This is a genomic window from Amycolatopsis sp. NBC_01307, assembly GCF_035975215.1.
GTDB lineage: Bacteria > Actinomycetota > Actinomycetes > Mycobacteriales > Pseudonocardiaceae > Amycolatopsis.
Genome location: NZ_CP108403.1, coordinates 5,596,234 through 5,650,576, shown reverse-complemented (window position 1 = coordinate 5,650,576; position 54,343 = coordinate 5,596,234). Strand labels below are relative to the sequence as shown.

Annotated in this window: 62 protein-coding genes and 1 tRNA gene; 23 read left to right on the top strand and 40 right to left on the bottom strand. The window is 72.2% G+C overall.

Annotated features, from left to right (window positions below; translation table 11 throughout):
- Positions 1–56: 56 nt before the first annotated feature.
- The 9 genes from OG439_RS24050 to OG439_RS24010 all read right to left on the bottom strand — a co-directional run bounded on the left by OG439_RS24050 (position 57) and on the right by OG439_RS24010 (position 8,453).
- Complete coding sequence (locus OG439_RS24050) at positions 57–881, bottom strand: nucleotidyltransferase domain-containing protein (RefSeq protein WP_326943131.1); 825 nt, start codon at positions 879–881, stop codon at positions 57–59.
- Positions 878–1,507 carry a hypothetical protein gene (locus OG439_RS24045; RefSeq protein ID WP_247054853.1) on the bottom strand — a complete coding sequence of 210 codons (630 nt, stop codon included), beginning with the start codon at positions 1,505–1,507 and terminating at the stop codon, positions 878–880. Before OG439_RS24045 ends, OG439_RS24050 begins: the two co-directional genes overlap by 4 nt.
- Before the next feature lie 58 nt (positions 1,508–1,565).
- A complete protein-coding gene (locus OG439_RS24040) occupies positions 1,566–2,492 on the bottom strand; it encodes a hypothetical protein (protein WP_326943130.1) in 927 nt (308 codons plus the stop codon).
- 304 nt (positions 2,493–2,796) lie between these two features.
- A complete protein-coding gene (locus tag OG439_RS24035; RefSeq protein WP_247054849.1) occupies positions 2,797–3,351 on the bottom strand; it encodes a GTP-binding protein in 555 nt (184 codons plus the stop codon).
- A gap of 16 nt (positions 3,352–3,367) precedes the next feature.
- Positions 3,368–3,739: a DUF742 domain-containing protein gene (locus OG439_RS24030; protein ID WP_247054847.1), complete on the bottom strand. Its 372-nt coding sequence runs from the start codon at positions 3,737–3,739 to the stop codon at positions 3,368–3,370.
- Positions 3,736–4,161 (bottom strand): roadblock/LC7 domain-containing protein, encoded by a 426-nt coding sequence (locus OG439_RS24025; RefSeq protein WP_247054845.1) that lies wholly within the window; start codon positions 4,159–4,161, stop codon positions 3,736–3,738. Before OG439_RS24025 ends, OG439_RS24030 begins: the two co-directional genes overlap by 4 nt.
- A 66-nt stretch (positions 4,162–4,227) precedes the next feature.
- Positions 4,228–6,630: a sensor histidine kinase gene (locus OG439_RS24020; protein ID WP_326943129.1), complete on the bottom strand. Its 2,403-nt coding sequence runs from the start codon at positions 6,628–6,630 to the stop codon at positions 4,228–4,230.
- 380 nt (positions 6,631–7,010) lie between these two features.
- Positions 7,011–8,012 (bottom strand): helix-turn-helix transcriptional regulator, encoded by a 1,002-nt coding sequence (locus OG439_RS24015; protein ID WP_326943128.1) that lies wholly within the window; start codon positions 8,010–8,012, stop codon positions 7,011–7,013.
- 150 nt (positions 8,013–8,162) lie between these two features.
- Positions 8,163–8,453, bottom strand: coding sequence for a PASTA domain-containing protein (locus OG439_RS24010; RefSeq protein ID WP_326943127.1), 291 nt, complete (start codon positions 8,451–8,453; stop codon positions 8,163–8,165).
- A 175-nt stretch (positions 8,454–8,628) separates the two neighbouring features.
- Between OG439_RS24010 and OG439_RS24005 the strand changes: the two genes are divergently transcribed.
- Genes OG439_RS24005 through OG439_RS23995 form a run of 3 tightly spaced genes read left to right on the top strand, consistent with a single transcriptional unit; the run spans position 8,629 to position 10,889 of the window.
- Complete coding sequence (locus tag OG439_RS24005) at positions 8,629–10,026, top strand: fatty acid desaturase (RefSeq protein WP_326943126.1); 1,398 nt, start codon at positions 8,629–8,631, stop codon at positions 10,024–10,026.
- Complete coding sequence (locus tag OG439_RS24000) at positions 10,026–10,214, top strand: ferredoxin (protein WP_326943125.1); 189 nt, start codon at positions 10,026–10,028, stop codon at positions 10,212–10,214. Before OG439_RS24005 ends, OG439_RS24000 begins: the two co-directional genes overlap by 1 nt.
- A gap of 48 nt (positions 10,215–10,262) precedes the next feature.
- Positions 10,263–10,889 carry a TetR/AcrR family transcriptional regulator gene (locus OG439_RS23995; protein WP_326943124.1) on the top strand — a complete coding sequence of 209 codons (627 nt, stop codon included), beginning with the start codon at positions 10,263–10,265 and terminating at the stop codon, positions 10,887–10,889.
- Between the two features lie 11 nt (positions 10,890–10,900).
- Here OG439_RS23995 and OG439_RS23990 read toward each other — a convergent pair whose 3' ends face one another.
- The 4 genes from OG439_RS23990 to OG439_RS23975 all read right to left on the bottom strand — a co-directional run bounded on the left by OG439_RS23990 (position 10,901) and on the right by OG439_RS23975 (position 13,919).
- Positions 10,901–11,752 carry a haloalkane dehalogenase gene (locus tag OG439_RS23990; protein WP_326943123.1) on the bottom strand — a complete coding sequence of 284 codons (852 nt, stop codon included), beginning with the start codon at positions 11,750–11,752 and terminating at the stop codon, positions 10,901–10,903.
- A gap of 10 nt (positions 11,753–11,762) precedes the next feature.
- Positions 11,763–12,221 carry a MarR family winged helix-turn-helix transcriptional regulator gene (locus OG439_RS23985; RefSeq protein WP_326943122.1) on the bottom strand — a complete coding sequence of 153 codons (459 nt, stop codon included), beginning with the start codon at positions 12,219–12,221 and terminating at the stop codon, positions 11,763–11,765.
- A 76-nt stretch (positions 12,222–12,297) separates the two neighbouring features.
- Positions 12,298–13,524, bottom strand: a complete 1,227-nt coding sequence (locus tag OG439_RS23980) for a kynureninase (RefSeq protein ID WP_326951606.1) — start codon at positions 13,522–13,524, stop codon at positions 12,298–12,300.
- Positions 13,521–13,919: a DUF5997 family protein gene (locus OG439_RS23975; protein ID WP_326943121.1), complete on the bottom strand. Its 399-nt coding sequence runs from the start codon at positions 13,917–13,919 to the stop codon at positions 13,521–13,523. The genes OG439_RS23980 and OG439_RS23975 overlap by 4 nt, the downstream gene beginning before the upstream one ends.
- A gap of 41 nt (positions 13,920–13,960) precedes the next feature.
- Between OG439_RS23975 and OG439_RS23970 the strand changes: the two genes are divergently transcribed.
- Complete coding sequence (locus OG439_RS23970; RefSeq protein ID WP_326943120.1) at positions 13,961–14,713, top strand: LysR substrate-binding domain-containing protein; 753 nt, start codon at positions 13,961–13,963, stop codon at positions 14,711–14,713.
- A 3-nt stretch (positions 14,714–14,716) separates the two neighbouring features.
- On the opposite strand, the gene OG439_RS23965 is transcribed toward OG439_RS23970, so the two are convergent.
- Complete coding sequence (locus OG439_RS23965) at positions 14,717–14,998, bottom strand: isoamylase (RefSeq protein ID WP_326943119.1); 282 nt, start codon at positions 14,996–14,998, stop codon at positions 14,717–14,719.
- A gap of 206 nt (positions 14,999–15,204) precedes the next feature.
- Here OG439_RS23965 and OG439_RS23960 point away from each other — a divergent pair, with 206 nt between their 5' ends.
- Both OG439_RS23960 and OG439_RS23955 read left to right on the top strand, forming a co-directional pair.
- Positions 15,205–15,720: a hypothetical protein gene (locus OG439_RS23960; RefSeq protein ID WP_247054820.1), complete on the top strand. Its 516-nt coding sequence runs from the start codon at positions 15,205–15,207 to the stop codon at positions 15,718–15,720.
- 61 nt (positions 15,721–15,781) lie between these two features.
- Complete coding sequence (locus OG439_RS23955) at positions 15,782–15,955, top strand: hypothetical protein (protein ID WP_326943118.1); 174 nt, start codon at positions 15,782–15,784, stop codon at positions 15,953–15,955.
- 510 nt (positions 15,956–16,465) lie between these two features.
- Here OG439_RS23955 and OG439_RS23950 read toward each other — a convergent pair.
- The gene (locus OG439_RS23950; RefSeq protein ID WP_326943117.1) at positions 16,466–17,479 is read right to left on the bottom strand and encodes a hypothetical protein; all 1,014 of its coding nucleotides are present in this window, start codon (positions 17,477–17,479) and stop codon (positions 16,466–16,468) included.
- 191 nt (positions 17,480–17,670) lie between these two features.
- Between OG439_RS23950 and OG439_RS23945 the strand changes: the two genes are divergently transcribed.
- Both OG439_RS23945 and OG439_RS23940 read left to right on the top strand, forming a co-directional pair.
- Positions 17,671–18,633 carry a hypothetical protein gene (locus OG439_RS23945; protein ID WP_326943116.1) on the top strand — a complete coding sequence of 321 codons (963 nt, stop codon included), beginning with the start codon at positions 17,671–17,673 and terminating at the stop codon, positions 18,631–18,633.
- Positions 18,634–18,688: 55 nt separating this feature from the next.
- On the top strand, positions 18,689–19,165 hold the full coding sequence (locus OG439_RS23940) for a hypothetical protein (RefSeq protein ID WP_326943115.1): 477 nt from the start codon (positions 18,689–18,691) through the stop codon (positions 19,163–19,165).
- Positions 19,166–19,215: 50 nt separating this feature from the next.
- On the opposite strand, the gene OG439_RS23935 is transcribed toward OG439_RS23940, so the two are convergent.
- Complete coding sequence (locus tag OG439_RS23935) at positions 19,216–19,488, bottom strand: hypothetical protein (RefSeq protein WP_326943114.1); 273 nt, start codon at positions 19,486–19,488, stop codon at positions 19,216–19,218.
- 188 nt (positions 19,489–19,676) lie between these two features.
- Between OG439_RS23935 and OG439_RS23930 the strand changes: the two genes are divergently transcribed.
- Positions 19,677–19,750, top strand: a tRNA-Ile gene (locus tag OG439_RS23930).
- 158 nt (positions 19,751–19,908) lie between these two features.
- Here the strand turns inward: OG439_RS23930 and OG439_RS23925 are convergent.
- The 3 genes from OG439_RS23925 to OG439_RS23915 form a co-directional block, all read right to left on the bottom strand.
- Complete coding sequence (locus OG439_RS23925; RefSeq protein ID WP_326943113.1) at positions 19,909–21,210, bottom strand: hypothetical protein; 1,302 nt, start codon at positions 21,208–21,210, stop codon at positions 19,909–19,911.
- Positions 21,211–21,366: 156 nt separating this feature from the next.
- Positions 21,367–21,894 (bottom strand): dihydrofolate reductase family protein, encoded by a 528-nt coding sequence (locus OG439_RS23920; RefSeq protein ID WP_326943112.1) that lies wholly within the window; start codon positions 21,892–21,894, stop codon positions 21,367–21,369.
- 61 nt (positions 21,895–21,955) lie between these two features.
- Positions 21,956–22,936 carry a bile acid:sodium symporter family protein gene (locus tag OG439_RS23915; RefSeq protein WP_326943111.1) on the bottom strand — a complete coding sequence of 327 codons (981 nt, stop codon included), beginning with the start codon at positions 22,934–22,936 and terminating at the stop codon, positions 21,956–21,958.
- Positions 22,937–23,032: 96 nt separating this feature from the next.
- Here OG439_RS23915 and OG439_RS23910 point away from each other — a divergent pair, with 96 nt between their 5' ends.
- Positions 23,033–23,878 (top strand): LysR family transcriptional regulator, encoded by an 846-nt coding sequence (locus OG439_RS23910; protein WP_326943110.1) that lies wholly within the window; start codon positions 23,033–23,035, stop codon positions 23,876–23,878.
- On the opposite strand, the gene shbA is transcribed toward OG439_RS23910, so the two are convergent.
- Together shbA and OG439_RS23900 are read right to left on the bottom strand one after the other, a co-directional pair.
- Entirely contained in the window at positions 23,879–24,475 is a 597-nt protein-coding gene (gene shbA, locus OG439_RS23905) for an RNA polymerase sigma factor ShbA (protein WP_326951605.1), read from the bottom strand.
- Between the two features lie 147 nt (positions 24,476–24,622).
- Positions 24,623–25,111: an RNA polymerase sigma factor gene (locus OG439_RS23900; protein ID WP_326943109.1), complete on the bottom strand. Its 489-nt coding sequence runs from the start codon at positions 25,109–25,111 to the stop codon at positions 24,623–24,625.
- A 589-nt stretch (positions 25,112–25,700) separates the two neighbouring features.
- On the opposite strand from OG439_RS23900, the gene OG439_RS23895 reads away from it, so the two are divergent.
- A complete protein-coding gene (locus OG439_RS23895; RefSeq protein ID WP_247054803.1) occupies positions 25,701–25,964 on the top strand; it encodes a WhiB family transcriptional regulator in 264 nt (87 codons plus the stop codon).
- 292 nt (positions 25,965–26,256) lie between these two features.
- On the opposite strand, the gene OG439_RS23890 is transcribed toward OG439_RS23895, so the two are convergent.
- The 3 genes from OG439_RS23890 to OG439_RS23880 form a co-directional block, all read right to left on the bottom strand.
- Entirely contained in the window at positions 26,257–27,246 is a 990-nt protein-coding gene (locus tag OG439_RS23890; protein WP_326943108.1) for an RNA polymerase subunit sigma-70, read from the bottom strand.
- Positions 27,247–27,300: 54 nt separating this feature from the next.
- Entirely contained in the window at positions 27,301–28,818 is a 1,518-nt protein-coding gene (locus OG439_RS23885) for an MDR family MFS transporter (RefSeq protein ID WP_442792345.1), read from the bottom strand.
- A 78-nt stretch (positions 28,819–28,896) separates the two neighbouring features.
- Positions 28,897–29,514: a TetR/AcrR family transcriptional regulator gene (locus tag OG439_RS23880; protein ID WP_326943106.1), complete on the bottom strand. Its 618-nt coding sequence runs from the start codon at positions 29,512–29,514 to the stop codon at positions 28,897–28,899.
- A gap of 97 nt (positions 29,515–29,611) precedes the next feature.
- Here OG439_RS23880 and OG439_RS23875 point away from each other — a divergent pair, with 97 nt between their 5' ends.
- Both OG439_RS23875 and OG439_RS23870 read left to right on the top strand, forming a co-directional pair.
- Positions 29,612–30,355, top strand: a complete 744-nt coding sequence (locus OG439_RS23875) for an SDR family NAD(P)-dependent oxidoreductase (protein WP_326943105.1) — start codon at positions 29,612–29,614, stop codon at positions 30,353–30,355.
- A gap of 213 nt (positions 30,356–30,568) precedes the next feature.
- Positions 30,569–31,795: an LCP family protein gene (locus OG439_RS23870; protein ID WP_326943104.1), complete on the top strand. Its 1,227-nt coding sequence runs from the start codon at positions 30,569–30,571 to the stop codon at positions 31,793–31,795.
- 4 nt (positions 31,796–31,799) lie between these two features.
- On the opposite strand, the gene OG439_RS23865 is transcribed toward OG439_RS23870, so the two are convergent.
- The 7 genes from OG439_RS23865 to OG439_RS23835 all read right to left on the bottom strand — a co-directional run bounded on the left by OG439_RS23865 (position 31,800) and on the right by OG439_RS23835 (position 38,457).
- Positions 31,800–32,990, bottom strand: coding sequence for an acyl-CoA dehydrogenase family protein (locus OG439_RS23865; RefSeq protein ID WP_326943103.1), 1,191 nt, complete (start codon positions 32,988–32,990; stop codon positions 31,800–31,802).
- A gap of 1 nt (position 32,991) precedes the next feature.
- Positions 32,992–33,900 carry a 3-hydroxyacyl-CoA dehydrogenase NAD-binding domain-containing protein gene (locus tag OG439_RS23860; RefSeq protein WP_326943102.1) on the bottom strand — a complete coding sequence of 303 codons (909 nt, stop codon included), beginning with the start codon at positions 33,898–33,900 and terminating at the stop codon, positions 32,992–32,994.
- On the bottom strand, positions 33,897–34,643 hold the full coding sequence (locus tag OG439_RS23855; RefSeq protein WP_326943101.1) for an acetoacetate decarboxylase: 747 nt from the start codon (positions 34,641–34,643) through the stop codon (positions 33,897–33,899). The genes OG439_RS23860 and OG439_RS23855 overlap by 4 nt, the downstream gene beginning before the upstream one ends.
- 1 nt (position 34,644) lies before the next feature.
- Positions 34,645–35,394: a crotonase/enoyl-CoA hydratase family protein gene (locus OG439_RS23850; RefSeq protein WP_326943100.1), complete on the bottom strand. Its 750-nt coding sequence runs from the start codon at positions 35,392–35,394 to the stop codon at positions 34,645–34,647.
- 90 nt (positions 35,395–35,484) lie between these two features.
- Positions 35,485–36,642 (bottom strand): CaiB/BaiF CoA transferase family protein, encoded by a 1,158-nt coding sequence (locus tag OG439_RS23845; RefSeq protein WP_326943099.1) that lies wholly within the window; start codon positions 36,640–36,642, stop codon positions 35,485–35,487.
- A gap of 119 nt (positions 36,643–36,761) precedes the next feature.
- A complete protein-coding gene (locus tag OG439_RS23840; protein ID WP_326943098.1) occupies positions 36,762–37,667 on the bottom strand; it encodes a LysR family transcriptional regulator in 906 nt (301 codons plus the stop codon).
- A 253-nt stretch (positions 37,668–37,920) separates the two neighbouring features.
- Positions 37,921–38,457: a TetR/AcrR family transcriptional regulator gene (locus OG439_RS23835; protein ID WP_326943097.1), complete on the bottom strand. Its 537-nt coding sequence runs from the start codon at positions 38,455–38,457 to the stop codon at positions 37,921–37,923.
- A gap of 81 nt (positions 38,458–38,538) precedes the next feature.
- Here OG439_RS23835 and OG439_RS23830 point away from each other — a divergent pair, with 81 nt between their 5' ends.
- Positions 38,539–38,943 carry an ester cyclase gene (locus tag OG439_RS23830; RefSeq protein ID WP_326943096.1) on the top strand — a complete coding sequence of 135 codons (405 nt, stop codon included), beginning with the start codon at positions 38,539–38,541 and terminating at the stop codon, positions 38,941–38,943.
- Positions 38,944–39,034: 91 nt separating this feature from the next.
- On the opposite strand, the gene OG439_RS23825 is transcribed toward OG439_RS23830, so the two are convergent.
- From OG439_RS23825 to OG439_RS23800, 6 genes are read right to left on the bottom strand one after another with little or no spacing between them, the layout of a single operon-like run.
- Positions 39,035–40,399, bottom strand: a complete 1,365-nt coding sequence (locus OG439_RS23825) for a sensor histidine kinase (RefSeq protein WP_326943095.1) — start codon at positions 40,397–40,399, stop codon at positions 39,035–39,037.
- Positions 40,396–41,082: a response regulator transcription factor gene (locus OG439_RS23820; RefSeq protein WP_326943094.1), complete on the bottom strand. Its 687-nt coding sequence runs from the start codon at positions 41,080–41,082 to the stop codon at positions 40,396–40,398. The genes OG439_RS23825 and OG439_RS23820 overlap by 4 nt, the downstream gene beginning before the upstream one ends.
- 45 nt (positions 41,083–41,127) lie before the next feature.
- Positions 41,128–41,316, bottom strand: a complete 189-nt coding sequence (locus OG439_RS23815; RefSeq protein ID WP_326943093.1) for a hypothetical protein — start codon at positions 41,314–41,316, stop codon at positions 41,128–41,130.
- Positions 41,313–41,735, bottom strand: coding sequence for a hypothetical protein (locus OG439_RS23810; RefSeq protein ID WP_326943092.1), 423 nt, complete (start codon positions 41,733–41,735; stop codon positions 41,313–41,315). The genes OG439_RS23815 and OG439_RS23810 overlap by 4 nt, the downstream gene beginning before the upstream one ends.
- Positions 41,736–41,745: 10 nt before the next feature.
- Positions 41,746–43,533 (bottom strand): CocE/NonD family hydrolase, encoded by a 1,788-nt coding sequence (locus tag OG439_RS23805; RefSeq protein ID WP_326943091.1) that lies wholly within the window; start codon positions 43,531–43,533, stop codon positions 41,746–41,748.
- A gap of 10 nt (positions 43,534–43,543) precedes the next feature.
- Positions 43,544–44,074: a TetR/AcrR family transcriptional regulator gene (locus tag OG439_RS23800; protein ID WP_326943090.1), complete on the bottom strand. Its 531-nt coding sequence runs from the start codon at positions 44,072–44,074 to the stop codon at positions 43,544–43,546.
- Between the two features lie 23 nt (positions 44,075–44,097).
- Here OG439_RS23800 and OG439_RS23795 point away from each other — a divergent pair, with 23 nt between their 5' ends.
- The 4 genes from OG439_RS23795 to OG439_RS23780 all read left to right on the top strand — a co-directional run bounded on the left by OG439_RS23795 (position 44,098) and on the right by OG439_RS23780 (position 46,409).
- Entirely contained in the window at positions 44,098–44,538 is a 441-nt protein-coding gene (locus OG439_RS23795; protein WP_326943089.1) for an SRPBCC family protein, read from the top strand.
- Positions 44,539–44,604: 66 nt separating this feature from the next.
- Positions 44,605–45,180, top strand: a complete 576-nt coding sequence (locus tag OG439_RS23790; RefSeq protein WP_326951604.1) for a TetR/AcrR family transcriptional regulator — start codon at positions 44,605–44,607, stop codon at positions 45,178–45,180.
- A gap of 40 nt (positions 45,181–45,220) precedes the next feature.
- Positions 45,221–45,592: a winged helix-turn-helix transcriptional regulator gene (locus tag OG439_RS23785; RefSeq protein WP_326943088.1), complete on the top strand. Its 372-nt coding sequence runs from the start codon at positions 45,221–45,223 to the stop codon at positions 45,590–45,592.
- A 100-nt stretch (positions 45,593–45,692) separates the two neighbouring features.
- Positions 45,693–46,409 carry a M50 family metallopeptidase gene (locus OG439_RS23780; RefSeq protein WP_326943087.1) on the top strand — a complete coding sequence of 239 codons (717 nt, stop codon included), beginning with the start codon at positions 45,693–45,695 and terminating at the stop codon, positions 46,407–46,409.
- On the opposite strand, the gene OG439_RS23775 is transcribed toward OG439_RS23780, so the two are convergent.
- Positions 46,406–47,056: a response regulator gene (locus OG439_RS23775; protein ID WP_247054746.1), complete on the bottom strand. Its 651-nt coding sequence runs from the start codon at positions 47,054–47,056 to the stop codon at positions 46,406–46,408. The two genes, OG439_RS23780 and OG439_RS23775, sit on opposite strands and share 4 nt — an antisense overlap.
- Positions 47,031–48,266, bottom strand: a complete 1,236-nt coding sequence (locus OG439_RS23770; protein ID WP_326943086.1) for a sensor histidine kinase — start codon at positions 48,264–48,266, stop codon at positions 47,031–47,033. Before OG439_RS23770 ends, OG439_RS23775 begins: the two co-directional genes overlap by 26 nt.
- Before the next feature lie 168 nt (positions 48,267–48,434).
- On the opposite strand from OG439_RS23770, the gene OG439_RS23765 reads away from it, so the two are divergent.
- The 5 genes from OG439_RS23765 (at position 48,435) to OG439_RS23745 (ending at position 53,307) form a co-directional block, all read left to right on the top strand.
- Entirely contained in the window at positions 48,435–49,883 is a 1,449-nt protein-coding gene (locus tag OG439_RS23765) for an ArnT family glycosyltransferase (protein ID WP_326943085.1), read from the top strand.
- 9 nt (positions 49,884–49,892) lie between these two features.
- On the top strand, positions 49,893–50,558 hold the full coding sequence (locus OG439_RS23760) for a GOLPH3/VPS74 family protein (protein WP_326943084.1): 666 nt from the start codon (positions 49,893–49,895) through the stop codon (positions 50,556–50,558).
- 241 nt (positions 50,559–50,799) lie between these two features.
- Positions 50,800–51,561: an isocitrate lyase/PEP mutase family protein gene (locus tag OG439_RS23755; RefSeq protein WP_326943083.1), complete on the top strand. Its 762-nt coding sequence runs from the start codon at positions 50,800–50,802 to the stop codon at positions 51,559–51,561.
- Between the two features lie 26 nt (positions 51,562–51,587).
- Positions 51,588–52,601, top strand: coding sequence for an aminotransferase class V-fold PLP-dependent enzyme (locus OG439_RS23750; RefSeq protein WP_326943082.1), 1,014 nt, complete (start codon positions 51,588–51,590; stop codon positions 52,599–52,601).
- A 112-nt stretch (positions 52,602–52,713) separates the two neighbouring features.
- Positions 52,714–53,307: a hypothetical protein gene (locus OG439_RS23745; protein ID WP_326951603.1), complete on the top strand. Its 594-nt coding sequence runs from the start codon at positions 52,714–52,716 to the stop codon at positions 53,305–53,307.
- 73 nt (positions 53,308–53,380) lie between these two features.
- Here the strand turns inward: OG439_RS23745 and OG439_RS23740 are convergent, their stop codons facing one another.
- Entirely contained in the window at positions 53,381–54,313 is a 933-nt protein-coding gene (locus OG439_RS23740) for a ferritin-like domain-containing protein (protein WP_326943081.1), read from the bottom strand.
- Between the last annotated feature and the right edge of the window lie 30 nt (positions 54,314–54,343).

Below are 54,343 nucleotides of genomic sequence, written 5' to 3'. Positions count from 1 at the left end.
GACGGCCTGGTCGAGCACCGCGTCGAGCGGGTCGGTGCTCACCCCGGCCCACCCGGTCACGACGAGAGCTGCTCGTGCCAGGAGGTGAACGCCGCGACGAGGTCCTCGGGAGCGCCGGCCTCGCGCAGGCGGGCCGTCTCCTCCTCGACGTACTGGACGTACAGCGGCCGCAGGTGGGCCAGCAGCTCCGGCTCGGCCTCCGCGGGGTTGAGCGGCCGGCCCTCGCGGACCTGCCGGGCCAGGTGGACCAGCGGCGCCGCCGAGGCGTCGGGACGGCCGAGGTACCACGTGATCGCCTCGTCGTTGGTCGCCGCGCGGCCGGTCGCCGTCGTGCCCGTGTAACCGAAGCGGAGCGGGAAGAACACGGCCTTCGTAAACCACACCGGGTCGGCCAGCAGCCGCTTCGGGCGGGCGAACTCGCCGAGCACCTCGTCGGTCGCCAGGACGGCGACGGCGAACCGCGCGCTCTCCACCCGCAGCTGCTCGCTGTCCGGGCGCGCCACCTTCGCGGTGACGTCCTCGCCGAACAGGAGCGTGGCGTGCTCGGCCAGCTCGAGCCGGTCGATCGCCGGGAAGCGCCCGTCCTGCTCGCCGCGGCTCAGGGCCGGCAGCGAGCCCCAGAACACGGACAGCTTGCGGTGCAACGGACTGCGCTCCCGCAGCGATTCGCCGAGGGCCTCGAACGTCGCCGGGTCGTCGTCGTGGCGGTCGGCGAGGACGACGGCCAGGTCGATGTCGCTGACGGCGGGCGAGTAGCCGCCGTAGGAGAGGCTGCCCAGGAGGTACGCCGCGATCAGGCGCTCCCCGAAGGCTTCCTGGTACGTGCGCGCGGCTTCGACGGCGACGGCGCGGGCCGCCGTGGCCGGATCGGTCGTGGTCATGCCGCGACGGTATCGCGCAGCGCGCGCTCCGCGATGCGGTTCGAGACGACGACGATGACCTGCCACGCCCGGTCCAGCACGGTCACGAGCGCCTCGACCGTCCAGTCGCTGCGCTGCCGCAACACTTCGTAGCCCATTTCGAGGTGTTCGACGTCGGCCTCGTCGTGCAGCTCGAAGTACTCGTCGTCGGGGAACGCCCGGGTGCCCGCCTGGCTGAACACGAGGCTCCCGGCTTCGAGCGCGAGGTGCGCGAGGACGGCGCGCTGGACACCGGGCAGCACCGCGAACTGGTCGACGAACCACGACGCGCCCGCCTCGATGACCGGGTCCCAGACCAGCTCCCGGTCGTCCGCGCGGCTGCGGGCCAGGATCTTGTCGTGCCCGATCTCCTCCTCCTGGTGCTCCAGGGCGAGCGCCCGCAGCTGCGGGTCGGACTCGAAGGTGACGCGTGCGCTGATCATCCGCTGGAAGGCGTTCGACCACGGCTGCAGGTAGGTGAGCACGGCCTTCTTGGTCTCGTCCGACGTGGTCTCGTCGGTCAGCAGCCGGATCAGGTCCGACGACTCGTACTCGCGCTGCCGCTCCTGGTTGTAGGCGGCGACGCGCTCGACGTCCTGCTGGGTCATGATCGGCTCCTTCCGGTGGTGCTGCGGGCCCTCTGGGTGATCGTCCTTCCGGCGGGAACTACCCGAGCTCGACAGTCGCGAGCGTCTGGTCGTAGACGGGGAACCGGAAGTACGTCGTGATGTCGCCGCGCCGGCCCGCGGCGCGGTGGCTGACCAGCTCGAGCAGGCCGCGGCTCTCCTCGAGCGGCCCGGGCGCCAGCGCGGCGGCGAGCGCGCGGAACCGGCCGGGGTCGACGCCTTCGCCGCGCAGCAGCGCGGCCGTGCGGTCCACGGCTTCGGCGTCGCCGGCGGCGAGCGAGGGGAGGCGGAGGTAGGTCGTGGCCTCGGCGGCCCGGTCCAGTCCGGACCGGAACGCCAGGCAGCTCAACGCGGCTTCGCCGGCGCTTTCCGCGCCGCCGGCCAACGTCCGGTAGGCGGTGAGAGCGCTTTCGGCGTCGTGACGGCCCGCCGCGGCCGCGACGCGGTTCAGCTCGGCGACGTCGGCGCCGTGGTTGCGGTAGTAGATCTTCACCCGCGCGTCGGCGCCGTCGGCGACGTCGACGGCGAAGAACTCGATCTCCCGCTCACCGTCGGCGCTCTCCACCCGGCGGCGCGCGTCGTCCCACGCGATGGTCAGGCCGAGCCGGTCCATGGCCTCGCCCACCGCCGCGTAGCGGTGGGCCGGCGGCCACTCGTACAGGCCGAAGTAGGACTTGTGGACGACCCGCGCCGGCGGCCGCCAGGCGAGCGAGTGCCACAGCGGCGCCGTCGACGGCCGGCCGGCGAGGGTCGTGAAGAGCTCGTGGATCCGTCCCCAGTACCGCGTTTCCCCCGTGTCCACAGGAGAATCCGCGTCCTCCTCGCCGAGGGTGTCGAACAGCACGCGCAGTTCCGGGTGGTCCCCGGACCAGTTCACCGACAGCTCGGCCGGGAACCCGTCTCCGGCCACGTAGGACGGCTGGGCGGGCTTCAGGCCGATCGCGTCGCCGCTCCACGAAGGAAGCAACCCGCGCAGCATCCGGGTGGTCCGGACGGCCTGCTCGACCGGGACCTCGAGCGCGTCGCACGCCGTCGCCCAGAGACCACCCAGGAAATCTCCGAACAGCCGTCCCCGTGCGGGGTAGTTTTCCCTTATATATTCGGGAAACCACGGCAATCGACTGGTCACGACCGGATGCTATCAGTTGAGTGCACCCTCAACTAAAAAGCTCTACCCGGGTGGTCCAACCAATTGCGCCATGTGGGTTTGCCGGCGTTCCCCCTGGCCACGCAGGGAAACGGCACTGTCTCGACCGGACAGGATCAAGACATCAGACCGTTGCCGGTATCACGGTCATCGCGTGCTTGACCAGACGAATGAGGGCCAGTTTGCTGGAATCCCGGTCACGTGCGTCACACATGACGATGGGCACCCGGTCGGGAATGACCAACGCTTCCCGGATTTCGTCCGGGGTGTACCGCGGCGCGTTGTCGAAACAGTTGACCGCGACGACGAACGGGATCTTCCGGCGTTCGAAGAAGTCGATGGCGGCGAAGCTGGTCTCCAGGCGCCGGGTGTCGATGAGCACGATGGTGCCGATCGCGCCGCGCGCCAGGTCGTCCCACATGAACCAGAAGCGGGCCTGCCCCGGCGTGCCGAACAGGTACAGCACGTGCCGCGGCGAGATCGTGATGCGGCCGAAGTCGAGCGCGACCGTCGTGGTTTTCTTGCGCTCCACGCCGGACAGGTCGTCGACGCCCGCGCTGGCCTCGGTCAGCACCTCTTCGGTCGTCAGCGGCGGGATCTCGCTCACCGAGCCGACCATCGTCGTCTTCCCCGCGCCGAACCCGCCGGCGATGATGATCTTGACGGGGGTGGGGACCATGTCCACGCCGGAGCCGTCAGTACTTGATGAGGCCATCGAGAACCGCCTGGAGAGTTTCGAGGTCCGGCGCCTTGGCCGGATTGTGGGTGGGGGACCGCGTGATGACGAGGCCGCGCTCGATCAGGTCGCCGCACAGCACCCGGACGACCCCCAGCGGGATCTTCACGTACACCGCGATCTCGGCGATGGACACCGGGTTGCGGCACAGCTGCACGATCGCCAGGTGCTCCGGGCCCAGCCCCGGTGGCTCCTGCTCCGAGCGCAGGGTCATCACCTGGGTGGACAGGTCGAGCCGCGCGCTCTCGCCCGGCGTCCGGCCGCTGGTGATCGTGTAGGGCCGCACCAGCGGCCCCGCGGCCTCGTCGTACCAGCCCTCGTCCCCGCTCATGTGGCCTCCCGTAGTACGCGTGCGGCGTCGCGCGGCGCGGACGCCAGGTAGTCCCCGACGCGCTTGACCAACCGGTTCATCTCGTAGGCGATCATCTCGACGTCGACGCTGTCCGCCGCCAGCACGGCCAGGCACGCGCCCAGGCCGGCCGCGGAGACGAACAGGTAACCCCGCTCCATCTCGATCATGTTCTGCAGCACCGGCCCCCGGTTGAACTGCTTGCTCACGCCCTTGGCGAGGCTCTGCAGGCTGGAGGCGATGGCGGACAGCTGGTCCGAGTCGTCCTTGCTCATGCCGGCCGACTTGCCGATCAGCAACCCGTCGGCGGACAGCACGATGGCGTTCTGCGCGCCGACGACGCGGCTCACGACGTCGTCGAGCAGCCAGTTGAGATCGGGCTTCGCGTTCCCGTACTCGTTCATGCTCCAGAGACCTTGACTTTCCTGTGACGACTTTCCTGTGTGGACGTTCGGGCGTGCGGCGCGGGGTTAGGAGTCTTCGGCGCCGTCGCGGCCTCGCCGGGTGCCCTTGTGGAAGGCCGCGAGCGTGCGCGCGGTGCCTTCACCGGGAGCCACGTCGGGTGCGACGTCCTCCTCCGGCTCGTTCTCCAGCTGGGCGACGAGGTTCTGCTGCGGCTCGCGCCGCGGCAGCCGCGGCCGGTCGTCGCCCCGCTCCTTCGGCGGCTCCGCCGGGCGGGCGGCGAGCCGCTCCTCCAGCGCGGCCGGCGCGGCGGCCGGCGGCTGCGGGTCGAGCGGGGCGCGCACCGGGTACGGCCGCGGCTTGACGTCCCGCTTCATCGGGATCTGCCCGGTGAAGGAGCTGGGCATGTCCATCGACCGGAGCGCGCTTTCCCGCTCCTGCGGCGCGGGTCCGCCCACCGGCGCGAGGATCGCGGTGTCCTCCGGGGCGACGAACTCGGCCTCGGCCTGGCCCGGGAGCTGCTCACCGGCCAGGTGCTGGGTCGGGACGAGCACGGTGGCGCGGAGGCCGCCGTAGCGCGACGGGTCGAAGGTGACGGTCATCCCGAGCTTGGCCGCCAGCCGCGCGACCACGAACAGGCCGAGGCTGGAGTCGGCCCGCAGCGCCATCGCGTCGAACTCGGGCGCTTCGGCCATCATCGCGTTGGCCCACTGACGAACCCCTTCCTTCATGCCCAGACCTTGGTCCGAGACGTCGACCACGACGCCGCGGGCGACCAGGCGGCTGGTCACCTCGACCGGGGAACCGGGCGGGGAGAACGTCGTCGCGTTGTCGACCAGCTCGGCGATCAGGTGGATCGTGTCGGCCACCGCGGTGCCGGCGACGGCGACGTCGGCGACCTGCTCGACCTGGACCCGCGCGTACTGCTCGGTTTCCGACACCGCCGCGCGCAGCACCTCCATCAGCGCCACCGGCTTGCGCCAGCGGCGGCCCGGCTGCTTGCCGCCGAGGATGATCAGGTTCTCCGTGGTGCGCCGCGCCCGCGCGGCGAGGTGGTCGAGCTGGAACAGCGAGGCCAGCTGTGTCGAGTTCTCTTCCCGGGCTTCCATCTCGTCCAGGATCTGTAGCTGCTGGTGGACCAGGACCTGGTTGCGGTGGGCGATGCCGAGGAACACGTTGTGCACGCCGCTGCGGGCCTTCGCCTCGCTCGCCGCCGCGTTGACGGCGGTCAGCTGGGCGACGTTGAACGCCTCGGCCACCTGCCCGATCTCGTCCCGGCCGTGGTCGAGCTGCGGGAGCTCTTCGTTCAGGTCGACGGACTCGCCGTTCTTGAGCCGGTCCACGATGTTCGGCAGCCGGTTGCGGGCGAGGTCGAGGGAGTCGTTGCGCAGCCGCGCGAGGCGCGTCATCAGCGCGCGGTCGACGAGCGAGCGGGACACCCGGATCGCGACGATGATCGCCGCGAGCGAGGCGAGCAGGGCCACCACACTGCCGACGATCGCGTTGCGCAGCTGGGAGTCACCGGAGTCGATCGCCGCCGCGGAGACCTTGTCGGCCTGGTCGATCGCCATGTCGTTGAGGCCCTGGGCGACCTGGCTCGTGGCGCTCTGCCAGTCGGCCCCGCCGACCGGCGGGCCGTCGCGATCACTGGCGGACCACGGGCCGTGCTTGACGATCGCGTCTTCGGCGCCGGCCAGCTGCTTCCAGGCCACGCCGGTGGTCAGCGTCTGGTACTTGGTGCGGACGGCGGGGTCGAGGAACGGCGCGACCTGCGCCAGTTGCGTCTTGTAGTACCCGGACAGCTGGGTGAACTGGACGAAGTCGTCGGGGGCGAACGTCCCGGACGCGAGCGCCGTCGAGACCAGCGACGTCTCCCGCGACATCATGTCACCGGCGCGGAAGACCGACGTCGCGGTGATGCCGCCGTACGCGGCCGCGGCGTCCGGCACCACGCGGGCCTGGGTGTCGAACAGGTTCGACGCCGTGTCCAGCACCCCGTTGTAGTAGGTGTTGACCTGGCTGCGGTCGATGCTGCGGAAGCCGATCTGCGAGCGCAGCACCGGCAGCTGGTCGAACTGGTTCTTGAGCGCGTTGACCTTGGTCGCGATCTCGTCGGGCGCGCTGGAGATGGTCGCGGCGAACGCGTTCTGCAGCGCGCCGAGCTTCTCGTCGGTCGCCTTCTGCTGCGTCTGCAGCCGGGTCTGGCCCACACCCGGGTCGTCCAGGTACTGCAGGGCGACCTGGCGCTCCTGCTGGAACGCGGCCAGCGCGGTGGCGGCGGGGATCGACACTTCGCGCACCGAAGCCGCGACCAGGCGGACGTAAAGGCCGTTCACGAAGAAGTACGAAGACAGCGCGGTCCATAGCACCAGGAGCGTCACACTCGGAATGAGGACGGTCCTGGTGAGCCTTTTGCGGATCGACTTGTCGTACGGCTTGTCGGACTCGTCTTTGTCGGCTTTGCTCTTCACGGGGGTTCACGAACTCCTGAGTGACGGTCGGCGATAGGTGGGGACCCGGTCGAGGAAGCAGACACGACGAAGGGACATTGTGGCCGCCGTCACTCGTCTTCGCCTCACCCTCCGTGTTGCCGCAGTATCGATCAGGGTCCGTTTTTTACCACGAACCACTGACGCGCGGCGGAGCTGACCCGGCCCGCGGACCGTTGTCCGGCGTCGCGCGAACACCGTTTACCGTCTGCGGCGGGGAGGTTACCGCCATTTGCGCGGGTACCGGGGCCGGGCGCCAATTCGCACTACCGTGTATTGGGCCGAACGGGTGAATGTGAATTCGTCCGCAGTTGCCTTCCCGGTAACGGGAAGAACGGGCAGGGGCACTGCCCCGGTGCGCGCTACCGCCGTTCGGGTTCTTCGACGATTTCGCCGGGATCGGCGTCCGCGCCGGCGGTGAGCCCGCGGGCGAAGGTGCGAACTTGATCACGCAGCGCGTCCGGCGTCTCGATCACGAAGGGGCGGTCCAGGGCCGCGAGCACCGACGGGACCCAGTCCAGCCGCTCGGCCCGCAGCCGGACCCGCACCCAGCCCGGTTCGCCCGCGATCGCCGTCACGGCGGCGATTCCCGCCGGGAGCCGCGGCCGGACCTGCTCGGCCGTCGCGCGCACCCGCACCGAGACCTCGTGCCGGTGCGGCACCTCCGCGAGCCTCGACAGGACGTGCGCCCCGGGGTCGAAGCCGTCGGGCACGGCGAAGGACCCGGCGCCGGGTGTGGCGGCGGCGATCCGGTCGAGCCGGAACGTGCGCACCTCGCCGCTGGCGGAGTCCTCGCCGGTGACGTACCAGCGCCCGGAGTGCGCGACGATCCCGTACGGGTGCACGGTGCGCTCGCTGCGCCGCCCGTCCCAAGCGGTGTAGGAGACGGCGACGGGCCGGCGATCCCGCGCGGCTTCGGCGAGCGTCAGCAGCACGGCCGTCTCGGGACTGGCCGCGGGCCGCGCGGGGGAGGTGAAGTCGAGGGTCCCGAGCAACGCGTCGAGCTTCCGCCCGAGGGCCTCGGGCAACACCCGCCGCACCTTGGCGGCGGCGCTCTCCGTCGCAACGCCGGAGGCTGTGACCAGCCCGGCCCGCTGCCCGGCGACGAGCCCGAGAAGGACGGCAAGCGCTTCCTCATCGGTGAGCATCAACGGCGGCATCCGAAACCCGGGCGCCAGCCGGTAGCCGCCGTACCGCCCGCGAACGGTGCGGACCGGGACGTCGAGGTCGATCAGATGCGAGGCGTACCGGCGCACGGTGCGCTCGTCGACACCAAGCCGCCCGGCAAGATCGGCGACGGTGCGGGTCCCGCCGCCCTGCAGGATCTCCAGCAGAGCGAGCACCCGGGCGGTCGGTCGCGTCACACGGGGAAGTCTGCCACGGATACCGGACAGGTCTTGCCCGGTATCCGGCGGCTCGGTCCGGGCGGGTCGTCGCGCGTGGATTGGGTCGCTGTGTCGGAACGGTCGCGGCTCTCGTGTTGCGGATGTTCGTCGCCGAATCCCCAGGACGGGTCAGTGGTCCCGGTCCGCTTCCTCCTGATCGGCCCGGCGGACCGGCAGCGGCCGCCGTGGTTCACGGACTCCGGCTGGGTCGCCACCGCCGGTGATCCAGACCGTGACGGTGCCCCAGCGCGTCAGCCGCGTCCCGGCCGCGGGTATCTGCGCGACGACGCGGCCGTTCAGGAGGGGATGGGGGCTGTCGGGATCGGGGCCCTGCACGAAGAGCCCTGCGTCATGCCCGGAAAGCCGGGCGTCGAGCGCTTGCCTGCCCCGGAAGTTCGGCACGATGACCGGTTCGTCCAACTGTGCTCACCCGAGTCCAAAATACCGGCTCGCGCGGGCTCGCGGAATCCGTCGACCGGGTGCACCGCGCCTGACCTGGCCTGATCCGCCATCCGATTGACATCAACCCACCTATTGTCAACCATGCTGTACATCCACTATCGTTTTGTAAACCCAGCCAACGGAGGAGGGTGTGATGAGCGAAGTGACCGGGACCGTGCCCGCCGGGTCGACCGAGGTGTGGCGCGATCGCAAGCGGTACCTGTGGCTGATCGGGCTGGTGGTGCCGTCGCTGGCGTTCCTCGCCATCGGGTTGCACGCCGCCACCGGCTGGGGGGTCTGGTTCTGGATCGGGCCGATCGTGATCCTCGTCGTCGTGCCGCTCATCGACCTGCTCGCCGGGCTCGATCGCGGCAACCCGCCCGACGACGTGCTCGAACGGCTGGAGAAAGACCGCTACTACCGCTGGATCACCTTCGCTTTCCTGCCCATCCAGTACGTCGGCTTCGTGGCGGCGTTCTGGCTCGTCGCCCGCGGTGACCTGTCCATTGTGGACAAGGTCGGCCTGGCCGTCTCGATCGGCTGCATCGGCGGGATCGGCATCAACACCGCGCACGAGCTGGGCCACAAGAAGGAGAGCCACGAGCGCTGGCTGTCGAAGATCGCGCTGGCGCAAAGCTTCTACGGCCACTTCTACATCGAGCACAACCGCGGCCACCACGTCCGGGTCGCGACGCCGGAGGACCCGGCCAGCAGCCGCGTCGGCGAAAGCTTCTACCGCTTCTGGCCGCGCACGGTCTTCGGCTCGCTGAAGTCCGCGTGGCGGCTGGAGCGCAAGCGCTACGCCCGGCGCGACAAGCACCCGTTCCGGATCGGCAACGACGTCCTCAACGCGTGGCTGATGTCGGCCGTGCTGTGGGCCGCGATGATCGTCTGGCTGGGCGTCGGCATCCTGCCCTACCTGGTGATCCAGGCCGTGGTCGGCTTCTCGCTGCTCGAAGTCGTCAACTACATGGAGCACTACGGCATGCTGCGCCAGCGGGTCGGCGTGCCCGGCCGCCGCCGGTACGAGCGCGTGGATCCCAGCCACAGCTGGAACTCCAACAACATCGCCACCAACGTCCTGCTCTACCACCTGCAGCGCCACAGCGACCACCACGCCAACCCGACGCGCCGCTACCAGACCCTGCGCGACTTCGCGGAGTCGCCGGTGCTGCCCACCGGGTACGCCGGGATGATCGTGCTGGCGCTCGTCCCGCCGGTCTGGCGCCGCGTGATGGACCCGCGCGTGCTCGCCCACTTCGACGGCGACCTCTCCCGCGCCAACCTCCGGCCGGGCAAGCGCGACAGGATCCTCGCGCGCTACGGCACCCGCGTCACCGCGGTTCACCAGGCCCAGGACACCCACGGCGACGCCACCGAAGGCGGCATGTGCCCGGGCTGCGGCTACGTCTACGACGAGCGGCGCGGCGACCCGCGCGAAGGGTTCCCGGCCGGCACGCCGTGGTCGGCGATCCCGGACTCCTGGTGCTGCCCCGACTGCGGCGTGCGCGAGAAGGTCGACTTCGTCGCGCGGGGCCGGGTGGGCGCGTGATGCGGATCGAAGCGGACCGCGGCAAGTGCGACGGCATCGGCATGTGCGAGGCGATGGCGCCCGGCTTCTTCGAGGTGGGCGACGACGGGACGGTCGTCGTCCTCGACGAGCGCCCCGGCGAGGACCACCGCGAGGACGTCGCCGCTGCCGTCGGCTCCTGTCCCGTGCTGGCGCTGAAACTGACATGACGTCCGTCGTCGCGGGCGCGGCACCGGTCTTCGCGGGCGCGGCCTAGAATGACGATCATGAGCGGGGCACTGGCGCCGCCCGAGGGTGGTCAGCACCGGCGGCCGATCATCATCGCGGCGATCGAGCTGACGGCGCGGGCCGGCTGGTCGGCGGTCACGATGGCCCGGCTGGCCGAGCTGGTGGGCGTCAGCCGCCAGACCGTCTACAACGAGATCGGCTCCAAGACCGCCCTGGCCGAGGCCATGGTGGCGCACGAGCTCGACCGCTTCCTCTCGGTCGTCTCGGCGGCGTTCGAGCGCCACCCCGCCGACCTCGTCGAAGCGATGTACGACGCCGTCCGCGCGGTCCTGGAGCTGGCCGACGACAACATCCTGCTGCGCGCGATCGCCTCGGCGACGCACGGCACGGACACCGAGCTGCTCCCGCTGCTGACCACGCAGGCGGGGATGCTCCTCACCGGGGCGAAGACCATGCTGGTCGAGCGGGTGCTGTCCTACCGCCCGGAGCTGACGCCGGAGCAGGTCACGGTGGTGATCGACGTCGTCGTGCGCACCGTCCTCAGCCACGTGATGCAGCCGTCGGACACCCCGGCCCGCACCGCGGACGCCCTGGCCTGGGTGGCCGCGCGTGTCCTCGGCGTCGAGGCGGCGACCCCACCCCTGCGCCACGCTTGACGGACGCCTCGTCACCGGAGGCCGTGGCGGTCCGCCCACGCGGCGATCTCGGTGGCGATCTCCTTCGGCCGGTCCTCGTGGGCGTGGTGCCCGGCTTCGCCGCACGCGACGACGTCCAGCGCCGCGATGTGCTCCGCGCACCACCGCGCCATCGCCTCGCCGATGAGCAGGGTCGGCGAGCCCGTGAACGTCAGCAGCAGCTTGGGGACGCCGGTGCTGCCCGCCAGCCACTCGTCGTAGGCCTCGATGCGCGTGACGAGCCCGGCCGGGTCGCCGCCGAGCGGCAGCTGGCGGGCCCAGGCGAGGACCGGGCGACGGCTCTCGGGCGTCGGAAACGGCGCCAGGTAGGCGTCGAGATCGGCGACCGGTGTGCGCACGCCGCCGGTGAACGCCTGCCGGATGAACAGGTCCTGCTCCAGCACCAGCTCTTCGCCGACGCCCGGCGTGCGGATCTTCCGCGACCGCTCGGCCGCTTGCGGCGAGAGGTCTTCCCAGGCCATCGGCTTGACGATCGTCTCGAAGAACGCCAGCCCGCGGACGCGGCCGGGGTGGCGCGCGGCGAAGTCGAACGCGAGCGCGCTGCCCCAGTCGTGCCCGACGAGGACGACGTCGTCCAGGTCGAGCGCGTCGAACCAGGCGTCGAGGTAGCGGGCGTGGTCGGCGAAGGCGTACGGGACGTCGGGCTTGCCCGAGCGGCCCATGCCGATCAGGTCGGGGGCGAGCAGCCGCCCGGCGCCGACGTGCGGGAGGACGTGGCGCCAGCCGTGCGAAGAACCGGGGTTGCCGTGCAGGAAGACGATCGGGGCACCGCTACCGGACTCTTCGTGGTGCAGGACCGAGTCGAGGACGGGGGTTTCGGGCATGGCCGTTCCTTCAGGAGGGATCCAGTGGGGTGTCGATCAGGAGGGTGAGCTCGCGGACCAGCACGTCCGTGCGGTCGCCGTCACGGCCGCCGAGCGGGGCGAGGAGCCGGTCGAGCAGGGCGCTGACCGTGCTGATCGCCGGCCGCACGATCTCGCGGCCGTGGCCGGTGAGGGTCAGCCGGACGGTCCGGGTGTCGGCGGGGTCGCGGGTGCGGGCGATGAGCCCGTCGGCGTCGAGGGCGCGGGCCAGCTTCGAGACGTAGAGCGCCTCGAGCCCGGTCTGGTCGGCCAGCTCGCGCTGGCTCGGCGGCCGACCCGTGCGCTCCAGGCCGTACAGCGACGCCATCAGCACGTACTGGGCGTGCGTCAGCCCCAGCGGTGCCAGTGCGCGGTCGACGGCCACGCGCCACTTCATGGACAGCCGCCAGACGAGGTAACCCGGCGTCGCGCCGTTCGATGTGCTGCTCACGGTCGATACAGTACATGGCTACTAAATACATGGCTACTATTTTGGCCGAGCCCGAAGCCGGGAGGCGCGGGTGCGGTCAGGCGGCCAGTTCGCGGATCCGGGCCATCGCCCGCCGGACTTCGGCGAAGCCGGTGGTCAGCGGGCTGAGCCCGAGGCGGATGCCGTCGGGCCGGCGGAAGTCGATGATGACGCCGTGCTCGATGAGCAGCGCCGAGAGCCGTTCGGCGTCCGGGTGGCGGAGGGTGACGTGCCCGCCGCGCCGGTCGTCGTCGCGGGGCGAGGCGATGGTGAACCCGAGCGGCACGAGCCAGTCGTCGGCGAGGTCGAGCACCCACCGGCCCAGCTCGGCGGCCTTGGCGCGCACGCGCGTGATCCCGGCTTCGGCCAGTAGCGCGACGCCTTCCCGGACGCCGATCATGCCCAGCACCGGCGGGGTGCCGGACAGCGCGCGGCGGATGCCCGGCGCCGGCTCGTAGTGCGCCGCCATGGCGAAGGTGTCGGCCGCGCCGATCCAGCCGGTGATCGGCTGGCCGAAGGCGTCCTGGTGCCGGGTGGCGACGTAGAGGAACGCGGGCGCGCCGGGTCCGGCGTTGAGGAACTTGTACGTGCAGCCGACCGCGAAGTCGGCGCCCGCGGCGTCCAGCTCGACCGGGAGGCACCCGACGCTGTGGCAGAGGTCCCAGACGACGAGCGCGCCGTGCTCGTGCGCCAGCCGGGTGATCCCGGCCAGGTCGGCGATCGCCGCGGAGCGGTAGTCCACATGGGACAGCACGACCGCCGCGGTGCGCGGGCCGACGACGGCCGCGACCTGCTCGGCGCCGAAGCCGGCCCACGGGTCGGCGTCGATCCACCGCACGGTCAGGCCCAGCTCGGCGGCGATGCTCTCGACGAGGAACCGGTCGGTGGGGAAGTTCGCGGTGTCCGTGACGAGCTCGTCACGGCCCGGCCGCAGCGCGACGGCGGCCCGGATCGTCTTGTAGAGGCACACGGACGTCGAATCGGCGACGATCGCCTGCCCGGGCGCGGCGCCGAGCGCGACCCGGCCCAGCTCGTCCCCGATTTCTTCAGGCAGCGTGAGCCAGCGCTCGCCCCACGACCGGATGAGCCGCGAACCCCACTCCTGGACGACGACTTCCTGCAGCCGCTCCGCCGTGGCGAGCAGGGGACGGCCGAGCGAGTTCCCGTCGAGGTAGGCGACGACGCCGGGGTCGGAGATCGGCACGAACCGGGCCCGGAACGCGGCCAGCTCGTCCGCGGCGTCCAGCGCCTCGGCGCGCTCGAGGGAGGTGTCGGCGGCGGTCAGTTCCCCTGCTCCTTGCCGTTCTCCTTGACGCCGTTCTCCTTGACGCGCTCGGCCTCCTTGCGCACCTCGGCCTGGGTGGCGCGCTCGTGCTCCAGCCACGCGGGGCTTTCCGTCTTCAGCGCGTCGATCTGCTCGGTGGTGAGCGCGTCGGTGACACCGCCGCGCGCGAGGCCGCCGATGGACACGCCCAGCTTCGCCGCGACGACCTGCCGCGGGTGCGGGCCGGTGCGGCGCAGCTCGCGCAGCCACTCCGGCGGGTCGGTCTGCAGCGCGTTCAGCTCGTCGCGCGAGACGACACCCTCCTGGAACTCCGGGGGCGTGGCTTCGAGGTACACACCCAGTTTCTTCGCCGCTGTCGCGGGCTTCATCGTCTGGGTGGTCTTGTGCGACGTCATGCCGTCCAGGGTAGCCAGCGCCCGACCGGTAACCTGACCCGGTGACCGGCCCGGACGTTCCCGCCTCCTTCCGGCTCGCATACGTCCCGGGAGCGACACCCGCCAAGTGGGTGCGGACCTGGGCCGAGCGGGTCCCCGAAGTGCCGCTGCAGCTGGTGCCCGTCGCCGCGGCGGACGCCACCGCCCTCGTGCGCGAGCACGGCGCCGACGCGGCCCTGCTGCGCTCGCCGCTGGACCGCGACGGCCTGCACGCGATCCCGCTCTACACCGAGACGACGGTCGTCCTCGTCCCCAAGGACCACGTGGTCGCCGCGGCCGACGAAGTGTCCACAGCGGACTTGGCGGACGACGTCGTGCTGCACCCCCTCGATGACACGATCGAGTGGGAGTCGCTCCCGGGTCGCCCGGCCGTGGACCGCCCGGAAACGACGGCGGACGCGATCGAACTGGTGGCGGCGGGCGTCGGGGTGCTGGTCGTCCCGCAGTCGCTCGCGCGGCTGCACCACCGCCGCGACCTCACCTACCGGCCGGTGGCGGACGCGCCGCAGTCGAGCGTGGCGCTGTCGTGGCTCGAAGACGAGACGAGCGACCTGATGGAGCAGTTCATCGGCATCGTCCGCGGCCGCACGGTCAACAGCACGCGCGGCCGCTCATCCGCACCGGCACCGGCTCCCGCCGAGCGGAAGCCGCCGGCCCGCAAGCCCGCCGGCGGGAAGTCCGCGGGCGGGAAGCCGGGAGCCGGTCGACGCGGTGGCGGAGTGGCGAAGCGCGGCAAGCCGCGTCGCCGGTCCTAGCGTCTAGTTCGTTTCGCAGACGCAGTTGCCGTTCACGCGGTCCTGGAGGTCGGGGTCGTCGAACCAGTGGCCGTCCTCACCGAGGTAGCGGAACTGGAGCACGGTGCCCGGCACCACCTCGACCGACGTCGAGCGGCGGCCGTTCGAGCGCGGCAGCAGGTGGTGGCGGCCGGGGGTCCAGTCGTTGAACGACCCCACCACGCTCACCCGCCCCGGCGGCGCGCCGATCGGCAGGCTGAAGGTGACGCGCTTGGCGCCGGCGGGACTCTTGCTGATCTTGATCACTCGTCGGTGGCCCTTTCACGGGACGGTCAGGAGGGCGTGCTCGACGTTGAGCGCGCTCATGATCGCACACCTGTGACGATTCGGTCACGAAGAGTGCTCAAAAGGGGGACGACGCCGCTCAACGGTGCGCCACCGACCGGGTGGACTCGCCGCGATCCATGATCATCTTGCTGTCTTTCGCGGCTTCCGGTGCAAAACTGGCTGCCGTGACCATCACCGTTGATCGTCTCGTCAAGGACCCGTGTGCCTGGCTCAGCGCCGCGACTCGCGAGCTCGCCGACGCGCCACCGGCCGACACGCGAGCGGTGCTCCTGACGGTGTGGGACGGGCTGGCCGCCGCGCGGCTGGCCGGCCTGCACGCCGCCACGGCGTCGCCCGGCTGGCAGGTGCGGCAGCGCTGCGCCGAAGCGGTCGAGTTCGACCTCGCCGTGCAGCTGGCCCGGGACTGCACCGTCGCACCTGGCCTGGCCGTCCCGGCCCGGCTGCCCGGAGCCGCGGTCGCCTGGACGACGGAGCGGGCCGACGCCGCCGTCGCGACGATCATCCGCTTCTGCCGCACGGCCGAGCGCGTCCTGCGCCGGGCCGGCGAGCTGCGGCCGGTGTGGGAGGACAGCCTCCTCGGCCCGGTCGCGCTGACCCGCTGGCTGGGCGACTGCTGGGTGGGCCGGCACACGTGCTGCCCGCTGCGGCTCCCGGCACCGCCGCCACCGTGGTGGCGCTGAGGCGTGTCCGTCAGGGGAAGGCGGGACCGGCGGGAGCCGGCGCCGGCGAGAGGAGCATCGGGTGAGACTGGCCGACGCGACCCGGTCGTCCCTGCGTGAGCTGCTGGTGGCCGAACTGGCCGCCGCCGGCACCCGGGCCCGCGACGCGGGTTGCCCACCCGAAGTCCTGGCCGAACTGCTCGACGCCCGCTCAGGATCGCTGACCGAGGACAGCCGGAGCCGGGATCGTGAGTGACGGCCTCCCGGGTCTGCCGCGGCCCGTCGTGAGTGGCAATGAGTGTTCTAACCCTCATTACCACTCACGACCGGGGCTGGGGCGGTCAGCGGTCGGGGCCGTGGCGACGATCCGCGCAAGCCGCGCCTGGTCGGCGAGGGTGGCGGGCAGCCGGGTTCGGATCGTGAGTGACGGCGTCCCGGATCTGCCGCGGCTCGTCGTGAGTGGTGAGGGCGGTTCTAACCCGACTTACCACTCACGACCGGCGCTGGGGAGATCGGCGAGGGTGGCGGGCAGTCGGGGTTCGGATCGTGAGTGACGGCGTCCCGGATCTGCCGCGGCTCGTCGTGAGTGGTGAGGGCGGTTCTAACCCGACTTACCACTCACGACCGGCGCTGGGGAGATCGGCGAGGGTGGCGGGCAGTCGGGGTTCGGATCGTGAGTGACGGCAACCCGGGTCTGCCGCGGCTTGTCGTGAGTGGCAAAGAGGGTTCTAACCCTCATTACCACTCACGACCGGGGCTGGAGTGGTCAGCGGTCGAGGACGGCCAGCGCCGTGGCGACGATCCGTGCGAGACGCGCGTCGTCGGCGAGGGCGGTGGACAGCCAGTCGTCGCGGGTGGAACCGTTGTGCGGCAAGCGGTCCAGCGTGGCCGGGGCCGCCGTGCCGAACACCACCCGCACCACCGCCGTGATCGCGACCGCCGGGTCCTGGCCGCGGGCGAGGCGGGCCTCGATCGCCCGCAGGGCCTGCTCGGCGAGGCCGGTGAGCCGGGCGTCGTCGACCTCGTGCGGGCGCACCAGCTCCAGTGCGGTGAGCTCGGACGAGCTGTCCGCCGGCATCGGCGCGACCGGCGCGCGCTTGTGGCCGAGCGGCCGCTCGACGTGCTCGGCGTACCACTTCGGCCGGGTCCGCATGGCCGCCAGCACGGTCCGCACCTCGCGGTCGAGCGTCTCGCGGTGGTCCTGGCCGGCCGGCGGCTCGCCGGTGACCTCGGCGCGGCGCGCGGCCCAGCCGGCCAGTGGCCACAGCTCGCCGCCCGCGGTCGTCGGCACACCGGCCCAGAGCAGGATCCGCACGGCCAGCTCGCCCAGCCACGGGTCGCCGCCGAGGGCGTCGCCCAGCCAGGCCGGGAGCCGGGGTCGTTGCAGGGCCCCGATTTCGCCGCGCCGGCGCCGGTGCGCGTCGACCGTCGCCGGGCTGAGCCGGGTGGCCAGCCAGCCCTCCAGGTTCTGGATCGGGTCCGTCGCGCGCCGCAACGCGTGCTCCACCACGGCTTCGACGTCGTCGTGGAAGCCGTCGAGGCAGTCCGGCCGCATCCATTCGAGCCCGCGGAGGCAGTCCGGGTGCCGGCGCTGCAGTTCCAGCGGCTTGGTGATCCGCGCGAACACCAGCGGCCAGGTCACGGTGTAGACGGCCCCGCGCAGCCGGGCGAGGTCGCGGGGCGGCGCGGCCGAAGCCGACCGGGCCAGCCGCCCGGCGCGCGCCAGCTCGCGGACCCCGGCGACGTCGGCCGGGCGGATCGGGTGCGTGGTGCCGGGCAAGCGTTCCTCCAGATGCCTCGCGCGAATACGCCGACAGGGCAAATGGTCGGCCCCTCGGGGGAGGGGAAAAGGTCGGCGCCAGGCCGAGTTCCGGGCCGACTGGCCAGCAACTGGCCACCGGGTGAATCACCTGATCGGTGGAGCGAATACGTCCGATCGCGCGGAAGTCCGCGTGCCACAATCGGTTTCCGATGGCACACGACGGCGGGTTGAGCCGCGAACTGACCACGCTGCGGCGGGGCTGGGGCCTGGAGACCGAGGGCCTGCTCAGCCGGGTCGGCCCACTGATCTCCGGCTGGTGCGAGCTGCACCGCGCGAAGAACGACCGGGAGGCGCGGCGCGTCCTGCGGGCCGCGATCGAGTCCGCGATCGAGGAGTTCCCCCTGGAAGACCGCCTCGCGGTCACCATCGCGTTGTGCATCGAGCCGGGCGCGCAGCACTCGCTGCTCAGCGACCGGGTCGCGGTCCTTATGGAGCGGCTGCAGGTCGCCGAGCGCACCGCCCGCCGGCGGATCGACCGGGCCTGCGCCCGGCTGGCCGCCGAGATCGAGGCGAGCACGCACCCCGAGCGCGGGGAGCAGGACCCGGACAAGGGCTGGTTCGTCAAGCGGCTCACCGCCGTCGTCCGGCTGGACACCCCGGTGCCGACGCTGATCGAGGAACGCCTGATCGTCGCGACCCGCGACGGCCTGAGCCGCATCTCCGCGCAGTTCACGGTGCCCCGCGTCGAGGACGGCACCGACGCCGAGCGCGACGTGACCGCCGACGCCCAGTTCGGCGTCCGCCTCGGCGAGCCGATCCGCCAGGGCCAGCGGCACTTTCGTTGGCTGCTCGACCTGCCGAGGCCCCTCGGCGCCGGCGAGGACCACACGTATTCGCTGGAGTACCAGGTCCGCGACGGCCGCCCGATCCGCCCGTCGTACGCGTTCGTGCCGCTGGTGACGTGCGAGTCGTTCACGGTCCGGGTCCGCTTCGACCCGGACCACCTGCCCCGCGCGGTCTGGCGGCTGGACAAGGTGCCGACCTCGGTCCTGTCCGACCCGCCGCAGCCGGGCGAGTCCTTGCCGCTCGACGGCACGTCCGAGGTGGTGCAGGACTTCGCGGCCCCCCAGCTGGGTTACGCGTACGGCGTCCAGTGGCTGGCGGACGCGTAACGGGCTGCGGACCGGCGACGACCCTGGGTGCGTCGTTCACCAGGGGAGGCCCAGCATGGGAAACAGAGCACGGATCGCTTTCGCGGCACTGGCCGGCGCTTCGGCGGTGACGGCGGGCGCGGTGGTCTTCGCGGGCGCGTCCGCGGCCGTCGGCCCGGCGCCGGCGCCGATCGTCCAGGCGGCGCAGGCCACCTGCGTCACCGACGGCAACGGTTTCTGCACGGTCACCCACGGCCTCGGCAAGGTGCCGGACGCGGTCGTGGTCTCGCCGAACACGCCGAGCGCGTTCAACGCGTTCACGCTCAACACGGTGCTGGGCTCGTACACGGCGACGACGTTCCAGGTGCGCGCGATGTTCGCTCAGACGACGCCGAAGACGTTCGGCCAGATCTGGTTCACCTACGCGGCTTACGGTTCCGCGGCAGCCCCGCCGACCACGACACCGCCGCCCCCGACCACGCCGCCTACCACCACTTCTCCGCGAACCGATCCGCCGACGGAGACCACCACTCCGGCGGGCGGTGGCGGCTGAACCGGGTCGCGGAATCCGCGGCGAAACCCTTGCCCGGCAACGCCTTCAGATCAGCGCGGCCAGGGTGACGGTTTGTCCCGCAGCTCGTCGGCGAAGATGGCGTCCACTCGCGAACCCGCCCGGGACAGCACCCGGGCGGCCGTGCGGATCCCGTAGCCCAGCGCGAACAGGAGCAGGAGTGCCAGGCCGATGGCCGCGGAGTTCGCCACGAGCGCCTCCCGGTACTGGTGCGCGAGGTAGCCGAGGCCGGCGCCGGCGGTCACGGCGTCGAGCAACGCCAGCCGGAACAGCTGTGCCGGTGCGGCTCGCAGTGCGGTGGTCATCGTTCACCTCCCGCCGGGCCGTTCGGCGGCAACGTCCTTGCAACTTAGACGAGCGTGCTCCGGTCGGCAGCCACGACAACCTGTTTGGCCTACCGGGTGGGCCCGGATGGCCGCTGTGATAACTTGAAACGAACTGGGTCTTCTTTGCATTTGTGAATCCCCGAGCCGCCTGCGCGTACCGGGGTCAGGGGGCGGTAGCTCAGTTGGTTAGAGCAGGGGACTCATAATCCCTTGGCCGCGGGTTCGAGCCCCGCCCGCCCCACTCGGTCGTGGGCGAGGTCCGCTCGCGCGGCACACTCGCCGTCCCGCGGATTCCCGCCGGCGCGCACCCATCGTGCATCGATTTCCGTTGCGCTCCCAGCGTTTCCCGCCGGAACCCGGACCCGGCCGGAACACACCCCGGCCGGACCCGAGCACCCGTCAGCGACGCGCCGACGCCGAAACCGCGGCGATGGCCGCCTCGTCCCGGGGCCCGGCCACGGCCGCGTGGGGCAAGGGATTCCCGTCGTTGACGCACCCGGGCACGTCCGCCACCGACGAGCAGTTGCGCGGCCGGTTGCCCGTCACCGTGGCGCCGTCGGCCAGCGTCACCCGGGCGTCCAGCGTGTAGACGCCGCCGGCGTCGGCGGCCAGCGGCGAGTAGCCCGCCCCCGGCTCGCCCGCGGTGTTGCCCGTGACGCTCCCGCCGTCGAAGGTGAGTGCGTCGTAGAACAGGCCGAGCCCGCCGCCGTTGCCGCCGTAACCCGCCCAGCCGACGTATCCGCCCGCGCCCGGGACGCCCGCGTCGCCGCCGCGGCCCGCGTGGTTCCCGCTCAGCTCGGTCGTCGTGACGACCGGGTTCAGGTGCTCACCCTGGCGGGTGGACACGAACAGTCCGCCACCCGAGCCGCCGCTGCCCCCGGCTCCGGAACCGGTGCCCGGGCCACCCGTTCCGCCCGGGCCGCCCACCCCGGCGGTGTTGCCCGTGACGGTGCTGCCGGTGATCCGCAGGACCGTGCCGACGGAGGTGTAGAGCCCGCCGCCGAACCCGCCCGAGCCGCCGTCGCCGCCGGTGGCCGTCCCGGTCGCGGCGCCGCCCCGGCCGCCGTCGCCGGTGGTGTTGCCGGTGATCTCGCTGCCGGTGATGGTCAGGGGAGCGGTCGTGCTCCCGATGTAGGAGGAGATCCCGCCGCCGAAGCCGGCCGGCCCGCCGCGGCCGGGCGAGACGCCGTCGATGCCGCGCCCGCCCGAGCCGGACGTGTTGCCGGTGACCGTGCTGCCGGCGATGCTCAGCGGCCCCCAGTTCTCGATGGCGCCCCCGCTTTCGCCCGGGTTCCCGCGCCCGTCGCCACCGGCGCCGACGCCGTCGGGCGCGTGGCCGCCGGTGAGCGTGACGTCGATGAGGGTCAGGTCGCCCCAGTTGGCGATGAGCCGGAACTGCGGCGCGCCGGTGGCCCGGCGGATCGTCGCGTGGTTGCCCTGGACGGTGAGCTTCCCGCGGACGGACGGCAGCCCCGCCGCCCAGGTGGTGTCGGCTACGGCGGTGAGCGCGTAGTCGCAGCCCGGTGCCAGCGACAGCGTGTCCGCGTCGGGGGTGGTGCTCGCCGCGGCGAATGCCTGGACCAGCGCGGCCGCGTCGCAGGGAACGGCGGTTTCGGCGGCCTGCGCCGGTGGTGCGACCAGGGCGAGCGCGCCGAGCGCGGTCACCACGGTGGCTCGTCTTCGGAGTTTCGTGCCTGTCATCTGAGTCCCCTCGTCGCCGGATGCGCGCGAGGGAGCCGGGCAGCACGAAGAAGCCCCCGGATCGTGCCTCCCCCGCACGACGAACATCAACAGTAGGGCTCGCGGTGATCCGGTGTCACCGGGTTTCCGCTGAGCGGGACCGTCCACAGTGGAGCGTCAGGCGACCCGGCACCAGACGGTGCTGATCCGCCCCGCGTGGCTCAGCTCGATCGGGTCGAGCCGCACCTGCGTGCCACCGCGGTGGTCGAACATCCGGACGCCGTCGCCGAGCAGGACCGGCACCACGTGCACCAGCACCTCGTCGAGCAACCCGGCGTCCAGGCACCGCCGGGCCAGCGTCGGGCCGAGCAGCGCGACGTAACCGTCGCCGGCGGCCTTCGACGCCGTCGCGACGGCGTCCCCGAGGTCCTCGACGAAGGTGAAGCCCGGCTGGGCCGTCGCCGGGTCGTCGCGCGTGAGCACGAACTTCGGGCCCTGCCAGCGGCCGCCGTAGACCTCACCTTCGGCCGACGTCGCCGGGGCGTAGGTGCGGTGGCCCAGCAGGACCGCCCCGATCTCGCCGAGCAGCCGCTCGACGACCGGGTTCGGCCCGGTGGCCTGCCCCGCGAGCCAGGACATGTCGTCGGCGGGCCCGGCGACGAAGCCGTCGAGGGACATCGTGATGTGGTAGAGCAGCTTGGCCATGGAGGTGCCTTTCGGTGGAGGTTCACCTCTACTGACCGGCGGGGTCCGGGAAACTCATCGCTCAGGCGGCGACGAGCTCCTCGGCGTCCGAAGCGTCCCGGGCGTAGCGGCGCGCCATCGTCGCGCAGACGATCAGCTGCAGCTGGTGGAACAGCATCAGCGGCAGCACGATCAGCCCGACCTGCGCGTGCCCGAACAGCACCGTCGCCATCGGCAGGCCGCTCGCCAGGCTCTTCTTCGACCCGCAGAACACGATGGTGATCCGGTCGGCGCGGGCGAACCCGAGCACCTTCGCGCCCCACCCGGTCGCCGTCAGCACCACCGCGAGCACGACGACGCAGACCGCCGCGAGCACCAGCAGGTGACCGGCGTCGAGGCGGTGCCAGATGCCCTCGGTCATGCCCGCGCTGAACGCCGTGTAGACGACCAGCAGGATCGAGCCGCGGTCGAACAGCTTCAGCGGCGCGGAGTTCCGCGTGATCCAGTCGCCGATCCAGCGCCGCGCCAGCTGCCCGGCGACGAACGGCGCGAGCAGCTGCAGCACGATCCCGAGCACGGCCGAGCCGTCGACGCCGGCGCCGTCCCCGGACAGCAGCAGCGCCACCAGGATCGGCGTCACCACGATGCCGGCCAGGTTGGACAGCGACGCGCTGCAGATCGCGGCCGCGACGTTGCCCCGCGCGATCGAGGTGAACGCGATCGAGGACTGCACCGTCGAGGGCAGCACGGCCAGAAACAGGACGCCCGCGGCGAGCTGCCCGGGCAGCACCGACGACGGCAGCAGCGTGACGGCCAGGCCGAGCAGCGGGAACAGCACGAACGTCGAGGCGAGCACGACCGAGTGCAGCCGCCAGTGCCGCAGGCCTTCGAGGGCCTCCTGCGTGGACAGCCGGGCGCCGTAGAGGAAGAACAGCAGCCCGACGGCGACCGTCGTGGCGGTGCTGAACCCACTGGCCACGGCGCCGGAAGCGGGCAGCAGCGTGGCGACGCCGACGGTGGCGAGGATGGCGACGATGAACGGGTCGAGACGCAAGCGGGACATGGATCTCCTTCCACGGCCATTCTCGGACGCGCGCCGCTCATTGTGAACCCCGATGACCGGACTGACTGTTATCGCCGATCGCGATAGACTGCGAGAGTGCTGGACCCACGGCTGTGCCGGTCGTTCCTCGCCGTCGCCGAGACGCGCAGCTTCACGGCGGCCGCCCGCCGGCTCGGCGTCGGCCAGCCGACGGTCAGCCAGCACGTCCGGCGGCTCGAGAAGGACGCCGGCGGGCTGCTGTTCGCCCGCGACACCCACACGGTCGAGCTCACCGCGCGCGGGCAGGCGATGGTGGGGTTCGCGCAGACCATCGTGGACACCGAAGAGCGCGCGCAGCGGCACTTCCGCGGCGCCGGGCTGCGCGGCCGCGTCCGCTTCGGGGTGTCCGAGGACTTCGCGCTCGGCGAGCTGCCGGAGATCCTGCACCGGCTGCGCCGCAGTCACCCGCTGGTCGACGTCGAGCTGACCGTCGAGCTCTCGGACGTCCTGGCGCAGCGGCTGCGGGCCGGGCAGCTGGACCTGGTCCTCGGGAAACGCCGTCCGGGCGCGCACCACGGCCGGCTGCTGTGGCGCGAACCGCTCGTGTGGATCGGCTCGGCCGCGACGGTGCTGGAGCCGGGCCAGCCGGTGCCGCTGGTGCAGTACCCGATGCCGTCGATCACCCGGCAGCTCGCCGTGGAGTGCCTCGAACGCGCCGGCCTGGAGTGGCGGGCGGCGTGCCAGACCTCGAGCCTCACCGGCCTGCGGGCCGCGGCGGCGGCCGGGCTCGGCGTCACCCTGCACGCGCGCAGCCTCGTCCCGGCCGACCTCGTCGAGCTCGACGGCCTGCCCGAGCCCGGCGACATCGAGTTCATGCTGCTGGCGCGGGAGTCGATGGAGGAACCCGCCGCCGCGCTCGCCGAGTTCGTGCTGGACCGGGTCGGACCCAGGAAACCCGACTGACTACGCTTCGTCGCCGTTCAGCAGCCGCCGCAGCCGGGCCAGCGCCCGGTGCTGGGCGACGCGGACCGCGCCCGGCGTCGAGCCGACCGCGCCCGCCGTCTCCTCCGCGGACAGCCCCACGACCACCCGCAGCACGACGATCTCGCGCTGCTTCTCGGGCAGGATCTCCATCAGCCGGGTGAGCCGCTCGTTGAGCTCGAACTGCAGGGCCCGCTGCTCCGGGCCGGCGGTGTCGGCGACGCCGTCGGGCACCTCGGCCACCGGGTCGGTCCGGTTGCGGGCCGCGGCGCGGTGCGCGTCGGCGACCTTGTGCTGGGCGATGCCGTAGACGAACGCCAGGAACGGGCGGCCCTGGTCGCGGTAGGACGGCAGTGCGGTGAGCACGGCGAGGCAGACCTCCTGGGCGACGTCGTCGGCCGAGGCGAAGGTCCGCTCGGTGCGCCCGACGCGGGCCCGGCAGTAGCGCACCACCAGCGGCCGGATCGTGGCGAGCAGCCGCGCGGTCGCGGCGTCGTCGCCGGCGATCGCGGCGGCGACCGGCTCGTCGTGCCGGCGCCAGTGGTCCGGGAAGTCCCCGGCGGGTTGCGCCGCGGCGATCTCCCGCACGAGCGCGCGGCCGCGCACCCGCAGCAGGGTGCCCTCCACGTCGAGGCCGACGCGCAGCGAGTCGTGCAGCGCGGCGTTGGACTCCCGCAGCTGCTCGGTGATCGCGCGATCCCCGTACTCGGTTGCCGGCATTTCAGCTCACCTTCCCCTGTCCCGCTGATCGTCGGGTGGTGCGGCCCGGTGACGCCGGAGGCGTTCCCGTACGTGGCGGAGGTTGGACCGGACGGTCGCCGGGTCGACCCGGAGCGCCTGCGCGATCTCCGCCGGGGTGAACCCGTCGAGCGACCACGCGAGGACCGTCCGCTGCCGGCCGGGGAGCGTCGCGAGCAGCTCGATGAGGTCGCCGTGCTGCTCCACCAGAGCGGCCAGCTTCTCGTCGTCCCGCGGGTCGGCGACCGGTGCCCAGTCGACGCGCGCTTCCCCCGGCGCGTCGAGCAGCCGGCCGGCGACACGGCGGACCCAGGCCCGCGGGTCCTCGGTGGTCGGCCACGCCTCCAGCGCGTGCAGCATCGCCTCGGCGGCGACGTCACGCGCGGTTTCGACCTCGAACCCGGCCTTGCACAGGAACGCCACGAGTGGCGGGAAATCGGCGCGGAAGAACGCGTCGAACTCGTCTCGACCGCACACGGCCGCCTCACCACCCCTCGCCTCCACAGGAACAAGTGCGGTGAGGTGACCGCTACGTGTAACGATTCGGCCACGACTCCTCGGTAGGAGTAATGCGGTACGCCGTCCGGGTCACGCAAAGTGATGGGTTGGCTTGACGATCTTGGGTACCCGGGCGGGATGAGCCACGGAGAGCGAAGCCGACAGCAACTGGCCACGCGTCCCGGTTCGCGCCGGAGACGCACCCGCGAACGGTGACTTCCGGTCACCGGCCGGCGACCGCGTGTCCCGGTGCGCGGTCTGTCGCGGCCGAGCCGGGAATCCTTGCCGGACCGGCAAACCCGGCGCCGGCGACCAGGTCCGCGCGTGGTCGCGCAAGGGGACGCGCCGAGACCGATGCCGTCGATCGGGTGACGTGATCGACATCGAGATCCCCGGAAGAAAGGCGTACTCTCACGTGTTGCAGTCTTGGTTGCCCGGAGGGTGAGCCGGGGACCGACGCCAAAACCCCTTGACCCAGGCGGATACGCTTGCGCGCCCGCGGCGGTCAAGTCGGTTGACGCGTCACGACAATGGGAAACAAGCAGAGCTAGGGAGGTGAACGAAGGAAATGGAAGCCACGATGACGGGCTGGGCGGAACTCGCGGCCTGCAAGGACGAGGACCCGGAACTGTTCTTCCCGATCTCCGAGGTCGGTCCGGGCGCCCGGCAGACGTCCCACGCGAAGGCGGTGTGCGGTCGCTGCCCGGTACGCGCCGAGTGCCTCGGCTACGCGCTGGACAACGGCCTGGACCACGGCGTCTTCGGCGGCACCACCGCGGTCGAACGCCGCCGGCTGGTGCGCACGGCGCCCCAGCGGGACCGAGTGGCGTGACCGCCGCCCGGTGACCTCTTCCCGGCGGCCTGGAGCGAAACACCGAAACCGGAGAACGAATTCCGGGCGTGTGTGTGCCCGGGTGGGTGACCCTTGTGGAATCACCCACCCGGGCATTTCCATTGCCTGATGTGGGTGACGCATTCTTCGAGTGTTATCGGCCGCGTTTCCGAGTACTTTCCGCATCCCGCGAGTCCCGTCCTCACTCACGCGAGTCACGCCTTCACTCACGTGAGTCACGGCGTCGATCACGCGGGTCACGGCTTCGATCACGCCGGACCCGCGTGCGTGCTCAGTGCGGCGGGGGCGTGCCGTCCGCGGGCCAGACGTCCGGCAGGCCCCACGGCTCCGCCGACGGCGGCTCGAACGCCGCCATCGCCGCCACCAGGCCGCGTTCGATCGTCAGGAGCGTCACGCCGAACCAGCGGTAGCCGTCCTCGCCCGGGCGTCGCAGGTAGGTGGCCACCGCGGGCTGGCGGTTGGCGCGGATCGGCAGCATCCGGAACCGGCCAATGCACGTCGGCGCCGCCGGGTCCATGCTGAGCGACAGCGCCCGGACGATCGCGGCGCGCGAGGCGAACCACAGCGGGTACGGCGGCATGACGGCCTGGGCGTCCTCGTGCAGCAGCTTCGCCACGGCGCTCGGGTCGCCCTGCTCGTACGCCGCGATGAACCGCTTGAGCAGCGCGGCTTCCGCCGCCGTCGGATCACCCGCGGTCCACTCGGAACGGCGCGCGGGCAGCCGCTCACGCAGCGTCGTGCGGGCCCGCTGGAGCGCGCTGTTCGCCGACGCGACGCTCGTCTCCAGCAGCGACGCCGTCTCCTTCGCCGACCAGCCGAGCACATCGCGCAGCACGAGCACCGCCCGCTGCCGCGGCGGCAGGTACTGCACGGCGGCGAGGTAGGCCAGCTCGATCGTCTCCCGCTCGACCACGACGGCGTCCGGCGTCTCGAGGTCGAGCAGTCGGTCCGGACAGGGCTCGAGCCACGGCTGGTCGACGGCGGCGAGCGGCCCGTCCGGCTCCCCGGACGGCCCCAGCTGGTCGGGCAGCACCCGCCGCGGCCGCCGGGCGAGCGCGTCGAGACAGGCGTTCGTCGCGATCCGGTAGAGCCAGGTGCGCACGCTCGCGCGCCCCTCGAACCCGTCGCGGCCCTTCCACGCCCGCAGGAAGGTCTCCTGCGTCAGGTCTTCGGCATCCCCGAGCGAGCCGAGCATCCGGTAGCAGTGCACCTGGATCTCCCGCCGGTGCCGCTCGACGACGCGCTCGAAGTCCCCGCTCATCCCCGGCACGCTAGCGCACCGCAGGTCGGGCGCCGGGAATTCGACGTCGCCGAGCTAAACCGCCGCCGTCTCCTCGTCCGCCAGCCGTTCCAGGCCGCTCTGGGTCTTGAGGGGCAGGTGCTTGAGGAACGCCACCGCGACGACCACCAGCAGCGCGATCGGTGCCGCGATCAGGAACAGGTCGCTGGTCGCCGTGCCGTACGCCTCGCGGATCACCTTGGCCACCGGCTCCGGCAGCGTGGCCAGGTTCGGCACCGTCTCCGAACTGCCGCCGCCCGGCAGCGGGCCGAGGCCCGCGGTGATCAGCGTGGTCACCCGGTCGGCCAGCACCGCACCCAGCGCGCTCACCCCGATCGAGCCGCCAAGGCTGCGGAAGAACGACAGCGTGGACGTCGCCGCGCCGAGGTCGTGCGCGGGGACGTCGTTCTGGGCCACCAGCACCAGGTTCTGCATCAGCATGCCGACGCCGGTGCCGAGCACCAGCATGAACAGGCTGAGCACGACCACGCTCGTGTGCGCGTCGATCGTGCCGAGCAGCCCGAGCCCGGCCGCCAGCAGGATCGCGCCGATGACCAGGTGCGCCTTCCACTTGCCGGTGCGGCTGATCAGCTGGCCCGACACCGTCGAGGAGATCAGCAGGCCGAAGATCATCGGCAGGCTCATCAGCCCGGCCACCGTCGGCGACTTGCCCAGCGCCAGCTGGAAGTACTGCGACAGGAACACCGTGCCGCCGAACATCGCGACGCCGACCAGGAAGCTGGCCACCGTGGTCAGGGTGATCGTGCGGTTGCGGAACAGGCCCAGCGGCAGGATCGGCTCGCGCACCCGCGATTCGACGAACACCGCCAGCGCCAGCACGACCAGGCCGGTGGTCACCAGCACGGCGGTCTGCCAGGAGCCCCAGGCGAACTGGTGCCCGGCCAGCGACGACCAGACCAGCAGCGTCGACACCCCGGCCATGATCAGGAACGCGCCGAGGTAGTCGACCTTGACGTCCCGGCGGATCGTCGGCAGCTTCAACGTCCGCTGCAGCAACAGGATCGCGGCGACGGCGAACGGGACGCCGAGGAAGAAGCACCAGCGCCAGCCGAGCCACGACGTGTCGACCATGACGCCGCCGATCAGCGGGCCGGCGACGGTGCCGACGGCGAAGACGCCGCCGAAGATCCCGGAGAACTTGCCCAGCTCGCGCGGGGAGACGATGGCCGCCATGATCACCTGCGCGAGCGCGGTGAGCCCGCCGCCGCCGATGCCCTGGGCGACGCGGCTGGCGATCAGCACCTCGATGTTGCCGGCGAACCCGGCCACGAGCGAGCCGACCACGAACAGCGCCAGCGAGGCCTGGATCAGCAGCTTCTTGTTGTAGAGGTCGGAAAGCTTGCCCCACAACGGAACCGTGGCCGTCATCGCCAGCAGCTCGGTGGTGACCACCCACGTGTAGGACGACTGCGAGCCGCCCAGCTCGCTGACGATCCGCGGCAGCGCGTTGGCCACCACGGTCGAGGCGAGGATGGCCACGAAGATGCCCATCATCAGCCCGGACATGGCTTCGAGCACCTGTCTGCGGTTCATCGGGCCGGACGTCGACGTCTGCGGCGGGTCGGCGGTCGTGGACATGGGTGTCCCCCTGGGTGTCGGACGCGGACCGGGTCAGCGGGTCCGCTGCGGGTCGGGCAGGCCGGCGGCGATGCTCGCCACGGCCTCGTCGAACAGCGCCGAGACGGTCTCTTCGCCGCCTCGTTCGCGCCACCGCAGCATCGCGGCGTTCATCGCGCCGCCGACCACGGCCAGCAGCAGCGAGGGGTACAGGTCGGCCGGGTCGCAGCCGGCACGCCGGGCGATCGCCGCGGTCAGCGGCTCGGCCTGCTGGGCGTTCATCGTCACGGCCCGGTGGAACAGGGCCGGGTTCTGCTTCACCGCGGTCATCCGCGCCAGCCACTCCCGCGGGTTCGCCCCGACGTCGGCGACCTCCTCGCGCATGACGGTGACCAGTGCGTCCAAAGTGGACACTTCGGCCGGCTGGGCGAGGAACCGCCCGATGGCGCGTTCGGTGCGTTCGAGGTGGTCCGGGTAGGCGATCACGACGGCGTCCTCTTTGGACGCGAAGTAGTTGAAGAAGGTGCGGACCGAGACACCGGCCGTCGCGGCGATGTCCTCCACCGTGACCGCGTCGAGGCCGCGCTCGGCGACGAGCTCGACGGCGGCGACGGCCAGCGCGCGGTGCGTCTCGTACTTCTTGCGCTCACGCAGGCCGGGTGGTGGGGGCACGCCGACCACGGTAGCGGAACTTGCACGTCATGCAAAGTTGCATTTCGTGCACCGACCTGCCTCCGCAGGCGGCGGCCGCGGCTGGGAGACTGCCGGGGTGAGCGGAACGGTGCTGGTGCTCGGCGGACGCAGTGAGATCGGGCTGGCCGTGGCGAAACGCCTGGTCAGCGGGGACACGCGGCGGGTCGTCCTGGCCGCGCGGCCGGGCGCGGACCTCGCCGGGGAGGTCGCCGCGCTGCGCGAAGCCGGTGCCGAAACCGTCGAAACCGCGGACTTCGACGCCGACGACCTCGCCGCGCACGGCGCATTCCTGGAGAAGGTCGCGGCCGATCACGGGCCGCTGGACGTCGTCGTGCTCGCCTTCGGCATCCTCGGCGACCAGGAGCGGGCCGAGTCCGACGCCGCCCACGCCGCCGCGATCGTCCACACCGACTACGTCGCGCAGGTCGGCGTCCTGACCCACGCCGCGAACCTCCTGCGCGCGCAGGGCCGCGGCCGGCTCGTCGTGTTCTCCTCGGTGGCCGGGGTGCGGGTGCGCCGCGCGAACTACGTCTACGGCTCGGCGAAGGCCGGTCTCGACGGCTTCGCGAGCGGCCTCGCCGACGCGCTGCACGGCTCCGGCGTCCACCTGCTGCTGGTCCGCCCGGGGTTCGTGATCGGGCGGATGACCGAGGGCATGGCGCCGGCGCCGTTCTCGAGCACGCCGGACCAGGTCGCCGACGCGACCGTCGCCGCGCTGCGCCGCGGCCGCGGGGTCGTCTGGGTGCCCGGCGTACTCCGTCCGGTCTTCTTCGCGATGCGCTTGCTGCCGCGCGCGATCTGGCGCCGGATGCCGCGGTGACCCGCTAGCCGGGACGCGTGTGTCGGGCGCCACAGCCCATTCCCGTGCGCGCTCCGGCACGGTGCGTCGCGAAAATCGGCCGATGGGCCCGGTTTTGCTCGGCCGTTCGGGCAGCGTCACAAGCTTTCAACAAGTTTCTCAGGTAATTCCCAGCTAACGCGGTGATCCTCGAACACAGGGGGTTCCATCGAGGGAAGCAAGGGGAAACTTGTCGTGCTGTTGTCGTCCCGGGGGCGCCGCATCGGCGGCCGAGTCGCGCTCGGCGTCGTGTCGACGCTGGTGCTCGCGGCCACCGGGTACGCGTGGTCGCAGCTGAGCAAGCTGGACGACGGCATCGTCACGGCCAACGTCATCCCGCCCGCCGCGCAGATCGACGGTGACACTGTCGCAAATGGCGAACCGCTGAAAATCGCCCAGAACATCCTGCTCGTCGGGATCGACGCGCGGACCGACGCCTACGGCAACCCGTTGCCGCAGAGCGTTCTCGACGCTCTGCACGCGGGCAGCGGCGATGACGGCGGGGACACCACGGACACGATGATCGTGGTGCACATCCCGGCCGGCGGCGCCGCGGCGACCGCGATCTCGATCCCGCGTGACTCCTATGTGGACATCGCGGGCGGCTACGGCAAGCACAAGATCAACTCGGCCTACAGCCGCGGCAAGAACGCCGCGATGCCCGGGTTGCGCGCCCAGGGCCTCTCGGGCGCGCAGCTGGAGGTGGCGGCGAACGAGGCCGGCGCGAAGACCGCGATCCAGACCGTCGAGAAGTTCACCGGCCTGACCGTCAACCACTACGCGTCGATCAACCTCGCCGGGTTCGACGCGCTGTCGCAGGCCGTCGGCGGCGTCGAGGTCTGCCTCAAGGCGCCGGTGCACGACACCTACTCCGGCGCGGACTTCCCGGCCGGGCCGCAGACGCTGTCCGGCGCCCAGGCGCTCGCGTTCGTCCGGCAGCGCCACGGCCTGCTCAACGGCGACCTCGACCGGATCGCGCGGCAGCAGGCGTTCCTGTCCGCGATGGCGAAGACCGTCCTCAACGCCGGCACGTTCACCAGCCCGTCGAAGCTGAACGCGCTGGTCAGCGCGGTGCAGGGGTCGGTCGTCCTGGACAAGGGGTGGGACGTCCTGAGCTTCGCGCAGCAGCTGCGGGGGATGACGTCGGGCGCGATCGGCTTCGCCACGATCCCGGTGCAGAGCCTCTCGCTGGCGACGCCGTCCGACGGCGACGCGGTGAAGGTCGACCCGGGCCAGGTCCAGCAGTTCGTCCGCACGGCGATCAGCACGCCGGCGGTGCAGGCGTCCGGTGACGAGGTGGCGGGCGGCGTCAAGCCGGTGGCCGCGACCGGCACGTCGACGCCGGACCCGGGCAAGACGCCGGACACCTCGGGCAGCACGAAGCAGCCGGCGACCTCGACGGCCGCCGGCTGCGTGAACTGAGCGATCAGACGAACGCGGACTGCCCGGTGATCGCCTTGCCGACGATCAGGGTGTTCATCTCGCGCGTGCCCTCGAAGGAGTAGATCGCCTCGGCGTCGGCGAAGAAGCGCGCGACGTCGTAGCCGAGCACGATCCCGTTGCCGCCGAAGATCTCGCGGCTCCAGGCGACGACCTCGCGCATCCGCGACGTCACGAACGCCTTGGCCAGCGACGAGTGCTCGTCCTTGAAGATCCCGGCGTCCTGCAGGCGGGCGAGCTGCACGAGCATGCCCCACGACGCGGTGATGTTCCCGAGGCTCTTCACGAGCAGGTCCTGCACCAGCTGGAAGCGGGCGATCGGCCGGCCGAACTGCTGCCGCTCCTGCGCGTAGGCGAGCGCGGCCTCGTAGGCGCCGATCGCCACGCCGAGCGCCTGCCACGCGACGCCGCCGCGGGTGGCGCGCAGGATCTCCGCGACGTCGCGGAAGGAGTCGATGCCCTGCAGGCGGTTCGCCTCCGGCACGCGGACGTCGGTCAGGGTGATCTCGGCGTTTTCGACGATCCGGAACGCGATCTTGCCCTCGATCTTCTCCGCCACGAAGCCCGGCATGTCCTTCTCGACGACGAAACCCTTGACGTGGTTGTCGTCGACGTCGCGCGCCCATACGACGATGTAGTCGGCGAAGGTCGCGTTGCCGATCCACTTCTTGGCGCCGTTGAGGATCCAGGCGTCGCCGTCCCGCTTGGCTGTCGTGCGCATGCCGCCCGCGACGTCGGAACCGCCGAGCGGCTCGGTCATCGCGAACGCGCCGATCTTGTCCATCGCGGCCATTTCGGGGAGCCAGCGGTCGCGCTGCTCCTGGCTGCCGCCGCTGTAGATCGAGTACATCGCGAGTCCGTTGTGGACACCGAAGAACGTCGCGACCGACGCGTCCGTGCGGCTCATCTCCATCGCCATCATGCCGGTGAGCAGGTGGCTGACCGCGGGCTTGTGCGTGCCGTACCCCTCGTAGGGCAGGCCCGCGAGACCGCTCTCGCGGAACATCCCGATCAGTTCCTTCGGGAAGGTGCCCTTCTCCCAGTTCTCGTTCACCAGCGGCTTGACGTCGTTCCGCATGAACTCGCGCGCACTCACGAGCAGCTTGCGCTCGTCGTCCGGCAGCAGCGCCTCGAAGTCGTAGAAGTCGGCGGTCAGCTTGTCCTTGAGCGGTTCCATGTCAGTTCTCCTCCACTGCGTTCAACACTGCGAGCTGCTTGCGGTCGCGCGTCTCGGCGAGTTCCGAGTACGTGGAGGAGCCGTAAGCCTTTTCGACGGCTTCGATCAGCCGTTCCTGCTCTTCGGGACTCTGGCTGGGATTGCCCAGCCCGGCCCACATCTGCTTCATCGACTTGCCGATGTGCTCGGACATGTGCCGGTAGCCGCCGGGGCCGCCGCCCAGGTGCGAGCCGAGGAACGGCCCGACCGTGGCCCAGCGGATGCCGAGCGAATTCGTGATGACCTTGTCCAGGTCCTCCGGCGTCACGACGCCCTGCTCGACGAGGTAGATCGCCTCGCGGCTCAGCGCGTTCTGCAGCCGGTTGCCGACGAAGCCGGGCATTTCCTTGTGCTCCACGACCGGTGTCCGGCCCAGGAAGGTGTAGAAATCGACGGCCTGCTGCACGGATTCGTCGCTGGTGCGCTCGCCGGGGACGACCTCGACCAGCGGGAGCAGGTGCGGCGGGTTGAACGGGTGTCCGATGAGGACCCTGGACGCGTCTCCCAGGTCACCGGTGAACGCCGTCGAGGGGATGGCGCTCGACGAGCTCAGCAGCAGCGCGTGCTGCGGGGCCTCCTTCACGAGCGTCGCGAACAGGTCCTTTTTGAACTCGACGTTCTCGGGTCCGTTCTCCTGCACGACATCCGCGTCCTTCACGGCTTCGGAGACGTCGGCGGCGATGTGCACCCGGCTCGCCAGTTCGTCGGCGGTCGTGCCGAGGTGCGGGGCGAACGTCTCGAGTGCGTCGGTGATGGCGTCGGCGAGGTCGGGACGCGGATCGCTGACGCGGACGGTCAGGCCGTGGTGGGCGAACAGCGCCGTCCAGGACAGGCCGATGGTGCCCGCGCCGATGATTGCCGCGTTCTTCATGATTGGGCTCCCTTGAGGTAGTCGAAGACCGGCTTGACCGGGGCGAGCGTCAGGTCGGTGAGGATGTGGCTGGCGGACACGACTTCCAGCACGGGCAGGTCGGCGAGCGGGGCCAGGACGTGCTGGAACAGCTGCAGCCGCGCGGGGCCGGTGTGGGCCTGCTTGACCACGACGTCGGTGATCTCGGTGCGGACCAGCTCCTGCACGCGCGGCGTGCCGTCGTAGTCCGGGATCGTCTTGAGCATGAACGTCGGGACGGTGATCTGCTTCTCCGCTTCGCGGACGTCCAGCTCGTGGTGCTTGTAGCCCATGGTCGCGGTCGCCACCCGGAGCGTCCCGTAGTCCAACGTGCCCACGAGAACGCCGTTGTCGACATACAGACTCGGGCTGCCGACGGTCTTCGGGTACGCGCTGACCTCGCGCCCGGACGCCGTCGCCGGGAAGTTGTCGAGGTACATCGCGTGCAGGTACTCACCGCGCTCGCCGTCGAAACTGACCTCGACCGCCTGGCCGGACTCGGTGTACGGGCCGTAACCGGAGACGTCGCCCATCTTCATGACCTCGAAGCGCACCAACGGTTCTTCGACCTGAAGCGGCTCCGGCACGACGGCACGCAGGGCGTCGGCGTCGGTCCGGTAGACGATGTTCAGGTACTCGCGGTTGGTGAACCTCGGGACCACGGGCGCGAACGCCGGGGCGGTCAGGGGAGTCGTCACGTGCTTGCGGACTTCGTCGATCTTCATGTCACTCACCGGTCCACTTCGGAGCGCGGCGCTCGGCGAAGGCGTTCATGCCCTCGCGGACGTCGGCGGACTGCATCAGTTTCTTGATTTCTTCGCCCTGCACGGCCGCGGGATCCGCGGCTCGCACGATCTTCTTGACGGCGGCGAGCGCCAGCGGCGCGTTCTCCGCCAGCTTCTCGGCCAGCTGCAGCGCGACGGCGGCGGCGTCGCCGCTCGGCGTCACACGGTTGACCAGGCCCAGCTCGCCGGCGCGGCGGCCGGTGACGGGCTCGCCGGTGAGCAGGAACTCCATCGCCAAGTGGTGCGGGATCCGCTTCGGCAGCCGGATCACGCCACCGCCCGCGGCGATCAGCCCGCGCTTGACCTCGGGCAGGCCGAGGCGGCTGTCCTCACTGGCGACGATCAGGTCGCAGCCCAGGGCCAGTTCGAACCCGCCGCCCATGGCGAACCCTTCGACGGCGGCGATCAGCGGCTTGGTCAGCTCGGCCTCGGTGAGACCGCCGAACCCGCGTCCCGGGATCTCCGGCGACTCGCCCTTCAACGCGGCCTTGAGGTCCATGCCGGCGCTGAAGGTGTTCTCGGCGCCGGTGAGGACGCCCGCCCGCAGCGCCGGGTCGGCTTCCAGCTCGTCCAGCGCGGCGGCCAGCCCGGCGGCGACGGCGGCGTTGACCGCGTTGCGGGCCTGCGGCCGGTCGATCGTGATCAGCAGGGTGCTGCCGATCCGCTCGGTGCGTACTTCGGTGTTGCTCATGACTTCACACTCCCTTGACGCCACTTTCGCCGTGAAAGTGTTCCGGAGTTACGGCCTCCGGATCACTTTCGCCGGGAAAGTGCGAGTGGTTCAGACCAATTCCGCGAGGACTTCGGCGGTGTCCTGGCCGGCCAGCGGGGCCAGGCGGCGGATCGAGCCGGGCGTCGCGGAGAACTTCACCGGGATGCCGACCGTGCGGATGGTGCCCTCGCTCGGGTGCTCGACGGCGTCGAGCAGGTGGCCGTCGCGGACGTACGGGTCCTCGTGCGCCCGGTCCAGCTCCAGCACCGGCGCCATCGGGATGCTGTGCTTCGCGCAGACCTCGGCCCACTCCTCGGTGGTCAGCGCCGGGGCGCACGCGGCGATCCGCTCGGTCAGCCACTCGTTGTCGGCGCGGTCGATGGCCTCGCCGTTGACGCGCGGGTCCGCGGCCAGCTCCGGCCGGCCCGCCGCGGCGAAGAAGTCGCGGAAGTTCTTGGGGTTGTAGGGGATCACGCAGGCGAGGCCGTCCTTCGTGGGGACCGCGGCGTGACCCTTCGTCATCGACAGCGCGAAGCCGGTGGGGCCCTCGGCCGGCTCGTAGGTGTGCCCGGCGAGGTGCTCGACGAGGTTGAACGCGAGCAGCGTGTCCGTCATCGGGATCTCGATCTGCTGGCCCTGACCGGTCCTGTCGCGGTGGACCAGCGCGGCGAGCACGCTGTAGGCGATGGTCAGCGACGACACCTTGTCGCCGATGATCGTCGGCAGGTAGACGGGCTTGCCCAGGGCGCGGTTCGCGACGTCGACCAGGCCGGAGGAGGCCTGCACGGTCTCGTCGTAGGCGGCGTTGCCGGCCTGCGCGGAGTCGCCGCGGAAGCCCTGCGCGTGGGCGTAGACCAGGCGGGGGTTGCGCTCGGCGACGTCGGTGTAGTTCAGCCCGAGGCGGGCCAGCGCGCCGGGGCGCATGTTGGTGATCAGGATGTCGGCCGTGTCGATCAGCTTCAGGGCCTGCTCGCGCTCGGCGTCGTCCTTCAGGTTGAGGGCCACGCTGCGCTTGTTGCGGTTGACGTTCAGGTTCAGCGGGGTCATGCCCGGCGTGGTGCGGTACTGGCCCACCCGCACGGTGTCCGCGGGGGACTCGATCTTGATCACGTCGGCGCCCAGGTCACCGAGGATCTGGGCCGCGTACGGGCCCATGACCACGGTCGAGAGGTCGATCACGCGCACGCCGTCCAGCGGGCCGGCGGCGGTCGGGGTGATGTCCGTCATCATTCGTCCTTTCGCGCCTTGCTTCGTTGCTCTACTTACGAAGCTAGGCGCGATGACGGTGAAAGGGAATGATCATGATGCACACAATGGTGTGACCGCAGCGATCATACCATTGTGGTTTAGGTGGCGATCGGTTCCTTGAAGATGTCTTTCGCGGCTTCGACGAGTTCCCGCAGGTCGCCGTCGGCGCGGTCGCGGCGCCAGAGCAGGCCGGTGTCCAGCTGGGGCCGGAAGTCGGTGAACGGCAGCACGATGACGTTGTCGAGGCGGTAACCGTGCATCGGGCTCCGGTCGTCCAGCATGGAAATGGAAAAGGCTTCGCCGCTGGAAATGATTTCGGACGTTCCGCCGTAACCGGTGTTGGTGAGGCGAATGCGGTTCTTGACCCCCAATTCGCTCAACTGGTGGTCGAGCTGGTCGAAGTACGCGGGCGTGATGTCCCCGGGTGAGGCGACGTACGGGAATTCGGCCAGCTCGGCCAGCGTCACCGAGTCCCGCCCGGCGAACATGTCGGCCGGGACGACCGCGCCGAGCCGCTCCGACATGACCGGCAGCTGCTCCAGGGCCGGATCGGTGACCGGCAGCCGGGCGAGGGTGAGCGCGAGCTTCCCGTCGTGCACGCCCTGCACGAGGTCGGCGGTGGTGCCGGGCCAGCGCTTGACCTCGTAGCGCGCCTTGACCAGCTCGGCGAGGGCGTTGACGCGGTCCCGCAGGTCCGGGTGCACCCCGGCGGGCATGCCGAGGAAGACGGTGCTGCGCTGCGGCCGCGTCGCCTCCTTCAGTTTCCAGGGAATCGCGCCGACCTGCTCGAGGACGTCCCGCGCGAGCGGCAGCAGGGCGGTCCCGGCGGCGGTGAGCGTGACGTGGTGGGTGCTGCGGTCGAACAGCTGCTGGCCCAGTTCGTGTTCGAGGTCCTTGATCCGCTGGCTCAACGGGGACGCGGCCATGTGCAGCTTCCGAGCCGCGGCCGAGAAGTTCAGCTCCTCGGCGACCGCGACGAAGTAGCGCAGGTGCAGCATCTCCATCCCCAGACCCTAACGACCCACGCCGCCACCCCTCCCATCACGTGCCACGCCCCCAACCACACGAGATCCCCCTCCAATCACGCGAGTCACGCCCTCAATCACGCGAGTTCCGCCCCCAATCACGCGAGTCACGCGTCGGATCACGCGAGTTCCGCGTCGGATCACGCGAACCGACCCTCCAGGCACGCGAGCCGACCCTCTGGGTACGCGAACTGACTGTCCGGGTACGCGAGTTCGCCGTCCCGGTACGCGTTCAGTCGGCCGACGCGCCGCGGCGGACCAAGGCGAGCAGCCGGGCGGGCTCACCGCCGGAGAGGGCGATGCCGGTCGCGAGCAGGAGGAGGTCCAGCTCGGTGACGTCGGGGGTGACGGCGCCGGCGGCCCGGGCGCGGCCGAGCAGGGCGGCGGCGGTCGTGTTCATCGCGGCGTGCCAGCCGGCGAACAGGCTCTCGTGCTCGCCCGCGGGATCGGCGAGCGACAGCGCGAGGGCGCGCTTGGTCCGGACGTGCTCGACGAACAGCCCGAGCCACGCGAAGAGCGCTTCGCCGGGCTCGTCCGCGTCGAGGTCCGCGCGGCTTCGCAGCTCCGCGACTTCGTCGGCGTACACCGCGACGACCAGTTCGCGCCGGTTCGGGAAGTGCCGGTACATCGTCGCGTTGCCGACGCCGGCGCGGCGGGCGACGCGGTCGAGCGGCGCGTCCGGCCCGTCCTCGGCGAAGACGTCCTTCGCGGCGGCGAGCAGCAGCGCCTGGTTGTCTCGCGCGTCCGACCTGCGGGCCCGTGCCGTCATGCTGCTCCCTTGCCAAGTGGGGATGTCCCCGGTTAGCGTAACCGAACCCTAACCGGGGAAGTCCCCACTTAAGGAGTGATCATGGACGCCGCCGAAGTCCACCGCCGGCTGCTCGCGCTGACGCCGTTCACGGCCGAGAGCGTCGCCGAAGGCCTGCGCTACATCGACCCGGACGTGGTCGACCACCGCGGCGGCGCGGGCGGCGACCACCACGGCATCGACGCCTGGCGCGCGAAGTGGGAAGCCATGCTGGACGGCGAGTTCTTCGCCGGCTTCCGCGACGTCGGCGTGCGGGTCGAGCGCAACGTCGCCGACGGCGAGTTCTCGGTGAACCGCTACACGAGCACGGGAACGCAGCTCTCGACCGGCCGCAGTTACGCCGTGACCAGCATGGACATGATCCGCGTCCGCGACGGCCGGGTCGTCGAGCACTGGGCCGTGATGGACGTGACCGACCGCGCGGCCCAGCTGGCACCACCATCCTGACGCGACGTTGCGTGCTTGGACACGCATCTCGCGTGATCGGACGCGTGACTCACGTGATTGAAGGCGGATCTCGCGTGATTGGAGGGTCGGGTCAGACGGGGCCGGCCAGGGGGAGGGTGATGGTGAACGCGGCGCCGCCCTCGGGGGCCGGGCCCGCGGTCAGGTCTCCGCCCATGCGGGTGACCAGGGCGTGGACCAGGGCCAGGCCGATGCCTGAGCCGACCGGGCGGCGGTCGCGGTAGCGGGCGTTCAGCACGCCGCGCTCGAAGGCGACCGGGTAGTCCTCCGGGGCCAAGCCCGGGCCGCCGTCGCGGACGGAAAGCTGGGCGTTGGGGCCGGACAAAGACAGGGAGAAGACCATGGGGGCGCCCGAGGGGGTGACTCGCAGGGCGTTCTCCGCCAGGCCGTCGACGACTTGGTGCAGGCGCCGGGCGTCGGCCCGCACCGGGACTGGGGAAGACGGCGCCGCAATGGACAGCTGCACGTTTTCGCGGGCGCACCGCAGCTGCCAGACCTCCGCACAGTCGCGCAGCAGCGCGCCCAGGTCCAGGGTCGTGACGTCCAACCTGAACTCGTCGGCGCCCAGCCGGGCCAGCTCCAGCAGATCCGTGACCAGGCGTTCCAGCCGCGCGGCCTCGCGCTGGATCGTCTGGCCGGCGCGCTGGGCGTCGTCGCCCGACGCGACGCCGTCCGCGATCGCCTCGGCGAAGCCCGTCACCGCCGTCAACGGCGTCCGCAGCTCGTGCGACACCGACAGCAGGAAGTCCCGCTGCCGCGCCTCGCTGTGGGCGAGCGCGTCGGCCAGCGAGTTCAGCGAACCCGCCACCTCCGCGACCTCCCGAGGTCCCTCCACCGGCACCCGGACGTCCCGCCGGCCGGCCCGCAACGACCCCGCGGCCGCGGCCGCCCGGCGCAGCGGACGGCCCAGCAGCCGGCCGGACACGAACCCGGCCGCGGCCGCCACCAGCAGCCCGATCCCCAGCGCGAACGCGATGTTCCGGACCAGCGCGCGCTGCGTCGTCTCCGCGTTGCGCGCCGGCAGGACCAGCGCGAACGCCGCCCCGCGCGTCCCGACCGCCCGCGTCTCCACCAGGTACTGCGCGCCCGCGACCAGCACCCGCTCCGAGTGCGCGGCGCCGAGCCCCGCCTTCGCCGCCGCCTGCACCGACACCGCGTCCCCGACGGCCTGGCCGCCCGCGCGCCGCACCACGACCGAGATGCCCTGACCGCGGACGACGTCGGCGACCTTGCCGACGCCCAGCCGGTTGCCGATGCCGCTTTCGTCGAGCTGCGACGCGACGACGTCGGCCTGCGCGGACAGCGACGCCTGCAGCACGTTGTCCGCCGTGGTCCGGATCAGCCGCGCCGCCACGAACCCGGCCACGATCACCGCGATCCCGGCGACGGCGAGGCAGACGAGCGTGATCCGCCCGGCGAGCGTCCCGCGGTACCTCACGCCGGGTCCGCCGCGTAGCCGATGCCGCGGACCGTCCTGATCGGACTGGCCGCGCCGAGTTTCGCCCGCAGCTGCGCGACGTGGACGTCGACCGTGCGCGTGCCCGCCGCGGCGGCGTAGCCCCAGACGGCGCTGAGCAGCTGGTCGCGCGAAAGCACCTGCCCCGGGTGCCGGAGCAGGTGCGTGAGCAGGTCGAACTCCGTGGACGTCAGGGAAATCTCCGTCTCGCCGGCCCAGGCGCGGCGGCTCGTGAGGTCCACGCGCGCCGCGCCGACGGTGAACGCCGACGGGGCCGGCGCCGCGCCGGACGCGCGTCGCAGCACGGTCCGGACCCGGGCGGCCAGCTCGCGCGGGCTGAACGGCTTGGTCAGGTAGTCGTCGGCGCCGATCTCCAGGCCCAGCAAGCGATCCAGCTCGTCGTCGCGGGCGGTGACGAACAGTACCGGCGTCCAGTCCCCGGCCGCGCGCAGCGTCTTGCAGATCTCGATACCGTCCATTCCGGACAGTCCGATGTCGAGCACGATCGCCACCGGCTTGAGCCGCCGGACGGCGTCGAGCGCGCGGCCGCCGTCCGCCTCGACGTGCACGCCGAAGCCGTCCCGCTTGAGGTAGAGCGCCGCCAGCTCGGCGATCGCGGCCTCGTCCTCGACCACGAGGACGAGGCCGCGCCCCGGTGACCCCATTGCTGCTCCCGTCTCCGCCGTCGCCCCCGGGGAGACGCTAGCCGGTCAGGGGGAGCCGTCGTCGTTCATGTCGGACTCGACGCCGTTGAGCGTCGACTCGATGCCGCTCAGCTCGGACGACGCCGGGGAAGTCCCGGAGCCGGGCGAGCCCATCAGGTTGTCGCGGCAGGCCGAGCAGCCGAGCGTGATGAGCGCGGCCGCCCCGACCGCGGCCGCGATCCTCGCCGCCCTCACTTGGTCGGCGCCGGGGCCGCGGGCTTGCAGTGGGCGGACGCGAAGGCGTCGAGCTTCTGCTTCGCCGTGTTCAGCTCGCCGACCTTGCCCTGCCGCTTGGTGGCGCGCTCGTCGAGCTTGGTGGCGCGATCGTTGTGCCCGGCCGTGCGCTGGTCCTGGGCGCGGGCCTTGAGGTTGGCGACCGAGCCGGCGACCTCGGCGCCGCCGTTGATCCGCTTCTCCAGGTTGTCGGCCCGCTTCTGCAGCTTCGGCACCCAATCGCCGCAGACCTGCTGCGACTCCTCGGGGCTGAGCGTGATCGGCGCGACCGGCGCCGGGGACGTCGTCTGGGCCGAGGCCAGTGGCGCCAGCGCCAGCAGGCAGGCCGCGCTCCCGGCGCCCGCTAGTGCCAGCCGCCGCGTCCAGATGGGTCCTCGCATGGTGTCTCCCTCAGGAAGGTTTCCGGGTACCAGGAGAACTCTGGCGGGCCGGTGTTCGGGCGGCGTGCGCCTGATGTTCGGGCTGTGTAAGGCCCAGGGTGATCGACGTCCGTGCGAGGTCGAACGTCAGGGTGTCGCCCAGCACCGTCAGCGCCGGGTCGAACAGCTGCCCGTCGGTGCCGCCGAGCAGCAGCCCGAGCCGGTGCCCGGCCGGGACGACGTGGTCGAGGCTGCTCAGCGTGAACGTCATCGGGTACGCCCGCCCCGGCACGAGCGGCTCGCCGTGGCGCAGCGACGCGTGGTGCCCGAGGTCGGCCCAGCCCGCGGCGACGATCTGGTGGTCGGCGTGAACGAGATCGGTGGCGGTGTCCAAGAAGCACGCGCTGTCACCGGGCCGGCTCACGTCCCAGCACGACCGGGTGGTCAGGGTCTTGATCCCGCTGCCGTAGTTCGCGGTGTTCCGCACGTCCGCGGGGCCGTAGTCGACGAGCGCGACGCCGAGCCGCGCGGCGGGCTTGTCCGACGACGCGGTGATCGTCACCGACGGCGTCCCGGCCAGCCGTACCGCCGAGGTCAGGGGAGCGCCGGTGAACCGCGCGGCCGACGTCCCGGCCGCCCACTGCTCGCGGCCGACCGCCGGGTCGTCGACGACCGTGGCCGTGCCGGCCCCGCGTCGGCCGAGCGTGCCGTTGGCCGCCGGCCGGAACGTCGTGGCGGCGGTCGCGGGCGGCCAGGCCCGGACGTCCGTCCACCGGTCCGGCGTGGTTTCCAGGTGCACGGCGGGCTCGTGCTCGACGCCGTTGCGGACGCCCCGCAGCCAGCGGTCGAACCAGCGGCCCAGCGTGTCCACCCACCGCGCCCGCTGCAGGTCGAACGGGTCGACGTGGCCGGCCTGGCTCAGCCACGCCTGGCGCGGCACCCCCGCCCGGCCGAGCGCGGCCCAGTAGGCGGCGAACTGGTCCGCGCCGACGACGCTGTCCCCGAACCCCTGCGCGATCAGCACGCTCGCGCGCACCCGCCCGGCCTGCGGGACGTAGTTCACGCTCTGCCAATAGGCGTTGTAGTCACCGTTCGTGCCCATGCGCGCCTTGACGTCCGCCTCGAACGGCTGACACAACCGCGCCGCGCGGTCGTTGTAGGTGAAGGCCGACCCGGTGTTGTCCGGCGTCGCCAAGGGCGCGCCGTTCGCGACGAGCTGGGCGTAGTTGTCGGCGACGCCTTCGATCGGCACGATCGTCTTCAGCCCGGGGATCCCGGACGCGGCCATGCCGATCGCGGTGGCGCCGTCCTGGGACTTGCCGATCGCGCCGACGTCCCCGGTGGCCCAGTCCGCCGTCACCGGGCGGCCGCCGTCGGGCGCGTCGAAGGCCTTCGCCCGGCCGTTGAGCCAGTTCACGACGGCGTTGCCGTCGGCGACGTCGTCGAAGCAGCCGGACGAGCGGTTCGTGCCGCCGACGTCGGCCAGCACCACCGCGTACCCGCGCGGCACGAAGTAGTTGTCGAGGAACAGCGGGAACTGCTCGGGGGTGCCGTCCGGCGCAAACGTTTTCTTCTGGGACTCGTTGCCGCGGCCGCAGCACGCGAAGTACGGGCTGACGTCGAGGATCACCGGGACGCGCTCGCGCCCCGCGGGCCGGACGACGTCGGCGGCGACGCGGTCGGGCCTGCCGTCGTGGTCGAGGTCGGCGCCGGTTTCGACCCACGCCGTCGCGCGGATCGGGCCGGTTTCGGCCGCCGCCGCGGGCGCGAGGACCGCCGTCGTGACCAGCGCGAGCAGGAACCCCAGTGTCAGCCGCATGGCGTCAGTATCACTTCTGGTACGCCGCCAGGAAAAGCTCCATCGCGGCGTCGACGGCCTCGCGGTCGCCGGTCGTGACGAGGTCCAGCAGCAGGCCGCGGGTGACGGCGAGGCCGAGCCGGGCGTGCGCCGGCCGGTCGGCCTCGGGGACGCCGTAGTGCGCGAGCAGGGCCTCGATCGGGCCGAGCCAGTCGTCGACGACGCCGTCCAGGAACTCGGTCGTGCCCGGGGTGCCGCCGAGGGCCTGGCCGTAGAGCTGGAAGAAGAGCTTCTCGTTGGCGCGCAGGTCCTCGTCGGTCAGCCGCCGCCAGAACTCGCGGCCCTCGCCGACGTCGGCCAGCGCCGTGCGCTGCCGGGCCTCGACCTCGCGCGCGACCGCCGTGAGCAGGCCTTCCTTCGAGCCGAAGTGGTAGATGAGCATGCGGTGGCTGGTGCCGAGGCCGGCGGCGAGGGCGCGCAGGCTTTTGCTCGCGCCGCCGTGGTGGGCGATGTGGTCGATCGCCGCGTCCAGCAGCTTGGCGCGCGGGCTTGTGTCGATCATGTACCAGATGGTACACGTACCAAATGGTACAGAGCATTTCCGTCCGTGGCCGGACGTCCGCGTCGGCCGGCACCGTCTACGCCCTCCTCCGCGACGGCGCGAGCTGGCCGGCGTGGTCGCCGCTGGAGTCGTTCGAGCTGGTCAGCGAGGGGGAGGGAGAACCGGAAGGGCTCGGCGCGGTCCGGCTGTTCCGCACCGGCCGCACCCGGTCGTACGAGCGGATCGTCGCGCTGGAGCCCGGCCGCCGGTTCGGTTACGCGCTGGAGCACGGCCTGCCGCTGCGGGACTACGTCGCCTACGTCGACCTTTCGCCGGCCGACGGCGGCACCGAGGTCCACTGGCATTCGACGTTCACCGCGAAGATCCCCGGCACCGGCTGGTTCTACCGGCGGATCCTGGGCGTGTTCATCAAGCGGGTGGTCGCCGGGCTGGTCGCCGCGACTCAGGCGCGCGTCGCCCCATAAAGTGGGCATATGTCAGCGCCACGACGGGGATCGACCGGCCGCACCCAGGAGGAGCGCAGCGCGGCGATGCGCGTCCGGCTGCTCGACGCGACGATCGACTGCCTGGTCGAGTACGGCTACGCGGGCACGACGACCACCCGCGTCGCCGACCGCGCCGGCGTCACGCGCGGCGCGCAGGTGCACCACTTCCCGACGAAGGCCGACCTGGTCACCTCGGCGATCCGGCACCTGGCGGCGAAACGCACCGAGGTCGCGATGGCCGAACTGGACCGGCTACGCGCGTCCACCGACCCGGTCGGCGACGCGCTGCAGCTGATGTGGGAGATGCACCAGGGGCCGGTGTTCTCGGCGACGGTGGAGCTGTGGGTCGCGTCGCGGACCGACGCCGAGCTGCGCCGCCAGATGGCCGTGGTCGAGCCGATCGCGACGTCCAGCCTGGTCGAGTTCGGCAAGGCGCTGCTGCCGGAGCACGCGGGGCACCACGAGTTCCTGCACGCGGTGTACACCGCGATGGACGTCGTGCGCGGCATCCTCATCGCCAGCTGGGCCACCCGCGACCAGGGCGAGCTGGACGCGCGCTGGGAACGCGGGCGCCGCCACCTGCGGATCCTCTTCGCCACGTTGATGGCTCCCACCGCCTGAATCGCGTGTTACTCTCTTTGGGAAAGTGAGGAGGCGCGCTGTGCACCCGGACCCGTACGACCGTGACTGCCCGACCCGCCAGCTGCTCGACCGCATCGGTGACCAGTGGACGGTCCTCATCGTCGGCGCGCTCACCGACGGCCCGCTGCGGTTCACCGAGATCGCCCGCCGCGTGGACGGCATTTCGCAGAAGGTCCTGACGCAGACCCTGCGCAGCCTGGTCCGCGACGGCATCCTCACCCGCACGGCGTACGCGGTCATCCCGCCGAAGGTCGAGTACGAGCTGACGTCGTTGGGGCGCAACCTTTCCGAGCCGCTGGAGATGCTGGACCGGTGGGCCCGCCGGCACATGACGTCGGTCCAGGACGCCCGCGACGCCTACGACGCGGAGCACACACCCGCGTCCGCGTGACGCTGGACAGCTCAAGGACAATTCCCGGCGGGGATACCGCCTGGCCCGCGGCCCCGGTGACACTGTGGAGGACGGCTCCACGGCTCCGGGGAGGGAATCCATGGCGTCCGCGTTCGCCGTGCTCAACGAAACCGTGCCCGCGCCTGGGCCGGAACTCGTCGGGATCACCGCGCTGGTGGCCGCCGTGGCCGTCATGATGTCCTTCGTCAGCGGCCGGCGGAATGTGGTCTACCGGGCCAACTTCCTCGGGACGCTCTTCCACGAAGGCGGCCACGCGCTGGTGAGCATCCTGACCGGGGGCGGCGTTCTCCGTGTCCGGATCACGAGTGCGGAATCCGGCGGCACCCTGCAGTGGAACCCGTCGGCGCTCGCCGCGATCCTGACCATCGCCGCCGGCTACGCGATGCCGCCGCTGGCCGGGCTGGGCGCGGCGGCCTTGCTGCACCGCGGGCTCGTCCCCGCCGTGCTCACCCTGACCCTGGCCGCGATGGTGTTCCTCCTGCTGTTCACCCGCGACGTGCTCACCTTCGTGGTGGTCGTCGCGGTCGGGGCGATCGTGTTCGGCGCGTTGCGCTGGGCGCCGCCCTGGCTGAAGAACGGCGTCGCGTACGCCGAAACGTGGCTGTTGCTGACCAGTGAGATCGGCGGGCTGCGCGCGATCGTCTCCAACCGGTTCCAGGACGGCTTCGGCGGTCAAGAGGACGACGCCGCCATGCTGGCCCGGAGCACGGGAATCCCCGGGTTCGTGTGGATCGCCGCGTGGTTCGCCCTCATCACCTGGGCGGTGTGGCGCGCGGTCCCGTTGCTGTGGCCCTAGCGGGCGACCAGACCCGCTTCGTGCGCCAGCAATCCCGCCTGGGTCCGGTTCGTGCAGTCCAGCTTCACGAGCATCCGCGACACGTAGCTCTTCACCGTCGCCTCGGCGAGGTGCAGCCGGGTCGCGATGTCCGCATTGGACAGTCCTTCGCCCAAGCACGCCAGGACATCCCGCTCCCGGTCCGTGAGACCGGACGTCCGGCGGCGGGCGTCGTCGCCGCGTTCGCGGCTGTCCGACGACAGTGCCACCAGGCGGCGGGCCGCGGACGGTGAGAGCACCGTGTGGCCGTCGGCCGCGACGCGGACCAGGCCGATCAGGTCCTCCGGCGGCGTCGACTTGACCAGGAAGCCCGCCGCGCCCGCGCGCAGCGCGCGGATCACGTACGTGTCCGCGTCGAACGTCGTCAGCGCGACCACCGCCGGCGGGTCGGGGAGCGCCGCGATTCGGGCGATCGCCGTCAGGCCGTCGACGCCCGGCATGCGCAGGTCCATCAGCACGACCCGCGGCCGGTGCCGGACCACGGCCTCGACGGCTTCGGCGCCGTCGGCGGCCTGGGCCACGACGTCGATGTCGTCGGCCGAACCGAGGATCGTGCGCAGGTGCGCGCACACCATCGGCTCGTCATCGACCACGAGCACCGGGATCACTCTGCGTGCCTTCCGCCGTCGGGACGTAAGCGGGCAGTATCGCACCGACCCGGAACCCGCCGCCGCGCACCGGGCCCGCGTCGAACCGCCCGCCGACGAGTTCGACGCGCTGCCGCAGCCCGGCCAGCCCGGCCCCGGAGCCGCTGGCCGCCAGCGCCGGATCGGGCCGCTGCCCGGCCGCGGTGCTGGCGACCGAGACGTCGAGGCCGCCAGGGTGGTAGCGCAGCGACACCGTCACCGACGCGCCCGGCGCGTGCTTGCGGACGTTCGTCAGCGCCTCCTGCACCAGCCGGTACGCGGTCCGCGCGACGGTCGGCGACACCTGCGCCGGGTCGCCGTCCACCGCGAACGCCGTCTCGATGCCGACCGAGCGGGACTCCTCGACCAGCCGGGCCGGATCGCCGGGCTGCTCTTGGCCGAGCGTCCGCGGGCTCAGCTCGGAGCCGTTGCGCAGCACGCCGACGAGGTCGCGCAGCTCGTCCAGCGCGAAGACGCCTTCGCGGCGGATGTCCTCGGCCGCCGCCCGCACCGGCTCCTCGTGCGACGTCACGCCGAGCGCCCCCGCGTGCAGCACCATCAGGCTGAGCCGGTGCGTGACGACGTCGTGCATCTCGCCCGCCAGCCGCCGCCGTTCCTCCGCGCGGGCCTGCTCGGCGAGCAGGTGCTGCTCGCGCTCGGCGCGTTCCGCGCGGTCCCGCAGCGACCGCAGCAGCTGGCGCCGCGCCTCGCCGTAGAGCCCGAGCATCGCCGGCAGCGTGGTGCTGAGCAGGGCGAACGGCGTGGTGCTCCAGCTCGGCACCCACGGCCGCGCGGCGATCAGCGTGAGGATCCCGGCCAGCCAGAGGACGGTCCGCCGGTCCAGCAGCCGCGGCAGCTGCGACAGCAGGACCGGGCTGATGGTCGGCACCGTCGTCAGGGCGAGCTGGCGCACCGGCACGAGCAGGCCGGGGGTGAACAGGTCGGACGCCAGCATCAGGCCCGCCGCCGCGACGACGAACCAGGCGACCTGCCGCGGGAACCGGAACACCAGCACCAGGGAGAAGTCGCAGACCAGCTGCAGCGCCAACCCGGCGGTCGGGCCGAGCGGCCCGGTCGTGACCTCGCCCAGCGCGTAGAGCAGGACGTTCAGGCCCGCGAACGCGAACGCCGCCACGAACAGCCAGAAGACGTCGGCGCGGCTCGGCCACCACGGCCGCCTGGTGCTGGTCACGCGGCCACGGTAACCGCTCGCGGAGGCCGCCGCGCCGGATGCGCAACCAAAGTTGCGCACCGGTCCGCGGGCCGCAACTTTCGTCGCCGTGATCACCTTCCTTGCCACGTTTCGCCCGCGTCCCCGATCCGGTGGAGTGGGCGGACCACAGCGAGGGAGGCAACCGTAGTGACCGTCCAAACGCGACAGACGACGAGCGTGGTGTTCGCCCGCGCCCCGGTGCTGGCGATCGCCGGCGTCGCCGGGCTCGCGCTGCTGCTGACCAGCGGGCGCTACGCCGGCGGGTTCGACGAGCTCTACTTCCTGGTGGCCGGTCGAAATCACCTGAGCTGGGGGTATTTCGACCAGCCACCGCTCATCCCGGCGCTGGCGGCGGCGATGGACTGGCTCGCGCCGGACTCGCTCGTCGTGCTGCGGCTGCCGATGACGCTGGCCGCGGCCGCCGGGGTGGTCGTCACGGCGCTGATCGCGCGGGAGTTCGGCGGCGGGCGCGGCGCGCAGGCGATGGCGGCCGCCTGCTACGCGACGTCCGGCATCGTGATCGTCAGCCACTGGATCGGGACCTACGTGCTGGACCCGTTCCTGTGGACGGTCGTCGCCTGGCTGCTCGTCCGCTGGACCCGCACCCGCCGCGACGGCCTGCTCGTCTGGGCCGGCGTCGTCACGGCGGTGTCGCTGGAGACGAAGTTCCTGATCCCGGCCCTGTGGGCGGCGGTGCTGCTCGCCGCGCTGGTGGTCGGGCCGCGGGACCTGCTCCGGCGCCCGAAGCTGTGGCTGGGCGCGGCGATAGCCGCCGTGGTCACGGTGCCGACGTTGATCTGGCAGGCGACCCACGGCTGGCCCTACACCCACATGAGTGAAGTCGTCGCCGCGGAGTTCCCGGGCTACGGCCCGTGGGTGCGCGACGGGCTGCTCGGCGCCGGCATCGGGGTCGGCGTGGTGGCCCTGCTCTACGGCGTCTGGCGGCTGCTGCGGTCGGCGGAGCTGCGGCCGTACCGGTACCTCGGCGTCGCGCTGGTCCTGGTGGCGCTGGCCGTGGTCGCGACGCAGGGGCGGTCCTACTACCTGATGGGCTGCTACGCCGTTCCGTTCGCGGCCGCCGCGACCGAGCTGACCCGGCGGAACCTGGTGCGGTGGTGGAAGGTCGTGGCGTGGCCGGTGTTCGTGCTCTCGGCCGTCGTCACGCTGGTCGCGCTGCCGGTGTGGCCGGCCTCGGCGCGGACGTCGGTCGGGCCGTTCTCGCTCGGCAGCTCGTTCGCGCAGGGGGAGCTGCCGCAGCAGGAGCTGGCGAAGGTGATCGGGCAGACGTACGCCGCGCTGCCGCCCGCGACCCGGGCCCGGACGGCGGTGTACGCCGAGATCTACCCGTTCGCGGCGGTGACCGAGTTCTACGGGGCGCCGTACGGCATCCGCACCGTCTACAGTGGACACCGGGCGTACTGGTACTTCGGGCCGCCGCCGGAGTCGGCCGACGCGGTGCTGTTCGCCGGGTTCGACCCCGGGCTGCTGCGGCCCTGCTTCGCGCACGAGACCCAGGTGGTCGACGGGCTGCTGTGGCTCTACGACGGCCGGAACGCGCCGTGGTCGCGGATCTGGCCCCAGCTGAAACGGCAGTGAGAGGAAATGATGAGCACTTTGTCCTTGCCCGCCCAGGCTTACCTGCTCGCGTGTGACACCGGCCGCGACCGGCTGCCACGCCGGCAGGGGGTCGCGCTGCTGGTGCGCGCGGCGGCGTTGACGGACCTGGTCCTGCGCGGGCTGGTCGTCGACGGCGACGGGCGGCCCGTGGTCACCGGCGCGGCCGGCACCGGCCACCTCGTGCTCGACGACCTGCTGGGCGACCTCGCCGCGGACCCGCACCGCAAGTGGCGCGGGTGGGTCCGCCGCGACGCCCGGGCCACGCTCCAGTCCCTGGAGGCCCAGCTCGACGCGGCGGGCACGATCACGCTGAAGACTTCGCACGTGCTGGGGCTGTTCCCGCGCCGCCGCCCGGTGGTCCGCGACCGCGTGGAAGCGGCCCGGCTGCACGAGGTCGTGGCGGCCGCCCTGCGAGGCCGCGAACCGGCGTCGCGGGTCGACCCGGGCGCGGCGGCGCTGACGTCCCTGGCCGCGGCGGTGGAGCTGCGCACGGTCGTCTCGCGCCGCGACGCCCGCCACCACAAGGCCCGGCTCGCGGAGCTGGAGGAGCGCGCGGGAGCGGCGGTCCCCGCGCTGCGCAAGGTGGTCCGGGAACTGAAGGCGGCCCGCGCCGCGGCGATCTCGGCGGCCGCCTCGTCCGGCAGCAGCGGCTGACACCGTGTCGACCCCCTGATCACGCGTGTCGACCCTCCAATCACGCGAGTCGACCTCCCAGTCACGCGTGCCGGCCGTTCGATCACTCGAGGGGTGTGATCGAACGGCCGGCACGTGTGATCAGGGAGCCGGCACGTGTGATCAGGGAGCCGACACGCGTGATTCGGGAGTCGACACGCGTGATTGGAGGGTCGACACGGCTTCGGCGACGGCCGAAGTGTTGCGGACCTAGGTTCGGGGCATGGACGAATTCCGTGCGCTGCACGTCCCCGGTACCCCGCTCCTGCTGCCGAACGCCTGGGAGTTCGGCGTCGGCGCCCACCTCGTCGCGCAGGGGTTCCGCGCGCTCGGGACGACCAGCCTCGGCGTGTCCGCGGCGGCGGGGGAGCCGGACGGCGCGCCGTCGACGCGGGACACGACCGTCGCGCTGGCCGCCCGGCTGGCCCGGCTCGACGCGCTGGTCAGCGTCGACATCGCCGACGGCTTCAGCGCGGACCCGGCCGCCGTCGCCGACCTGGCCGAAGAGCTCGCCGCGGCGGGCGCGGTCGGCGTCAACCTCGAGGACGGCCGCGCCGACGGCTCGCTCGCCCCGGTCGACGTCCAGGCCGCCCTGGTCGCGGCCGTGAAGGAGCGGGCGCCGCGGCTGTTCGTCAACGCCCGCACCGACACCCACTGGGCGGGCGACCGCTCGGTGGCCGAAGCCGAGACGCGGGCGCGGGCGTACGTCGCGGCGGGCGCGGACGGCGTCTTCGTGCCCGGTCTCGCCGCGCCGGCCGACGTCGAGCGGCTCGTCGCCGTCGGGGTCCCGCTCAACCTGCTGTTCCTGCCCGGCAAGGTCACCCTGGCCGGGCTGGCGGAGCTGGGCGTCGCGCGGGTCAGCCTGGGCTCGCTGCCCTACCGGATGGCGCTGGCCGCGGCGGCCGAGACGGCGCTCGCGGTGCGCGACGGCCGTGATCTTCCCCTCACTCCGCCGTCCTACGCCGACGTCACCGCGTTCCTGTGAGTTCCGGATCTGCTTGGCTCGGGGACATGCACGCCTTCGGAGCCGACTTCGCCGTCCCGTCCGGGTACCTGAACACGCCGAGCATGGGCATCCCGCCCGCGCCGGTCGCCGCGGCCGTGGCCGGGTCGGTCGAGAACTGGCGGACCGGCGCGAGCCGGCCGGCGGACTTCGACGAGGCCGTCGCGCGGTCGCGGGCCGGGTTCGCCCGGCTGCTCGGGGTCGACGCCGGGCGCGTCGCGATCGGCGCGTCGGCCTCGCAGCTGATCGCCAACGTCGCCGCCGCGCTGCCCGCCGGCACCCGCGTGCTCGCCGCCGAGGGCGACTTCACCAGCGTGACCTTCCCGTTCGCGGCGAACCCGGGCGTCACCGTCACCGAGGTGCCGCTCGACGACCTCGCCGCGCGGGTCGAGGGGCACGACGTCGTCGCGGTGAGCGTCGTCCAGTCCGCCGACGGCCGGATCGCCGACCTCGCCGCGCTGCGGGCCGCGGCCGAGGCCGCCGGGGCGGCGGTGCTGCTCGACGCGACCCAGGCCGCGGGCTGGCTGCCCTTGGACGTCGCCTGGGCCGACTGGGTCGTCGCGGCGGGCTACAAGTGGCTGTTCGCGCCGCGCGGCTGCGCGTGGCTGGCGGTGCGCCCGGACGCCCAGGACCGCACCCGCGCGGTCGCGGCCAACTGGTACGCGGGGGAGGACCCGTGGGCCACCGTCTACGGCCTCCCGCTGCGGCTGGCCGGCGACGCCCGCGCGTTCGACCTGTCACCCGTCTGGCTGGCCCAGGTGGGCGCGGCCGCCGCGCTGGAGTACCTCGGCGGGCTCGACCTCGCGCAGGTCGCGGCCCACGACATCGGCCTGGCCGACACGCTGCTGGAGAAGCTCGGCCGGCCGCCGCGGGGGAGTGCGATCGTGTCGCTCGAGGCCGACCCCGGACGGGTGGCCGCGGCCGGGATCGTCTCCGGGTTGCGCAACGGCAAGGTGCGGGTCGGCTTCCACCTCTACAACACCGCTGACGACGTCGAACGCGTCTTACACGCATTCGAGTGAACAGCTCAGCGGGCGTGAACTACCGTATGGCGTCGTGGTTGGTGCGCATTTCACCCCAGGCCCGTCCGACACGGCCCCGCTGGGCGCGGTTCCCCCGCAGCCCCGCCCGCCCGTGCCCGGCCCACCGAAGCGTGACACCCGGACCCTGGCACTCAGGGGCGCCGGGCTGGTCGCGATCGCCGTGATCTCCGGGCTGCTCTGGTTCCTGATCCGGCACGACTCGACGCCGGACGAGCCGACGGCGCAGCCGCCGGCCAAGAGCACCGGGAAGTACACGTTCACGCCGGTCGCCGGGCCGGTGCGCTCCACCGACTGCGTCGCGAAGTCCTACGGCAAGACCAAGGACTTCTTCCAGGACAGCCCATGCCAGTCGCTGGTCCGCGCGCTGTACACGACGGAGTCGGGCGGCGCGAAGGCGCTGGTGTCGGTGGTGCTGGTGGGATTGCCGGACTCGACGAAGGCGAAGGCGCTCAAGGCGCTGACCGAGCAGGACGGCACCGGCAACGTCACCGACCTGGTCCGGGACAAGACGTTCGCCGGCGCCGGCACCCCGAGCGTGAGCGGCGCCGACGCGGCGTACGCGTCCCGCGTCGAGGGCACGAACGTGACGATCGTGCTGGGCGACTTCTACGACAAGCACCAGGACAAGGCGCTGATCGACAAGATCGCCGAGGACGCGCTGCGCCTGTCGGCCGACTTCGGCTGAGCCCCGCTAAAGCCGTGAAGGCCTCCTTACCGGCCATAAGAGCCGGTAAGGAGGCCTTCACGGCTTTAGCGGGTCAGCTCGCCTGGCCGGGCATGGCCACCGCCACCGGCTTCTCGCCGGCCTCGGAACGCCACGGCGTCCCGCGCCGCGAAGCCGCCACCAGCGCGTGCAGCGCCGTCTTGCGCAGGCCGGCGTCGTCGGTGTGGTTCACCACGGCCAGCCACGCCGACGCGCAGTCGGCCTCCGCCGTCGCGACGACCAGTGCGGCCGACGCCGTGTCGGTCACCGGCTTCTTCGGGTTGTACGCCGCTTCCGGCGCGACCGGGGTCGCTCCGGCGCCCGCGAGCATCGTCTGCAGCAGGTCGCGGCGCAGCGCGTGTTCGGCGACGCCGCCCTTCTCCGCCTCGCCGAAGTCGGCCGGGAGGAACGCGCCGACCAGGCCGTAGACCCAGACCGCGGCGTGCTCGGCGGCGAGCGCCTGCTGCAGCGGGTCGACGGCTTCGGCGGGGACGCCGCCGGGCGGGGCGGCCGCGGCGGGGGCGTCCTCGCCCGGGCCCAGCGCCGGGGTGATGCGCTGCAGCGCCGCGCAGCCCGCGGCGATCGCCGCGACCATCCCGGCGCGGTAGCGCGGCAGGCCGCCGACGAGGTCCTCGGCCTGCTTGCGCGCGGTGGCCAGCCGCTCCTTCAGGTCGCCCAGCGCCACCGCGGCCGGCGGCGTCGCCGAGGACGACGGTTTCGGCCGGTTCAGGCGGTCCACTTCGGACTTCAGGGCGGCCGCGTGCGCCGCGCGCGCGTCGGCGAGCTGGCCGGCGGCGTCGGCGTCCTTGCCCTTGGCCAGGGCACGCGCCGCCGCGGCGTCCGCGTCGGCGGCGGCCAGGAGCGGCTGCAGCGGGTCGGGGCTTTCGTCGTAGCCGGGCCCGCAGGCGGCCAGCGGCACGGCCAAAGCGGCCACCGCCCCGAAGCGGAGGGCGGCACGGCGGGTCAGCTCGGTCGGTCTTCCGGTCACGTCGGCCCATCCTGCCAGGCCCCGGGGCGG

Excerpts from the sequence above, each read along its gene's own strand:
- OG439_RS23805 (WP_326943091.1), bottom strand. The coding sequence starts at position 43,533 with ATGCGGCTGACACTGGGGTTCCTGCTCGCGCTGGTCACGACGGCGGTC.
- OG439_RS23865 (WP_326943103.1), bottom strand. The coding sequence starts at position 32,990 with ATGGAACCGCTCAAGGACAAGCTGACCGCCGACTTCTACGACTTCGAG.
- OG439_RS23995 (WP_326943124.1), top strand. The coding sequence starts at position 10,263 with ATGACGATCATGAGCGGGGCACTGGCGCCGCCCGAGGGTGGTCAGCAC.
- OG439_RS23925 (WP_326943113.1), bottom strand. The coding sequence starts at position 21,210 with ATGACAGGCACGAAACTCCGAAGACGAGCCACCGTGGTGACCGCGCTC.
- OG439_RS23755 (WP_326943083.1), top strand. The coding sequence starts at position 50,800 with ATGGACGAATTCCGTGCGCTGCACGTCCCCGGTACCCCGCTCCTGCTG.
- OG439_RS23915 (WP_326943111.1), bottom strand. The coding sequence starts at position 22,936 with ATGTCCCGCTTGCGTCTCGACCCGTTCATCGTCGCCATCCTCGCCACC.
- OG439_RS23750 (WP_326943082.1), top strand. The coding sequence starts at position 51,588 with ATGCACGCCTTCGGAGCCGACTTCGCCGTCCCGTCCGGGTACCTGAAC.
- OG439_RS23850 (WP_326943100.1), bottom strand. The coding sequence starts at position 35,394 with ATGAGCAACACCGAAGTACGCACCGAGCGGATCGGCAGCACCCTGCTG.
- OG439_RS23860 (WP_326943102.1), bottom strand. The coding sequence starts at position 33,900 with ATGAAGAACGCGGCAATCATCGGCGCGGGCACCATCGGCCTGTCCTGG.
- OG439_RS24005 (WP_326943126.1), top strand. The coding sequence starts at position 8,629 with ATGAGCGAAGTGACCGGGACCGTGCCCGCCGGGTCGACCGAGGTGTGG.
- OG439_RS23810 (WP_326943092.1), bottom strand. The coding sequence starts at position 41,735 with ATGCGAGGACCCATCTGGACGCGGCGGCTGGCACTAGCGGGCGCCGGG.
- OG439_RS23945 (WP_326943116.1), top strand. The coding sequence starts at position 17,671 with ATGGCACACGACGGCGGGTTGAGCCGCGAACTGACCACGCTGCGGCGG.
- OG439_RS23795 (WP_326943089.1), top strand. The coding sequence starts at position 44,098 with ATGGTACAGAGCATTTCCGTCCGTGGCCGGACGTCCGCGTCGGCCGGC.
- OG439_RS23920 (WP_326943112.1), bottom strand. The coding sequence starts at position 21,894 with ATGGCCAAGCTGCTCTACCACATCACGATGTCCCTCGACGGCTTCGTC.
- OG439_RS23840 (WP_326943098.1), bottom strand. The coding sequence starts at position 37,667 with ATGGAGATGCTGCACCTGCGCTACTTCGTCGCGGTCGCCGAGGAGCTG.
- OG439_RS23835 (WP_326943097.1), bottom strand. The coding sequence starts at position 38,457 with ATGACGGCACGGGCCCGCAGGTCGGACGCGCGAGACAACCAGGCGCTG.
- OG439_RS23940 (WP_326943115.1), top strand. The coding sequence starts at position 18,689 with ATGGGAAACAGAGCACGGATCGCTTTCGCGGCACTGGCCGGCGCTTCG.
- OG439_RS23800 (WP_326943090.1), bottom strand. The coding sequence starts at position 44,074 with ATGATCGACACAAGCCCGCGCGCCAAGCTGCTGGACGCGGCGATCGAC.
- OG439_RS23820 (WP_326943094.1), bottom strand. The coding sequence starts at position 41,082 with ATGGGGTCACCGGGGCGCGGCCTCGTCCTCGTGGTCGAGGACGAGGCC.
- OG439_RS23975 (WP_326943121.1), bottom strand. The coding sequence starts at position 13,919 with ATGACGTCGCACAAGACCACCCAGACGATGAAGCCCGCGACAGCGGCG.
- OG439_RS23790 (WP_326951604.1), top strand. The coding sequence starts at position 44,605 with ATGCGCGTCCGGCTGCTCGACGCGACGATCGACTGCCTGGTCGAGTAC.
- OG439_RS23855 (WP_326943101.1), bottom strand. The coding sequence starts at position 34,643 with ATGAAGATCGACGAAGTCCGCAAGCACGTGACGACTCCCCTGACCGCC.
- OG439_RS24000 (WP_326943125.1), top strand. The coding sequence starts at position 10,026 with ATGCGGATCGAAGCGGACCGCGGCAAGTGCGACGGCATCGGCATGTGC.
- OG439_RS24050 (WP_326943131.1), bottom strand. The coding sequence starts at position 881 with ATGACCACGACCGATCCGGCCACGGCGGCCCGCGCCGTCGCCGTCGAA.
- OG439_RS23990 (WP_326943123.1), bottom strand. The coding sequence starts at position 11,752 with ATGCCCGAAACCCCCGTCCTCGACTCGGTCCTGCACCACGAAGAGTCC.
- OG439_RS23780 (WP_326943087.1), top strand. The coding sequence starts at position 45,693 with ATGGCGTCCGCGTTCGCCGTGCTCAACGAAACCGTGCCCGCGCCTGGG.
- OG439_RS23890 (WP_326943108.1), bottom strand. The coding sequence starts at position 27,246 with ATGAGCGGGGACTTCGAGCGCGTCGTCGAGCGGCACCGGCGGGAGATC.
- OG439_RS23935 (WP_326943114.1), bottom strand. The coding sequence starts at position 19,488 with ATGACCACCGCACTGCGAGCCGCACCGGCACAGCTGTTCCGGCTGGCG.
- OG439_RS24035 (WP_247054849.1), bottom strand. The coding sequence starts at position 3,351 with ATGGTCCCCACCCCCGTCAAGATCATCATCGCCGGCGGGTTCGGCGCG.
- OG439_RS23895 (WP_247054803.1), top strand. The coding sequence starts at position 25,701 with ATGGAAGCCACGATGACGGGCTGGGCGGAACTCGCGGCCTGCAAGGAC.
- OG439_RS24030 (WP_247054847.1), bottom strand. The coding sequence starts at position 3,739 with ATGAGCGGGGACGAGGGCTGGTACGACGAGGCCGCGGGGCCGCTGGTG.
- OG439_RS23845 (WP_326943099.1), bottom strand. The coding sequence starts at position 36,642 with ATGACGGACATCACCCCGACCGCCGCCGGCCCGCTGGACGGCGTGCGC.
- OG439_RS23885 (WP_442792345.1), bottom strand. The coding sequence starts at position 28,818 with ATGAACCGCAGACAGGTGCTCGAAGCCATGTCCGGGCTGATGATGGGC.
- OG439_RS24025 (WP_247054845.1), bottom strand. The coding sequence starts at position 4,161 with ATGAACGAGTACGGGAACGCGAAGCCCGATCTCAACTGGCTGCTCGAC.
- OG439_RS24045 (WP_247054853.1), bottom strand. The coding sequence starts at position 1,507 with ATGACCCAGCAGGACGTCGAGCGCGTCGCCGCCTACAACCAGGAGCGG.
- OG439_RS23760 (WP_326943084.1), top strand. The coding sequence starts at position 49,893 with ATGAGCACTTTGTCCTTGCCCGCCCAGGCTTACCTGCTCGCGTGTGAC.
- OG439_RS23830 (WP_326943096.1), top strand. The coding sequence starts at position 38,539 with ATGGACGCCGCCGAAGTCCACCGCCGGCTGCTCGCGCTGACGCCGTTC.